The sequence below is a fragment of the Cribrihabitans marinus genome, assembly GCF_900109035.1.
In the GTDB taxonomy this organism is placed as follows: Bacteria; Pseudomonadota; Alphaproteobacteria; order Rhodobacterales; family Rhodobacteraceae; genus Cribrihabitans; species Cribrihabitans marinus.
On the sequence record NZ_FNYD01000003.1, the window covers coordinates 55,176 to 109,039 of the forward strand.

At 66.6% G+C, this 53,864-nt stretch carries 56 protein-coding genes and 1 tRNA gene (2 of these 57 cut by a window edge); 28 read left to right on the forward strand and 29 right to left on the reverse strand.

Annotated features, from left to right (window positions below; all coding sequences use genetic code 11):
• Window positions 1-101, forward strand: the final stretch of a protein-coding gene (xrtE, locus tag BMX57_RS05210) for an exosortase E/protease, VPEID-CTERM system (RefSeq protein WP_177175390.1). 1,483 nt of this gene lie to the left of the window's left edge; the window shows 101 of its 1,584 coding nt (coding positions 1,484-1,584); its start codon lies beyond the left edge, outside the window; its stop codon occupies window positions 99-101.
• Between the two features lie 18 nt (window positions 102-119).
• On the opposite strand, the gene BMX57_RS05215 is transcribed toward xrtE, so the two are convergent.
• The 3 genes from BMX57_RS05215 to BMX57_RS05225 form a co-directional block, all read right to left on the reverse strand.
• Window positions 120-386 (reverse strand): VPEID-CTERM sorting domain-containing protein, encoded by a 267-nt coding sequence (locus BMX57_RS05215; protein ID WP_229724204.1) that lies wholly within the window; start codon window positions 384-386, stop codon window positions 120-122.
• Window positions 387-572: 186 nt separating this feature from the next.
• Window positions 573-4,403, reverse strand: coding sequence for an efflux RND transporter permease subunit (locus BMX57_RS05220; protein WP_092363233.1), 3,831 nt, complete (start codon window positions 4,401-4,403; stop codon window positions 573-575).
• Window positions 4,400-5,641 carry an efflux RND transporter periplasmic adaptor subunit gene (locus BMX57_RS05225; protein WP_092363235.1) on the reverse strand — a complete coding sequence of 414 codons (1,242 nt, stop codon included), beginning with the start codon at window positions 5,639-5,641 and terminating at the stop codon, window positions 4,400-4,402. The genes BMX57_RS05220 and BMX57_RS05225 overlap by 4 nt, the downstream gene beginning before the upstream one ends.
• Window positions 5,642-5,877: 236 nt before the next feature.
• On the opposite strand from BMX57_RS05225, the gene BMX57_RS05230 reads away from it, so the two are divergent.
• From BMX57_RS05230 to der, 3 genes are read left to right on the forward strand one after another with little or no spacing between them, the layout of a single operon-like run.
• Complete coding sequence (locus BMX57_RS05230) at window positions 5,878-6,549, forward strand: hypothetical protein (RefSeq protein WP_092363237.1); 672 nt, start codon at window positions 5,878-5,880, stop codon at window positions 6,547-6,549.
• Window positions 6,550-6,602: 53 nt separating this feature from the next.
• Window positions 6,603-7,925: a PQQ-like beta-propeller repeat protein gene (locus BMX57_RS05235; RefSeq protein WP_229724203.1), complete on the forward strand. Its 1,323-nt coding sequence runs from the start codon at window positions 6,603-6,605 to the stop codon at window positions 7,923-7,925.
• 47 nt (window positions 7,926-7,972) lie between these two features.
• Window positions 7,973-9,427 carry a ribosome biogenesis GTPase Der gene (gene der, locus BMX57_RS05240; RefSeq protein ID WP_092363241.1) on the forward strand — a complete coding sequence of 485 codons (1,455 nt, stop codon included), beginning with the start codon at window positions 7,973-7,975 and terminating at the stop codon, window positions 9,425-9,427.
• A 94-nt stretch (window positions 9,428-9,521) separates the two neighbouring features.
• Here the strand turns inward: der and BMX57_RS05245 are convergent, their stop codons facing one another.
• Window positions 9,522-9,911, reverse strand: coding sequence for a MerR family transcriptional regulator (locus BMX57_RS05245; protein ID WP_092363243.1), 390 nt, complete (start codon window positions 9,909-9,911; stop codon window positions 9,522-9,524).
• Between the two features lie 98 nt (window positions 9,912-10,009).
• Here BMX57_RS05245 and BMX57_RS05250 point away from each other — a divergent pair, with 98 nt between their 5' ends.
• From BMX57_RS05250 to BMX57_RS05265, 4 genes are all read left to right on the forward strand, one after another.
• Window positions 10,010-10,333 (forward strand): hypothetical protein, encoded by a 324-nt coding sequence (locus BMX57_RS05250; RefSeq protein WP_092363245.1) that lies wholly within the window; start codon window positions 10,010-10,012, stop codon window positions 10,331-10,333.
• A 3-nt stretch (window positions 10,334-10,336) separates the two neighbouring features.
• Complete coding sequence (locus BMX57_RS05255) at window positions 10,337-10,585, forward strand: GDCCVxC domain-containing (seleno)protein (protein ID WP_092363247.1); 249 nt, start codon at window positions 10,337-10,339, stop codon at window positions 10,583-10,585.
• Between the two features lie 168 nt (window positions 10,586-10,753).
• Window positions 10,754-11,740, forward strand: a complete 987-nt coding sequence (locus BMX57_RS05260; RefSeq protein WP_092363249.1) for a fatty acid desaturase — start codon at window positions 10,754-10,756, stop codon at window positions 11,738-11,740.
• 80 nt (window positions 11,741-11,820) lie between these two features.
• Entirely contained in the window at window positions 11,821-12,285 is a 465-nt protein-coding gene (locus BMX57_RS05265) for a helix-hairpin-helix domain-containing protein (protein ID WP_092363251.1), read from the forward strand.
• 10 nt (window positions 12,286-12,295) lie between these two features.
• Here the strand turns inward: BMX57_RS05265 and serS are convergent, their stop codons facing one another.
• Entirely contained in the window at window positions 12,296-13,585 is a 1,290-nt protein-coding gene (gene serS, locus BMX57_RS05270; protein WP_092363253.1) for a serine--tRNA ligase, read from the reverse strand.
• A 224-nt stretch (window positions 13,586-13,809) separates the two neighbouring features.
• Between serS and yajC the strand changes: the two genes are divergently transcribed.
• From yajC to BMX57_RS05320, 10 genes are all read left to right on the forward strand, one after another.
• Complete coding sequence (gene yajC, locus BMX57_RS05275; protein WP_092363255.1) at window positions 13,810-14,094, forward strand: preprotein translocase subunit YajC; 285 nt, start codon at window positions 13,810-13,812, stop codon at window positions 14,092-14,094.
• Between the two features lie 33 nt (window positions 14,095-14,127).
• Window positions 14,128-15,789 (forward strand): protein translocase subunit SecD, encoded by a 1,662-nt coding sequence (gene secD / locus BMX57_RS05280; RefSeq protein WP_092363257.1) that lies wholly within the window; start codon window positions 14,128-14,130, stop codon window positions 15,787-15,789.
• A gap of 1 nt (window position 15,790) precedes the next feature.
• On the forward strand, window positions 15,791-16,759 hold the full coding sequence (secF, locus tag BMX57_RS05285) for a protein translocase subunit SecF (RefSeq protein WP_092363259.1): 969 nt from the start codon (window positions 15,791-15,793) through the stop codon (window positions 16,757-16,759).
• 67 nt (window positions 16,760-16,826) lie between these two features.
• Window positions 16,827-17,582, forward strand: a complete 756-nt coding sequence (locus BMX57_RS05290) for a sulfite exporter TauE/SafE family protein (RefSeq protein ID WP_092363261.1) — start codon at window positions 16,827-16,829, stop codon at window positions 17,580-17,582.
• Between the two features lies 1 nt (window position 17,583).
• Window positions 17,584-17,937, forward strand: a complete 354-nt coding sequence (locus BMX57_RS05295) for an Mth938-like domain-containing protein (protein WP_092363263.1) — start codon at window positions 17,584-17,586, stop codon at window positions 17,935-17,937.
• Between the two features lie 107 nt (window positions 17,938-18,044).
• Entirely contained in the window at window positions 18,045-18,659 is a 615-nt protein-coding gene (ccmA, locus tag BMX57_RS05300) for a heme ABC exporter ATP-binding protein CcmA (RefSeq protein WP_092363265.1), read from the forward strand.
• Window positions 18,656-19,312, forward strand: coding sequence for a heme exporter protein CcmB (gene ccmB / locus BMX57_RS05305; RefSeq protein WP_092363267.1), 657 nt, complete (start codon window positions 18,656-18,658; stop codon window positions 19,310-19,312). Before ccmA ends, ccmB begins: the two co-directional genes overlap by 4 nt.
• A gap of 45 nt (window positions 19,313-19,357) precedes the next feature.
• Window positions 19,358-20,110, forward strand: a complete 753-nt coding sequence (locus tag BMX57_RS05310) for a heme ABC transporter permease (RefSeq protein WP_092363269.1) — start codon at window positions 19,358-19,360, stop codon at window positions 20,108-20,110.
• The gene (gene ccmD / locus BMX57_RS05315; protein ID WP_177175391.1) at window positions 20,107-20,265 is read left to right on the forward strand and encodes a heme exporter protein CcmD; all 159 of its coding nucleotides are present in this window, start codon (window positions 20,107-20,109) and stop codon (window positions 20,263-20,265) included. The genes BMX57_RS05310 and ccmD overlap by 4 nt, the downstream gene beginning before the upstream one ends.
• Entirely contained in the window at window positions 20,258-20,797 is a 540-nt protein-coding gene (locus BMX57_RS05320) for a DsbE family thiol:disulfide interchange protein (RefSeq protein ID WP_092363271.1), read from the forward strand. Before ccmD ends, BMX57_RS05320 begins: the two co-directional genes overlap by 8 nt.
• Before the next feature lie 104 nt (window positions 20,798-20,901).
• Here the strand turns inward: BMX57_RS05320 and BMX57_RS05325 are convergent, their stop codons facing one another.
• Window positions 20,902-21,795, reverse strand: coding sequence for a DMT family transporter (locus BMX57_RS05325; protein WP_092363273.1), 894 nt, complete (start codon window positions 21,793-21,795; stop codon window positions 20,902-20,904).
• A 75-nt stretch (window positions 21,796-21,870) separates the two neighbouring features.
• Window positions 21,871-24,621, reverse strand: coding sequence for an aconitate hydratase AcnA (acnA, locus tag BMX57_RS05330; RefSeq protein ID WP_092363275.1), 2,751 nt, complete (start codon window positions 24,619-24,621; stop codon window positions 21,871-21,873).
• A 224-nt stretch (window positions 24,622-24,845) separates the two neighbouring features.
• Here acnA and BMX57_RS05335 point away from each other — a divergent pair, with 224 nt between their 5' ends.
• A complete protein-coding gene (locus BMX57_RS05335) occupies window positions 24,846-25,556 on the forward strand; it encodes a DUF1223 domain-containing protein (RefSeq protein WP_092363277.1) in 711 nt (236 codons plus the stop codon).
• Here BMX57_RS05335 and BMX57_RS05340 read toward each other — a convergent pair.
• The 6 genes from BMX57_RS05340 to purB all read right to left on the reverse strand — a co-directional run bounded on the left by BMX57_RS05340 (window position 25,553) and on the right by purB (window position 30,975).
• The gene (locus tag BMX57_RS05340; protein WP_092363279.1) at window positions 25,553-26,449 is read right to left on the reverse strand and encodes a lysophospholipid acyltransferase family protein; all 897 of its coding nucleotides are present in this window, start codon (window positions 26,447-26,449) and stop codon (window positions 25,553-25,555) included. The two genes, BMX57_RS05335 and BMX57_RS05340, sit on opposite strands and share 4 nt — an antisense overlap.
• A 9-nt stretch (window positions 26,450-26,458) precedes the next feature.
• Window positions 26,459-27,331, reverse strand: coding sequence for a DMT family transporter (locus BMX57_RS05345; RefSeq protein WP_092363281.1), 873 nt, complete (start codon window positions 27,329-27,331; stop codon window positions 26,459-26,461).
• A 156-nt stretch (window positions 27,332-27,487) separates the two neighbouring features.
• On the reverse strand, window positions 27,488-28,585 hold the full coding sequence (locus BMX57_RS05350; protein ID WP_092363283.1) for a FliG C-terminal domain-containing protein: 1,098 nt from the start codon (window positions 28,583-28,585) through the stop codon (window positions 27,488-27,490).
• A 71-nt stretch (window positions 28,586-28,656) separates the two neighbouring features.
• Window positions 28,657-29,193 carry a tetratricopeptide repeat protein gene (locus BMX57_RS05355; RefSeq protein ID WP_373283095.1) on the reverse strand — a complete coding sequence of 179 codons (537 nt, stop codon included), beginning with the start codon at window positions 29,191-29,193 and terminating at the stop codon, window positions 28,657-28,659.
• A 183-nt stretch (window positions 29,194-29,376) separates the two neighbouring features.
• Window positions 29,377-29,535, reverse strand: coding sequence for a chitin-binding domain-containing protein (locus tag BMX57_RS20610; RefSeq protein WP_177175392.1), 159 nt, complete (start codon window positions 29,533-29,535; stop codon window positions 29,377-29,379).
• A gap of 135 nt (window positions 29,536-29,670) precedes the next feature.
• Entirely contained in the window at window positions 29,671-30,975 is a 1,305-nt protein-coding gene (purB, locus tag BMX57_RS05360; RefSeq protein WP_092363285.1) for an adenylosuccinate lyase, read from the reverse strand.
• 135 nt (window positions 30,976-31,110) lie between these two features.
• Between purB and BMX57_RS05365 the strand changes: the two genes are divergently transcribed.
• Window positions 31,111-31,536 (forward strand): DUF6314 family protein, encoded by a 426-nt coding sequence (locus BMX57_RS05365; protein ID WP_092363287.1) that lies wholly within the window; start codon window positions 31,111-31,113, stop codon window positions 31,534-31,536.
• 11 nt (window positions 31,537-31,547) lie between these two features.
• Here BMX57_RS05365 and BMX57_RS05370 read toward each other — a convergent pair whose 3' ends face one another.
• Window positions 31,548-31,796: a DUF6455 family protein gene (locus BMX57_RS05370; RefSeq protein WP_092363289.1), complete on the reverse strand. Its 249-nt coding sequence runs from the start codon at window positions 31,794-31,796 to the stop codon at window positions 31,548-31,550.
• An 80-nt stretch (window positions 31,797-31,876) separates the two neighbouring features.
• Window positions 31,877-33,094, reverse strand: coding sequence for a bifunctional alpha/beta hydrolase/OsmC family protein (locus tag BMX57_RS05375; RefSeq protein WP_092363292.1), 1,218 nt, complete (start codon window positions 33,092-33,094; stop codon window positions 31,877-31,879).
• A gap of 93 nt (window positions 33,095-33,187) precedes the next feature.
• Between BMX57_RS05375 and BMX57_RS05380 the strand changes: the two genes are divergently transcribed.
• Entirely contained in the window at window positions 33,188-34,057 is an 870-nt protein-coding gene (locus BMX57_RS05380) for an endonuclease/exonuclease/phosphatase family protein (protein ID WP_177175393.1), read from the forward strand.
• A gap of 1 nt (window position 34,058) precedes the next feature.
• Here the strand turns inward: BMX57_RS05380 and BMX57_RS05385 are convergent, their stop codons facing one another.
• The gene (locus BMX57_RS05385) at window positions 34,059-34,793 is read right to left on the reverse strand and encodes a 5-formyltetrahydrofolate cyclo-ligase (RefSeq protein WP_229724202.1); all 735 of its coding nucleotides are present in this window, start codon (window positions 34,791-34,793) and stop codon (window positions 34,059-34,061) included.
• A gap of 141 nt (window positions 34,794-34,934) precedes the next feature.
• Between BMX57_RS05385 and BMX57_RS05390 the strand changes: the two genes are divergently transcribed.
• Complete coding sequence (locus BMX57_RS05390; RefSeq protein WP_244892194.1) at window positions 34,935-35,096, forward strand: hypothetical protein; 162 nt, start codon at window positions 34,935-34,937, stop codon at window positions 35,094-35,096.
• A gap of 10 nt (window positions 35,097-35,106) precedes the next feature.
• Here the strand turns inward: BMX57_RS05390 and dddP are convergent, their stop codons facing one another.
• Window positions 35,107-36,450, reverse strand: coding sequence for a dimethylsulfonioproprionate lyase DddP (dddP, locus tag BMX57_RS05395; protein WP_092363299.1), 1,344 nt, complete (start codon window positions 36,448-36,450; stop codon window positions 35,107-35,109).
• A 125-nt stretch (window positions 36,451-36,575) separates the two neighbouring features.
• Between dddP and BMX57_RS05400 the strand changes: the two genes are divergently transcribed.
• The gene (locus tag BMX57_RS05400; RefSeq protein WP_092363302.1) at window positions 36,576-37,310 is read left to right on the forward strand and encodes a heme-dependent oxidative N-demethylase family protein; all 735 of its coding nucleotides are present in this window, start codon (window positions 36,576-36,578) and stop codon (window positions 37,308-37,310) included.
• Window positions 37,311-37,367: 57 nt separating this feature from the next.
• Here the strand turns inward: BMX57_RS05400 and BMX57_RS05405 are convergent, their stop codons facing one another.
• The 5 genes from BMX57_RS05405 to BMX57_RS05425 all read right to left on the reverse strand — a co-directional run bounded on the left by BMX57_RS05405 (window position 37,368) and on the right by BMX57_RS05425 (window position 42,082).
• On the reverse strand, window positions 37,368-38,276 hold the full coding sequence (locus BMX57_RS05405; RefSeq protein ID WP_143057884.1) for a hypothetical protein: 909 nt from the start codon (window positions 38,274-38,276) through the stop codon (window positions 37,368-37,370).
• 195 nt (window positions 38,277-38,471) lie between these two features.
• Window positions 38,472-39,275 (reverse strand): lytic murein transglycosylase, encoded by an 804-nt coding sequence (locus BMX57_RS05410; protein WP_092363309.1) that lies wholly within the window; start codon window positions 39,273-39,275, stop codon window positions 38,472-38,474.
• A 35-nt stretch (window positions 39,276-39,310) separates the two neighbouring features.
• Window positions 39,311-40,147 (reverse strand): amino acid ABC transporter substrate-binding protein, encoded by an 837-nt coding sequence (locus BMX57_RS05415; RefSeq protein ID WP_092363312.1) that lies wholly within the window; start codon window positions 40,145-40,147, stop codon window positions 39,311-39,313.
• Between the two features lie 150 nt (window positions 40,148-40,297).
• Window positions 40,298-41,704, reverse strand: a complete 1,407-nt coding sequence (glnA, locus tag BMX57_RS05420; protein ID WP_092363315.1) for a type I glutamate--ammonia ligase — start codon at window positions 41,702-41,704, stop codon at window positions 40,298-40,300.
• A gap of 39 nt (window positions 41,705-41,743) precedes the next feature.
• A complete protein-coding gene (locus tag BMX57_RS05425) occupies window positions 41,744-42,082 on the reverse strand; it encodes a P-II family nitrogen regulator (protein ID WP_092363318.1) in 339 nt (112 codons plus the stop codon).
• 174 nt (window positions 42,083-42,256) lie between these two features.
• On the opposite strand from BMX57_RS05425, the gene BMX57_RS05430 reads away from it, so the two are divergent.
• Window positions 42,257-43,915 (forward strand): NAD(P)H-hydrate dehydratase, encoded by a 1,659-nt coding sequence (locus tag BMX57_RS05430; protein ID WP_092363321.1) that lies wholly within the window; start codon window positions 42,257-42,259, stop codon window positions 43,913-43,915.
• Here the strand turns inward: BMX57_RS05430 and BMX57_RS05435 are convergent.
• Window positions 43,897-44,403, reverse strand: a complete 507-nt coding sequence (locus BMX57_RS05435; RefSeq protein WP_092363325.1) for a Hint domain-containing protein — start codon at window positions 44,401-44,403, stop codon at window positions 43,897-43,899. The genes BMX57_RS05430 and BMX57_RS05435 overlap by 19 nt on opposite strands.
• A gap of 197 nt (window positions 44,404-44,600) precedes the next feature.
• Here BMX57_RS05435 and BMX57_RS05440 point away from each other — a divergent pair.
• Window positions 44,601-44,685, forward strand: a tRNA-Leu gene (locus BMX57_RS05440).
• Window positions 44,686-44,828: 143 nt separating this feature from the next.
• Here the strand turns inward: BMX57_RS05440 and BMX57_RS05445 are convergent.
• Window positions 44,829-45,734, reverse strand: coding sequence for a LysM peptidoglycan-binding domain-containing protein (locus BMX57_RS05445; protein ID WP_092363328.1), 906 nt, complete (start codon window positions 45,732-45,734; stop codon window positions 44,829-44,831).
• A 375-nt stretch (window positions 45,735-46,109) separates the two neighbouring features.
• Here BMX57_RS05445 and BMX57_RS05450 point away from each other — a divergent pair, with 375 nt between their 5' ends.
• A complete protein-coding gene (locus tag BMX57_RS05450; protein ID WP_177175394.1) occupies window positions 46,110-46,955 on the forward strand; it encodes a helix-turn-helix domain-containing protein in 846 nt (281 codons plus the stop codon).
• A 347-nt stretch (window positions 46,956-47,302) separates the two neighbouring features.
• Here the strand turns inward: BMX57_RS05450 and BMX57_RS05455 are convergent, their stop codons facing one another.
• Complete coding sequence (locus BMX57_RS05455) at window positions 47,303-47,968, reverse strand: D-lyxose/D-mannose family sugar isomerase (RefSeq protein ID WP_092363334.1); 666 nt, start codon at window positions 47,966-47,968, stop codon at window positions 47,303-47,305.
• Between the two features lie 21 nt (window positions 47,969-47,989).
• A complete protein-coding gene (locus BMX57_RS05460) occupies window positions 47,990-48,928 on the reverse strand; it encodes a carbohydrate kinase family protein (RefSeq protein ID WP_308419728.1) in 939 nt (312 codons plus the stop codon).
• A 326-nt stretch (window positions 48,929-49,254) separates the two neighbouring features.
• Here BMX57_RS05460 and BMX57_RS05465 point away from each other — a divergent pair, with 326 nt between their 5' ends.
• Entirely contained in the window at window positions 49,255-50,373 is a 1,119-nt protein-coding gene (locus BMX57_RS05465) for a porin (protein ID WP_092363337.1), read from the forward strand.
• Between the two features lie 152 nt (window positions 50,374-50,525).
• A complete protein-coding gene (gene tig, locus BMX57_RS05470; protein WP_092363340.1) occupies window positions 50,526-51,857 on the forward strand; it encodes a trigger factor in 1,332 nt (443 codons plus the stop codon).
• A gap of 85 nt (window positions 51,858-51,942) precedes the next feature.
• Here the strand turns inward: tig and BMX57_RS05475 are convergent, their stop codons facing one another.
• From BMX57_RS05475 to BMX57_RS05485, 3 genes are all read right to left on the reverse strand, one after another.
• Window positions 51,943-52,818, reverse strand: coding sequence for an acyl-homoserine-lactone synthase (locus tag BMX57_RS05475; protein ID WP_092363343.1), 876 nt, complete (start codon window positions 52,816-52,818; stop codon window positions 51,943-51,945).
• A gap of 97 nt (window positions 52,819-52,915) precedes the next feature.
• On the reverse strand, window positions 52,916-53,617 hold the full coding sequence (locus BMX57_RS05480) for a helix-turn-helix transcriptional regulator (protein ID WP_092363345.1): 702 nt from the start codon (window positions 53,615-53,617) through the stop codon (window positions 52,916-52,918).
• A gap of 36 nt (window positions 53,618-53,653) precedes the next feature.
• Window positions 53,654-53,864: the 3' portion of a helix-turn-helix domain-containing protein gene (locus BMX57_RS05485; protein WP_092363348.1), read on the reverse strand. It continues 194 nt past the right edge of the window; only the last 211 of its 405 coding nucleotides appear in the window; its start codon lies beyond the right edge, outside the window — the gene reads right to left on this strand; the stop codon is at window positions 53,654-53,656.

Genomic DNA, 53,864 nt, shown 5'->3' on the forward strand with positions numbered 1-53,864 from the left:
TGCGCCGCGACCGGCTGGGCGATGCAGTGCTCGCGCATGCGGTGGCGAATACCACGATTGCCATCGCCGCACTGGTCGGCGGCGACTGGTCACTGATCTGAAAGGTCAGGCGTCGCGCGTCAGCGCGCCTTGCGCCGGCGCCGGATCTCGCGCATCAAAAGCAGGCCCGCGGCAATCGCCGCAATCGCCAGCCCGCCGGTCGAGGCGTCGATTTCCGGCACGGCCGAACTTGTGGGACCGGTGCCGTGAGACCAACCGCCCCAATTGAACCAGTTGCCCCACCAATTGCTGAACCAACCGCCGCGCGACTGCGCCGCAACCGACCCGGCCGACATGACGGTGGCACCGAACGACGCAAGCGCCGTCACGAAAAGACGTGAATTCATCATTTAAAATCCCCCAGACATCCGCGCCAAGCGCGGCACACCCTGTGGGGCAAGAGTATGCCCGACGCCGGGCGCTGGAGCAAAAGAAAACCGGGTTTTGTCGTCAATCTTGAAACAGTGCCTTGATTGGCGCGCCACCGGCGCGATTTCCGGAACAATAGGGGCCGTGGTCCTGCCCTTCCGGGATCACTCCGCCGCCTTGAGCGGGCCGGGCACCAAGGGATTCGGTTCGTCGCCGTCCGTCTCGGGGCGCTCACCCGCGTTCTCGGGGCTGGGGCCGTCGGGCGCGTCCCACAGGATCTCGGTCGCCTGGATCCTGCGCGCGGCCCGGCGCAGCGCCATGTCGCGGGCGATCCGGCTGGACCGGCCGGCGGTGGCGCGCTGCAAGAGCCGCCCCAGCCAGATCGCATAAGTCGTCACCCAGACCCGAAGCGCCAGGAACGAGGGCGTCAGAACCAGCGTCAGCACCGTCGCGATGCCCAGCCCGAACACCACTGCCGTCGCCAGCTGTTTCCACCAGAGCGCGGTGGGCGAGTCGATGGAATAGCCGCCATTGATGAAATCCAGGCTGAGCCCGAACATCATCGGCGTCAGGCCCGCCATCGTGGTGATCGTGGTCAGCAGCACGGGCCGGATCCGCGCCTCGGCGGTGCGCACGATGGCCTCGATCCGCGGCATGTAGCGGCTGTATTCCTGATAGGTGTCGATCAGAACGATGTTGTTGTTCACCACGATGCCGGCCAGGGCCACGATGCCGGTGCCGGTCATGATGATCGAGAAGGGCTGGTTCATCACCATCATCCCGATCAGCACGCCGGTGGTCGACAGCACCACCGCCATCAGCACCAGGACCGAGTTGTAGAAGCTGTTGAACTGGGTCAGCAGGATGATGAACATCAGTCCCAGCGCCGCGGCAAAGGCCTTGGACAGGAAATCCTGACTCTCCTGCTGCTCCTCCTGATCGCCGGTCCATTCCCAGTCCAGCGTCTGGGGCAGGGCGCCGGTCTCCAGCCATTCGGTCAGGGCGGCGATGCGCTCGTTTGCATTGACCGGGGCGAACTGCGCCGCGTCCTCCTCAAGGGCGGTGCGCAGTTGGTCGATGCCCGTGGCCTCGACCATCGAGAACACCGAATAGAGCGGACCGTTCGGCCGCTGCAGCGTCGGCCCCTGCGGTTCGGCGCCCTCGGGCACCTCCTTGAGCATCGCCAGCACCTGCGGCGCCCCGTCCGGGCCCGGCGCGGTCAGCTTGGTCAGACCCGGTTCGACATCCGCCTTAACGTCGAAATAGCGTTGCTGGTCGACGCGGTTGATCTCGGCCAGTTTCTCGACCGGTTGGCGGGTGATGAAGTTCGACAGCGGCACCAGCCCGTCCGGTGTGCGCACCTTGAGCGTGTCCAGCGTCGACAGCACCCGGTCCTGCTCGGGCAGGCGCACGCGGATCTCGATCTCCTCGTCATTGCCCTCGGGGCGCATGTCGCCCAGCAGCACGCCGCGCGTGACCAGCTGCACCATCGCGCCCACCGTGGCCACGTCGGCGCCGAAGCGGCCGGCCTTGGCCACGTCCACGTCGATCTGCCAGTCGATGCCGGGCAGGGGCAGGCTGTCCTCGATCTTGATCAGCCCCGGCGTCTCGTCGAAGCGGGCGCGCGCAGTTTCGGTCGCGGCCAGCAGGTCCTGCCAGTCGTCGCCCTTGATGCGCAAATGCACCGGCTTGGCCGAGGCCGGGCCACGGCCCAGCGGATTGATCTCGGCCTCGAAGCCCGGCAGCTTGGCCAGTTCGGCATTCAGCTGCTCGATGACGAAATCACCGTCGTAGCGCGGGTCGATCACCTCGGTCTCGAAGCCCAGCCACCGGCCCAGCAGGCCGCCGGAGGTTTCGACCTCGTGCGGTCGATCCTCCCACGGGATGATCTCGAACTGCACCTGGCCCACCGTGTCGGGCGGGATCTGCGCGCCCGAGGCGTCGGTGTTCAGCCCGCCTTCGCCGGCAAAGGAGAAGACGTTGATGACCGCCGGGTGCTCGGCGATCACGTCCTCGGCGGCCTTGACCATCGCGTCCTTCTCGGCCAGCGACAGGTTGCCGCGTGCGCGAACATAGGTGGTGGCCTGCTCCGGCTCGCTCTCGACAAAGAACTCGACCCCGCGCGAATTGGCGGGAAACAGAACGGCGGCCACGTAGAAGACCCCGGCAAAGACCGCCGCGATGGTGACCAGCGGCATGATGGGATTGCCGGCGATGAACTGGATCAGCCGTCCGAACGGGCTGTGGCCCGATGTGCGCTCGACCCGGTTGTGCGGCCGCTCGATCCGGGCCGCGCCCAGCGTCACCGAGGCCGCGAAGGCCGCCAGCAGGAACAGCAGCGCGCCGACGATCTCGCCCAGCACCATATTGCCGCTGCCCGGCACAAGGTAGCTGGGGTTGAGCATCTGCATCGCGCCCAGGAACATTGCGTAAAGCGCGGGCGGCACCAGCGCCGCGCGCACCAGCCAGGGCGTGCGCGCCCGCAGCCAGTCCGACATCCGGTTGAAGGTCCGGCTCATCCGTCCCGACACGCCGCCCATGACCGGCAGATAGATCAGCGCCACGACCAGCGAGGCGCTGAGCACGAAAATCAGCGTGATCGGCAGCATGCCCATGAACTCGCCCGGCACGCCCGGCCAGAACAGCATCGGCAGGAAGGCGCAGAGCGTGGTGGCGGTCGAGGACACGATGGGCCAGAACATCCGCTGCGCCGCCTCGACATAGGCGTGCATCGGGCCGGTGCCCTGCCTGATGCGCTTGTCGGCGTATTCCACGACGACGATGGCCCCGTCCACCAGCATGCCCACCGCCAGGATCAGGCCGAACATCACGATGTTCGAAATCGACACGCCCATGATCGCCAGGAACACGAAACACAGCAGGAAAGATGTGGGAATCGCAAATCCCACCAGCAGCGCCGCGCGGCTGCCGAGCGCCGCCAGGACCACGATCATCACCAGCGCGATGGCGGTCAGGACGGACCCCTCGAGCTGCCTGACCATCGAGCCGACGACCCGGCTCTGGTCGTTCGACGTGCCGATCTCGACCGCCGCGCGCAGCTCTTCGGGCCAGGTCGCCTCGGACTTGGCCAGGGTCTGCTTCACCAGGTCCACGGTGTCGATGAGGTTGAAGCCCTTGCGCTTGACCACCTGCAGCGCGACGGTGTTCTCGCCGTCGAAGCGGGCGGTTCCGCGCCGGTCCTCGAAGGTGTAGTTGATCTGCGCAAGCTCGCCCAGCGTCACCACACGGTCGCCATTGACCTTGATCGGCAGGTCATAGACATCCCGCGCGCGCTTGAACGACGACGGGATCTTGACCGAGAAGCTGCCCTGGTCGCTGTCCACCTCGCCGGCGGCGATCAGTTGGTTGTTGTTCTGCACCACCGTGATCAGCTCGTTGGCGGTGACGTTGTAGGCCTCGAGCCGCAGCGGGTCGATCACCACCTCCAGCAACTCGTCGCGGTTGCCGGCGATCCCGGCCTCCAGCACCGCGTCCAGCGCCTCCAGGTCGTCCTGAAGGTCCTTGGCGATGCGCGCCATCGTGCGTTCCGGCACCTCGCCGGTCAGGTTCACGATCACGATGGGGAATTCCGAGAAATTGATCTCGGTCAGGGTGTATTGTTCGGCGCCCTCGGGAAATTCGGCCTGCGCGGTGTTCATCGCGTCGCGCACATCCGCGGTGATCGCGGTCTTGTCCCAGCCGAACTCGAATTCCAGCGCCACGCCGCCATAGCCCTCGGCGGCGGTCGCGCTCATGGTCTTGAGCCCGTCCAGATCGGCCAGTTCGGTCTCCATCGGGCGGACCAGAAGGTTCTCGGCATCCTCGGCCGAGATGCCGGGGAAGGGGACCGATACGAACAGCGCCGGGATCTCGATGTCCGGCTCGCCCTCCTTGGGCAGGCCGACATAGGCATAGCCGCCGACCAGCAGGGTGATCCCGATGAAGGCCAGGACCATCCGCGCCCGGGCGGCGGCCCAGTCGACGAGTCCCGTCATTGGGCGGCCTCCCGATAGGTCGGCGCGACGGCAACCCCCTCTGTCACGAAGTCCTGGCCGACCACGATCACGTCCACCGTGTCGGGCAGACCTGCAAGCCAGACGCCGTTGGTGTCGTCCCGGATCATCTCGACGGCGTGGAACTCGACGCGGTTGTCCGCGCCGACCGCCCGCACGCCAAGCTGACCCTCGTTGTTCAGCGTCAGCGCCGATTGCGGCAGCCGATGCGCCGTCGAGCCCGCCGAGGAGACCGAGATAGTCGCGGTCTGGCCGCTGCGGATCGCCAGGTCGGGGTTGGCGGCGGTGATCTCCACCTCGAAGGTGCGGGTGGTCTCGTCCGCCGACCGGCTGATGAAGGTGACCGTGCCCTCGACCGTCTGACCGGTGGCCAATTGCGCCTGCGCCGGGGCGCCGTTGGTGATCCGGCCCACTTCGGTCTCGGGCACATACCCGACCAGCTTGATCGGATCGAGCTGGATGACCGTGGCGCAGAGCGATCCCGGCTGCATCAGGCTGCCGAGTTCTGCCGTGTCGCTTTCCAGCAGCCCGTCGAACGGCGCCTCGATGGTCAGGCGGTCGATCTCGCGCTGGGCGGCGGCCACGGCGGCGGCGGCGGCCTCGATCCCCGCGCGCATCGATTCCAGCCCGGCCTCGGCGGATTTGATGCCGGCCTCGGCGCTGCGTACGGAGGCTTCGGTCGCCACACGCCGGGTTTCCGAGGCAAACCCGCCCTGCGACAGTTTCTGCGCTGCGTTGTTGTTGATCTCGGCCTCGCGCAGCCGGGCCTTGGCCTCGATCAGCCGGGCTTCGGCCTCGGGCAGGCGGGCCTTGGCCTCGCTTTCGCGGGCGCGCATCTCGGCCAGCTGCGCCGGGCGCGTGCCGGGGTCCAACTCGCAAAGCAGCTGGCCGGCCTCGACGAAGGCGCCCTTGCGCAGCGGCTCCGAGATCACCGGCGACGAGGTTTCCGAGCGCACTTCGACCTGGCGCATCGCCTCGGTCTCGCCCCGCAGGACCACGCCGGAATCGATTTCGCGCGCCTTCGAGCGGACCGCGACGACACCGATGGCCTTCTGTTCGGGCTTCTCGCTCTCGGCCGCGGCGTCCGTCGCGGCACCGTCATCGGGTTGTGCCGCGGCGGCCTCACCGGTGGCAAAGGCCAGCAGGGCGTCACGTTCGAACACGAGCATATACAAGGAAAAAGTCACCAAAACCGCGGTGATGAGGGGAATCAATCGCATCTCGCGTCTTTCTAAAATCCTGACATGGCCAGCAAGCAGGGCAGCTATGTGTGGGCGCACCGACCTTCACATGGGGTCATCTTTCTGAGATGTCTACTCTAAACTGACCAGTTCAGATTAGTTTTTTTCGACCAACAGTGCAAGTTGCGCGGATTTTGGCGCGGATCCGGCCCTTGGCTTGGCCCAAGGGGCGCGTTAAGAGGGGCGGCAGACGCGCAACGGGCCCGGGGGCAGGAATGAGCGACAGCGACAGTTTCATCGACGAAGTGACCGAAGAGGTTCGCCGGGACCGCCTGTTCCTTCTGCTGCGGCGCTGGGGCTGGATCGGTGCGCTGCTGATCGTGGCCGTGGTCGGCGGCGCGGCCTGGAAGGAATACCGCAAGGCGCAGGAGGCGGCGCGGTCGCAGGCGCTGGGCGACGGGATCATCGCGGCGCTGGCCGCCGACGACGCTGCCGCGCGGGCCGAGGCGCTGGAGCAGCTCTCGGCCGACAGCACCGGCGGGCAGGCAGTGCTGCGGATGATGACCGCCGGCGCCCTGACCGAGGCGGGCCGCACCGATGCGGCCGTGGCGGCGCTGCAGGCAGTGGCAGGCGATGGCGAGCTGCCGCAGGTTTATCGCCAGATCGCCGGCTTCAAGGCGCTGACGCTGCAGGGCGACACTCTGCCCGTAGCCGACCGGCGCCTGCAATTCGAGGCGCTGACCGCCCCGGGCGCGCCGCTGCGCCTGCTCGCCGAGGAGCAGCTGGCGCTGATCGACATCGAAGAGGGCGAGACCGATGCCGCCATTTCCCGCCTGCGGGCGATGGTGCAGGACGCCGAAGCGGGGCCGGACTTGCAACAGCGCGCCACTCAGTTGATTGTTGCGCTGGGCGGCTCGCTCGAGACGCAGCCCGGGCAGAACGGCTGATCCGCCGCCAGACGGCGGAGCGGCGAGGCGGAAACGGACAGACAGGTTCAACGATGGTTCAGTTCTCTATTTCCCGGGCCGGGATGACCCTTGCGGGCGGGGCGCTGCTGCTGCTGTCGGCCTGCACCGAGCCTGACGTCATCCTGCCCGGCCCGCGCGAGGATATCCGCCCCGACGCCACCGCGGCGACCGGCGCGGTGAGCAACGCGCCTGCCGCGCGGCTGCCCGCGCAGGTGACCAACGCGTCCTGGCCGCAGGGGGCCGGTACACCGGCCTTCCGCACCGACCATCCGGCGCTGCGCAGCACGCCGCAGCGGATCTGGTCGACCCAGATCGGCGAAGGCGACAGCCGCCGCCAGCGGATCACCGCCGCGCCGGTCGTGGCGGGTGGGCTGATCTACACGCTCGACGCCGGGGCCACCGTCACCGCCGTCTCGCAGGGCGGCGGCGTGGTCTGGAGCACCAGCCTGGTGCCGCCGGGCGAGGGCGACAACCAGGCGACGGGCGGCGGCATGGCCTATTCCGACGGCGTGCTCTATGTCTCGTCCGGCTTCGGCCGGCTGACCGCGCTGGATGCGCGTAGCGGCACCGTGCGCTGGCGGCAGCGCCTCAACGCCACAGGCAGCGGCATGCCCACGGTACGCGACGGGCTGGTCTACCTGGTGGCCGGCGACGACACCGGCTGGGCGATCCGCACTTCGAACGGGCGCATCGCCTGGCAAATCCAGGGCACCCCCAGCGTCGGCAACGTACTGGGCGCACCGGCGCCGGCCCTGACCGGCGACCTGGCGGTCTTTGCCTTCGCCTCGGGCGATATCGTGGCCAGTTTCCGCAAGGGCGGCCTGCGCCGCTGGACCGCCGCGGTCGCGGGGCAGCGCAAGGGCCGCGCGGTGGCCCGCATCGCTGATGTGACAGGCGGGCCGGTTGTGGTCGGCAACCGCATCTATGTCGGCAACCATTCCGGGCGGACCGTGGCCTTCGAAGCCGATTCGGGCGACCGCATCTGGACCGCCAACGAGGGCGCGCTGACCCCGGTCTGGCCGGCGGGCAACAGCGTCTACCTGATCTCGGATCGCAACCAGCTGATCCGCCTCGCTTCCTCTGACGGCAGCCTGATCTGGGCGCGCGAACTGCCGGGCTTCGTGCGCGACAAGCCGCGCAAGCGCGGGCGCAGCTATGCCCATTACGGCCCGCTTCTGGCCGGCGGGCGGATCGTCGTGGCCTCCAGCGACGGGTTGCTGCGCTTCTTCGACCCCACCGGCGGCGCGCTGGTGGGCACCGTCGAGGTGCCCGGCGGCGCCACCACGCAGCCGGTGGTGGCGGGCGGCACGCTCTACGTGGTCTCGACCGAGGGCGAACTGCACGCTTTCCGTTAGGCGCGCGATGCGTTACACGGCGCGTCTGAATCGCGAAAGAAAGCGCCATGTCCCTGACCCTCGCCATCGTGGGGCGCCCCAATGTGGGCAAATCCACCCTGTTCAACCGCCTTGTCGGCAAGCGGCTGGCACTGGTCGATGACCAGCCCGGCGTGACCCGCGACCTGCGCGAGGGGGCGGCGCGGCTGGGCGACCTGCGCTTCACCGTGATCGACACCGCGGGCCTGGAAGAGGCCACCGATGACAGCCTGCAGGGACGGATGCGCCGGCTGACCGAGCGCGCAGTGGACATGGCCGACATCTGCCTGTTCATGATCGACGCCCGCGTCGGCGTGACCCCGACCGACGAGGTGTTTGCCGAGATCCTGCGCAAACGCTCGGCCCATGTCATCCTGGCGGCCAACAAGGCCGAGGGCGCGGCCGCCGATGCCGGGCTGATCGAGGCCTACGCGCTGGGCCTGGGCGAGCCGGTGCGCCTCAGCGCGGAACATGGCGAGGGGCTGAACGAGCTCTACGAGCAACTCATGCCCATCGCCGACGCCCATGACGCGGCGGCCGAAAGCACCGCGCCAGAGACCGACGTGGCCGTGGACGAGGCCGGCGAGACCGAGGCGGGCGCCACCGAGATCACCGAGGCCAAGCCGCTTCAGGTCGCCGTGGTCGGCCGCCCCAATGCCGGCAAGTCCACGCTTATCAACAAAATCGTGGGCGAGGAGCGCCTGCTGACCGGCCCCGAGGCCGGGATCACCCGCGACGCCATCAGCCTGCGCAGCGACTGGCTCGGCACGCCGATGCGCATCTTCGACACCGCCGGGATGCGCAAGAAGGCCAAGGTGCAGGGAAAGCTCGAGAAACTCTCGGTCAGCGACGGGCTGCGCGCGGTCAAGTTCGCCGAGGTCGTGGTGGTGTTGCTGGATGCCGCCATACCCTTCGAGCAGCAGGACCTGCGCATCGCCGACCTGGCCGAGCGCGAGGGCCGCGCCGTGGTTGTCGCGGTCAACAAGTGGGACGTGGAAGAGCACAAGCAGCACAAGCTGCGCGACCTGAAAGAGGCCTTTGACCGCCTGTTGCCGCAGCTGCGCGGCGCGCCGCTGGTCACGGTCAGCGCCAGGACCGGCCGCGGCCTGGACCGGCTGCACGATGCCATCCTGCGCGCCCATGACGTGTGGAACCGCCGGGTGCCCACCGCGGCGCTGAACCGCTGGCTGACCGGGATGCTGGAACAGCACCCGCCGCCGGCGCCGCAGGGCCGCCGGATCAAGTTGCGCTACATGACCCAGGCCAAGACCCGGCCGCCGGGCTTCGTGGTGATGTGTTCCCATCCTGACAAGATGCCTGACAGCTATTCTCGATATCTTGTCAATGGCTTGCGCGACGACTTTGACATGCCCGGAACGCCGATCCGGCTGACGCTGCGCGGGCAGGGCGACAAGAACCCCTACAAGGGCCGCCGCAAGAAGAACGCCGGCGCGCTTGCCAAGCATCTCAAGGGACGCGGCTGAGGCCCGTTGGCCTCCGGTCGCCGTGCCAAGGCCCGCGAGAACCTAGCAGGCCGAGCCTTAGACAAATGCCGTCTCGTTCGGTTTCAGCCGGACATCATCCCGCCCGCAATTCGGCGAGCATGGGGCAGTCCACCGTGCCGGTGGCGCAATTTGCGGTCAATTCGGCCAGTGCTGCGTTCAGCTTGGTCAGCGCGTCGATTTTCCGGCGCACGCTCCGGATGTGATCCTCGGCAAGTTTCCTGACCGACTGGCAGTCGGCGCTGCGGCTTTCCGAAAGCGCGAGCAGCGTCCGCGCGTCGGCCAGCGGAAAGCCAAGGTCGCGGCATCTTTTGAGAAAGCGGAGGCGGCCGACATCCTGCGCGGAGTAGAGGCGCCGATTGTTCGCTGCACGCTCGGGTTCGGGAACGATCCCTTCGCGCTCGTAGTAGCGGATCGTCTCGATGCCGACGCCGCTTTGCCTTGATGCCTCTCCTATCGCGATCATGTGATATCGCCCCGCTTGATCCTGTAGTGGCTACAGAATGTATAGACCGGGTCGGATGCCGCTGCAATGCGACGGCCTGACTGCAAGGGGAAACAGGCATGAAGACATATCTTGGCCTCAGCTACCTGAGTTCGTTTTCCGCAATGGGGGTCGCCTCCTGTTGCGTGCTGCCGATGGCGATGATGTTGCTGGGCTTCGGTGGCAGTTGGCTTGCGGTCGTTGGAGCCATCGCGGGGGCCGCTTACCCGGTTTTGATTCTTTCCACGGCACTTGTTGCGGCGGCCTGGCTGGTGGCGCGACGACGCGGCACCCTGCGTTCGCTGAAATACTGGCTGGCCGGCAGCACTGCAACGACGGTCCTGGCCTGGGTCCTGTTTCTGAACGAGGCCGGGATCAACGACTATCTGATTTCGAGGATGTGAGACATGACCGAGCCGACAATCGTGCTGGAAAGCACGCTGACCTGTCCGAATTGCGCTCATGTCGAAACCGAGACGATGCCGACGGATGCCTGCCAGTGGTTCTATGAGTGCAGGACCTGCCGCGCCGTGCTCCGGCCCAGGGACGGCGACTGCTGCGTGTTCTGTTCCTATGCCACCGTGCCCTGTCCGCCGATCCAGCAAGGCCTGACCTGTTGCGAGCGGCCCGACGGCCCGCAGGCCACCGAGGCGTAAACACGCCATCTCACAGGATATTCCACCTCCGGGCGTGACAGTGCGGGGGGAGTCGCTCTATCATGGTGCACGGGGCGGGAATTCTGCTCGGCACCCCTTGATTGGCGACACCTTGTCGTTACGTAAACATTCGATATCTGAACCGGCCAATGGCACATTGGGGGCGGCATGGATCTGAGGGCTTACACGCGCAAATACGCGGTGCAGGACAACCGCCTCGCGGGCCTGAGCTATTTCGGCACCTTCGCGGTCTATTTCGCAGCGCTGTGGCTGGCAATCGCCTATGTCGACCAGTGGTTGGTGATGATCCCCGCCGGGGTCGTCTTCGCCTTTGCCGCCGTGCGCCTTTATGTGCTGCAGCACGATTGCGGGCATCATTCGCTGTTCGAGACCCGCGCCCAGAACGAGCTGGCAGGCCACGTGCTGTCGCCTTTCACCTTTGCGCCCTTCGAGGTGATGAAGCAGAACCACAACCTGCACCATGCCGGCATCGGCAATCTCGACCATCGCGATACCGGCGAGATCCACACCATGACGCTGCGCGAATGGAACGCCGCCGACTGGCGCACGCGGCTCTTCTACCGGCTGTATCGCAACCCGTTCATACTGGTGCCGCTGGGTGCGCTGTTCACCTATTTCATTCGCTATCGCTGGCCCAAGAACACCGCGCGGTTCGGCGTGGGCGGGGTGGTCGCGCACAATGCCTCGATCGTCGTGCTGCTGAGTGCCCTGTGGTGGGTCGCGGGCTGGACGGGTATCGGCGTCTGGCTGGCGTTTTCCTTCCTCGGCGGCATGTTGGGCGTGTTCCTGGTCTACCTGCAGCACAATTTCGAGGATACGTACTGGGACCGCCGCCCCGATCTCGATCCCCAGCTGGCGGCGCTGCAGGGGTCGTCGGCGCTGGATTTCGGCTGGTGGTTCGACTTGGCGGTGGCCTGCATCACGTTGCATGATATCCACCATTTCAACGCCCGCATCCCGTCCTACCGGCTGCGCGCCTGCCACTACAATCTGCCACCCGAGGTCGCCCCGCGCCGCATCGGCTTCCGCGAGGCGGTGGCGGCGCTGAACCTCAAGCTGTGGGACGAAGAGGCCAAGCGGCTGGTGCCGTTTCCGAAATCCCGTCGGTCGCCCGGCCTGGCGCAGGCGGGCTGAGCCCCGCGACCGCCTTGCCGGGCGCGGGGTCTGCGATGTAGACATATTGCCAGGTTTGTATCTGACACAGGAGCGCGCGCATGATCCCGCTGACCGACGTACTGGGGGTCGGAGAGTCCCTGGCCCACGCGCTTCGGTCGCACGGGTTCCACACCGCCCGGGATCTGGCCGCCGCCAAGCCCGAGGACCTGACCGCCGTGCCGCGCATCGGTTCGGTCCGCGCCGCGCTGCTGATCGCCTCGGCCCGCGAGGTCGTGGGCGCCCGCGGCAACGGAGCGGCCCCGGGTCAGGCGGACGAATTGGAGGCCGCCGAGGCCCGCGCCCGTGCCAAGGCGCGCAAGAAGGCCAAAGCGCGCGCCAAGGCCGAGAAGGCCGCGCGCAAGGCGGCCAGGCTCGAGGCCGAATTCCACAAGGCCAAGGAAAAGGTCAAGGCCAAGGCGCGCAAGGCCAAGGAGAAGCTGGGCAAGGACAAGTCCAAGAAAGACAAGGACAAGAAGGGCAAGAAGTCCAAGGACAAGAAGTCCAAGGGCAAGAAGAAATCCTGAACCCCTTGCCTCAGACCAGCGCCCCGTCCGTCCCCAGCGTCAGCTTGCCGCCCAGATAGGGCGCCAGCACCTCAGGCAGGGTGACGGTGCCGTCCTCGTTCTGGCCATTCTCCAGCACCGCGATCAGGCAGCGCCCCACCGCAAGGCCCGATCCGTTCAGGGTGTGCACATAGTCGGGCTTGCCGCCCCGCGGCCGGAACCGCGCATTCATGCGACGGGCCTGGAAATCGCCTGTGGTCGAGACGCTGGAGATCTCGCGATAGGCGTTCTGCCCCGGCAGCCAGGCCTCGATGTCGAAGGTGCGCCGCGCGCCGAAGCCCATGTCGCCGGTGCACAGGACCACCGTGCGATAGGGGATGCCCAGCGCCTCCAGGATGCCCTCGGCACAGCGCAGCATCCGTTTCTGCTCGGCGTCGGATTCGTCGGGATGGGTAATCGACACCATCTCGACCTTCTCGAACTGGTGCTGGCGCAACATGCCGGCGGTGTCTTTGCCGGCGCTGCCGGCTTCGGAACGGAAACAGACGGTGTGTGCGGTCAGCCGGATCGGCAGGTCCGCCGCGTCGAGGATCTCGCCCGCCACCGAATAGGTCAGCGGCACTTCGGAGGTCGGGATCAGCCACCAGCCATTGGTGGTCTGATAGCTGTCATCGCCGAATTTCGGCAGCTTGTCGGTGCCATACATCGCCTCGTCGCGGACCAGCACCGGGGTGGCGGTTTCGGTCAGCCCGTTCTTGTCCACATGCGTGTCCAGCATGAACTGCGCCAGCGCGCGGTGGATGCGCGCCACGCCCTTGCTGAGGTTCACGAAGCGGCTGCCGCTGGTCTTGGCGGCAGTCTCGAAATCCATCGCCCGGGCGACGGAGGCAATCTCGTAATGCTCCCTGGGCGGAAACCCGAACGCGCGCGGCTCGCCCCAGCGGTTGACCTCGACATTCTCGGTCTCGTCCGCCCCGTCCGGCACGTCCTCGGCGGGCAGGTTCGCGATCCGCGCCAGCATGTCGGTCAGCTGCGCGTCCAGCTCCTTGGCCTCGGCCTGCATCTCGGCGACCTGCGCCTTTTTCGCCGACACCTCGGCGCGCAGCCGCTCGAACTCGGCCTCGTCGCCCTTGGCCTTGGCCGCCCCGATCGCCTTGGCGGCCTTGTTCTGTTCGGCCTGCGCGGTCTCGGCCGCGAGGATCTTGGCCCGGCGCGCCTCGTCGAGTTTCAAGAGCTCCGCCGACACCGCCGCATCCCCGCGCCGCGCCAGAGCGGCATCGAAGGCGGCAGGGTTCTCGCGGATGGCGCGGATGTCGTGCATGGGCTTGGTCCCTCGGCTGAGAATCGGTTTCCGGCGTTATGCCGCAAGACGTTCCGGGGCGGTAGGGTGGCGTTGCATTCCGCGCCTCGGGCTGCCCACCCGCCACAGGCGCCGTGCAGGGCGGTTTCATGGCGAAACCTCGCCTTGCAAACCACCGGTTCTGCGCATAGGTTCCCGGCCAAATTCGCGGGTGTCTCCCGCCTCTCAGCACAAAGGACTGTCCCATGGAAGGTGGCGCATTCGCCCAGTTTCTCCCGCTCATCCTGATCTTCGCGATCATGTATTTCCTGCTGATCCGTCCGCAGCAGAAGAAGGTCAAGCAGCACCAGGCGATGGTCGAGGCGCTGCGCCGCGGTGACCAGGTGATCACCCAGGGCGGCCTGATCGGCAAGGTCACCAAGGTCAAGGAGGATGGCGAGATCGAGGTCGAGATCGCCGAGGGCGTCAAGGTCCGGGTCGTCAAGTCGACCGTCGCGCAGGTTCTCAACAAGACCGAGCCGGCCAAGTAAGGTCACGCTTCAACCCGCTGAAAAGGCAGGTATATGCTTCAAATCGACACCTGGAAACGGGTCCTGATCCTGCTGGTCTGTCTGGCCGGGCTGGTGCTGGCCCTGCCCAACGCCTTCTATACCCGCGTCGAGCAGTCCAACGACGCCAGGGCCGCGATCGAGCTGGGCAACGACACGCCGCAGATACAGGCCGAGGCCGGCGCCTGGCCGGAGTGGATGCCTTCGTCGCTGGTCAATCTGGGGCTGGACCTGCGCGGGGGGGCGCATCTGCTGGCCGAGGTTCAGGTCGGCGATGTCTATGCCTCGCGCATGGATGCGATGTGGCCCGATATCCGCGACGCGCTGCGCGGCGAGCGCGCGGCCATTGGCACGATCCGCAGGCAACCCTCTGATCCGCAAGAGATTCGCGTCCGCATCAGCCAGCCCGAGGGCATGTCGCGCGCGCAGCAGGTCCTGCGCGACCTGGCCCGTCCGATCCAGACGCTGACCGGTGCCGGCGCCACGGATATTGAGGTGACGGCGCAGGGCGACGAGATCCTGGTGCAACTCAGCGAGGCCGAGAAGCGCGCCACCGATGACCGCACCGTGCGCCAGGCGCTGGAGATCGTGCGCCGACGCATCGACGAGGTCGGCACCCGCGAGCCGACCATCCAGCGCCAGGGCGCCGACCGGATCCTGATCCAGGTGCCGGGCATCGGCAGCGCCTCGGAACTCAAGGAGATCATCGGCACGACCGCGCAGCTGACCTTCAACCCGGTGGTCTCGCGCGGGACCGATCCGGACGCCCGCACCGGCGTCGGAGAGAAGCTGATCCCGGCGATCGACGAGGAAAACGTCTTCTACACGCTCGAGGCCGCGCCCGTCGTGACCGGCGAGGAACTGGTCGACGCGCAGCCGTCCTTCGACCAGAACGGCCGCCCCGCGGTGACGTTCCGCTTCAACACCTCCGGCGCGCGCAAGTTCGGCGACTACACCCGTGACAATATCGGCGCGCCCTTCGCCATCGTGCTGGATGACGAGGTGATCTCGGCCCCGGTGATCCAGAGCCACATTCCCGGCGGTTCGGGCATCATCACCGGCAATTTCACCATTGAGGAAAGCACCAACCTGGCGGTCCTGCTGCGCGCCGGCGCCCTGCCGGCGGGTCTGGAATTCCTCGAGGAGCGCACCATCGGTCCCGAGCTGGGGCAGGACAGCATCGACGCGGGCAAGGTGGCGACCATCGTGGCTTTTGCGGCAGTGCTGGTCTTCATGGCGCTCAGCTACGGCTTGTTCGGGCTGTTCGCCAATCTTGCGCTGATTCTCAACATCGCGCTGATCTTCGGCCTGCTGTCGACCATCGGCGCGACGCTCACGCTGCCGGGCATCGCCGGGATCGTGCTGACCGTGGGCATGGCGGTTGATGCCAACGTGCTGGTCTTCGAGCGGATCCGAGAGGAGCTGAAGACCGCCAAGGGCCCCTCGCGCGCCATCGAGCTGGGCTATGAAAAGGCGCTGTCGGCGATCCTGGATGCCAATATCACCACCTTCATCACCGCGGTGATCCTGTTTGCCCTGGGCTCGGGCCCGGTGCGCGGCTTCGCCATCACGCTGGGGCTGGGGATCGTCACCTCGGTCTTCACCGCCATCTTCGTCACCCGGCTGATGATCATCACCTGGTACGAACGCCGCCGCCCGAAAACGATCGAGGTCTGACATGCGACTGAAACTGGTTCCCCGCGATACCTCCTTCGATTTCTTCGGCCACTGGAAGCTGTGGCTGGGCATCTCGGCGGCGCTGATGGTGCTGGCCTTCGGCTCCTTTCTGCTGCAGGGGCTGAACTATGGCATCGACTTCCGCGGCGGCACGACGATCCGCACCGAAAGCGCGCAGCCGGTGGATGTCGGGGCCTATCGCGACGCCATCGCCCCGCTGGAGCTGGGCGACGTGACGATCACCGAGGTGTTCGACCCCACCTTCGGCCCCGACCAGAATGTTGCGATGATCCGCATCCAGGCCCAGGACGGAGAAGAGGCTGTGACCGCCGAGATCATCGAGAATGTCGAGGCGGCGCTTCAGGCCGCGGTGCCGGACATCAAGTTCGTATCGGTGGAATCGGTCGGGCCCAAAGTGTCGGGCGAGCTGATCAAGACCGCGGTGATCGCCGTGGCGCTCGCCATCGGGGCGGTGCTGGTCTATATCTGGCTGCGCTTCGAATGGCAGTTCGCCCTGGGCGCGGTGGCCGCGCTGGTGCATGACGTGATCCTGACCATCGGCGTGTTTTCCGAGCTGCAGATCAAGTTCGACCTGGCCATCATCGCGGCCCTGCTGACCATCGTCGGGTATTCGCTGAACGACACCGTCGTCGTGTTCGACCGGGTGCGCGAGAACCTGCGGAAATACAAGAAGATCTCGCTCAAGGATGTGCTGAACCTGTCGATCAACGAGACCCTCAGCCGGACGGTGATGACCAGCGTCACGACACTGCTGGCGCTCATCTCGCTCTACGTGCTGGGCGGCGACGTGATCCGCGGCTTTGTCTTCGCGATGATCTGGGGCGTGATCGTGGGCACCTATTCCTCGGTCTTCGTGGCCTCGACCATCCTGCTCTGGTTGGGGGTCAAGCGCGACTGGTCCAAGCCGTCAAACACCGCCGGCAACCAGTTCGCCAATATCGATGCCTGAGGTGGCGCCATCGTGCGCCGCGACCTGGCCCTAGCGGGCCGGGCCGGGCGGCACCATCGTGGCGGACATGACGTCGCTCGCATCCTTCCTGACCGCCGAGACCGTACTTCTGGCCGCCGCGGCGCTGACGGCCGGCACGGTGCGCGGCTTTGCCGGGTTCGGCACGGCGCTGGTCTACCTGCCGCTGGCGGGCATGGTGCTGGATCCGGTCTCGGCCGTCCTTACGCTGGTTCTGATGGACGTGGTGGGGCCCCTGCCGATGCTGCCGCGCGCCGCCCGCCACGTGCATCGCGGCGACCTGGCGCGGCTGCTGGCGGGCACGGTCCTGGCCCTGCCGCTGGGGCTGGCGGCGCTCTTCGCGCTCGATCCGGGGCTGTTCCGCATCCTGGTCGCGGCGGTTTCGCTGGCGATGCTGACCGGGCTGATGCTGGGCTGGCGCTATGCCGGTCCGCTGCGGCCGCCGGCCGTGGTCGGCACCGGTGTGGCGGCGGGTTTCCTGGGTGGCGTCACCGGCATTCCCGGCCCGCCTGTAATCTTCGTCTACATGGCCAGCCCGCACCCGCCCCCGGTGATCCGCGCCAACATCACCTTCTACCTGTTCGGCTATGACTGGATGGTGGTGGCGATGATGGCTGTGGCCGGCCGGCTGGCGCCCGGGCCGGTGCTGATCGGGCTGGCGCTGATCGTGCCGAATATGCTTGGCACGATGCTGGGCTCGGCGTTATTCGTGCCGGGATACGAACGGGCCTATCGCCGGGCGGCCTATGCGCTGATCTTCGGTGCCGCGCTGGCGGGCCTGCCGATTTGGCAAGCAGGAGACTGACATGCGCCTGAACGAGATCGCCTTCACCGACGCCCGCCCGGTCGAGGGCTACGGCCCCGGCTTCTTCCGGATCGGCGGGCAGGTCCACCAGGGCGCGATTCTCACCGGTCCGGGCGGCACCAGCGCCTGGGGCGGCTATGAGGATGTCGATGCGCTCCTTGCGCTGGCGGGGCAGATCGATGTGCTGTTCGTCGGCACCGGGGCCGAGATCGGGTATCTGCCCGAGGCGTTTCGCAACCGGCTGGAAGAGGCGGGCGTGGGGGTCGAGGCGATGAACTCGCCGGCCGCCTGCCGGACCTACAACGTGCTGCTCTCCGAAGGCCGCCGGATCGCGCTGGCCGCCCTGCCGGTGTGACGCGGGCTGCTTCCTCTTGCCGGAAATATCCCGGGGGTGAATTGGCCGCAGGCCAAGAGGGGGCTGGCCCCCTTTCCGCCCTCCGTACCATACGGTAGGTGCAGCGCATGACCCTGACCGTCACCGATCTTGCCATCGCCCGCGGCGGCGTGCCCGTGCTCGAGGGGCTGAGCTTTACTCTGGCGCCCGGCCGTGCGCTGATCCTGCGCGGGCCGAACGGGATCGGCAAGACGACCCTGCTGCGCACCGTGGCGGGGTTGCAGCCGCCGCTGGCCGGCCGCGTCGAGGGCGCCGAAGAAACCATCGCCTATGCCGGCCATGCCGACGGGATCAAGCCGCCGCTTACCGTGACCGAGAACCTGAAGTTCTGGGCGCAGGTGTTCGGAACCGGCGATATCGCCCCGGCGCTCAAGGCCTTTGCGCTGACCGACCTGGCCGATCGCCAGGCCGGCAACCTCTCGGCCGGGCAGAAGCGCCGCCTGGGGCTGGCGCGGATGCTGGTCACAGGGCGGCCGATCTGGGCGCTGGACGAGCCGACCGTCTCGCTGGACCGCGACTCGGTGGCGATGTTCGCGGCGGCGGTGCGCGCGCATCTGGGGCAGGGCGGCGCGGCCCTGATCGCCACCCATATCGATCTGGGGCTGGAGGGCGAGGTGCTGGACGTTGGCCCCTACAAGGCCCGGCCCCGGCCGGTCGAGGATTTCGACGGAGGGTTCCTGTGACCGCCCTGCTTCTGCGTGACCTGCGCCTGGCCTTCCGCGCCGGTGGCGGCTTCGGCCTGGGGCTGGCCTTTTTCCTGATCGTCACCGTTCTCGTCCCCTTTGCGGTGGGGCCGCAATCGGCGCTGCTGTCGACCATCGCGCCGGGCGTGTTGTGGCTGGGTGCGCTGCTGGCCTGCCTTCTGTCACTCGACCGGCTGCTGGCGCTCGACTGGGAGGACGGCTCGCTCGACCTGCTGGCGACCGCGCCGCTGCCGCTGGAATCGGTGGTCACGATCAAGGCGCTGGCGCATTGGATCACCACCGGCCTGCCGCTGGTTCTGGCCGCGCCGTTTCTGGGCGTGCTGCTGAACCTTGCACCGCCGGGATTTCTCTGGCTGGTGGTCTCGCTTCTGGTGGGCACGCCCGCGCTCAGCGTCGTCGGCACGTTCGGCGCGGCGCTGACTGTCGGGCTGAAGCGCGGCGGGCTCTTGCTGTCGCTGCTTGTGCTGCCGCTTTACGTGCCGACGCTGATCTTCGGGGCCGAGGTGGCGCGGCGCGGCGCCGTCGGCATGGAGACCGCGACACCGCTGCTGTTTCTCGGCGGCATCACGGCGGCCTGCATCGCGCTGCTGCCCTTTGCCAGTGCCGCTGTCCTTCGTGTGAACCTGCGTTGATCGAAGTCAATTGAGGCCGGGGCCGACTCGGACTAGATACTGCCCATGAGCATCGCCGCCAAAGCCAACGCCCTTTGGGCCTACGCCAACCCCAAGAAGTTCCTGGCCACCACCGAACGGGTGCTGCCGTTCTTCTGGGCATCCGCTGCAATCAGCCTTGTGGTCGGGCTGGTCTGGGGCTTCTTCTTCACGCCGGATGACTACAAGCAGGGTTCGACGGTCAAGATCATCTACCTGCACGTGCCCGCTGCGCTGATGGCGATCAATGCATGGCTGATGATGCTGGTCACGTCGCTGGTCTGGCTGGTGCGCCGCCACCATGTCAGCGCCCTGGCCGCCCGCGCTGCCGCCCCGGTGGGCATCGTGATGACGCTGATCGCGCTGGCCACGGGGGCGATCTGGGGCCAGCCGATGTGGGGCACCTGGTGGGCCTGGGATCCGCGCCTGACCTCGTTCCTGATCCTGTTCCTGTTCTATTTGGGCTATGTGGCGCTGTGGGAGGCGATCGAGAACCCCGACACCGCCGCCGACCTGACCAGCGTGTTGTGCCTGGTCGGTTCGGTCTTTGCCCTGCTCAGCCGCTATGCGGTGAACTTCTGGAACCAGGGCTTGCACCAGGGGGCGTCGCTGAGCCTGGACAAGGAGGAGAACGTGGCCGACGTGTTCTTCTTCCCGTTGCTGGTGTGCATCGCGGGCTTCGTGCTGTTGTTCATCGCGCTGGTGTTCTACCGCACCGGCACCGAGATACGCGCGCGGCGCATCAAGGCGCTGCTGGCGCGGGAAAGGGTTGGATCATGATGCCGGACCTTGGAAAATACGCCGACACGGTGTTGTCGGCCTATGCCGCCTCGCTGGTGCTGCTGGCCGTGCTGGTGCTGGTCAGCCTGTGGCGCGGGCGCCGTGTCCGGGCCGAGCTGGAACGGCTGGAACAGAGGCTGACGCGCAATGGCTAGGGTCTCGCCCCTGATGCTGGCGCCACCGCTGATCTTCGGCGCCTTCGTTCTGCTGGCCGCGGTCGGCATGTTCCGCGAGGACCCCGACGCGCTGCCCTCGGCGCGCGAAGGGCAGACAGCGCCGCCGGTGGTGACGACCGAGTTTCCCGGCAAGGCGGGTTTCGACGATGACACGCTGCGCGACGGGCAGGTGAAGCTGGTCAACTACTGGGCCAGCTGGTGCGCGCCCTGCCGGGTGGAACATCCCAATCTGGACGCGCTGGCCAAAGAGGGCATCCCGATCTACGGCGTGAACTACAAGGACGCGCTGCCCAAGGCGCGCGCGTTTCTGGACGAGCTCGGCGATCCCTATGCCGGTGTGGGCCGCGACGAGACTGGGCGCATGGGGCTTGACTGGGGCGTCTACGGCGTGCCCGAGACCTATGTGATCGACGGCGAAGGCACCATTGTCCTGCGCTTTGCCGGCCCGGTGACGGACCGGGTGATCGAAAACACCATCCGTCCGGCGCTGAAAAAGGCGGCCGGAGGCTGACAGGAGCCCCATGGCTGGCGCGGTCCGTTTTGGCCGCGTCGGGAAGAGCGTATCGCGCGAAGCCCTAAGGGACCGCTAGGCCGCGCGCGTCCGTCCTGCGAAGCTCACTCCGGAGCCGCGACCTTGGCCACAGCACCCGGCCGCCGCGCCAGTTGCACCGCAAGGATCCCTGCCGTGGTGACCAGCACGCCGATCAGGTCGAGCAGCCCCAGCCGCTCTCCCAGCAACACCGCCGCGATGGCGACCCCGAAGGCCGGGTTGAGGAAGTGGAACGTCGCCGCGCGCACCGCGCCGATGCGGTCGAGCAGCCGGAACCAGATATAGGTCGCGGCGAGGCCGGGGATCAGCGTGGTATAGGTGAAGGCCGCGGCCAAGGGCCAGCTGGGGCTGACCCGTATGGTCTCGAAAACCGGCGCGGCCAGAAACAGAACCGCCGAGCCGACCAGCATCTGCAGCCCCACCACCATCATGAAATTGCCGCCCGATGTGGCTCCGCGCACCGCCAGCGTGGCGAAGGTCAGCGCCAGCGCGCCCAGCCCGCAAAGCAGGATGCCGAAAAGATCGACGCCCGCGCTGATCCGCGCGCCCATGATCAGGGACACGCCCACGAGACCGGCAAGCAGGCCCAGCACGCCCAGCGGGCGCAGCCGCTCGCCCAGCAGCGCCCAGCTGGCCAGGGCCACCAGAAGTGGCATGGTCGAGGCGATGATGGCCGCGACCGAGGCCTGCACCGTCTGCATGGCATAGAAATTCAGACCCAGATAGAGTGCGTTCTGGCAGATCCCGAACAGGATCGTCGCGCGCCATTGCGCCCGCGTCAGGCGCCAGCTCTGGCCCATCCGGCGTGCGATCAGCACGCCCAGAAGGCCGGAGATCAGAAACCGCAGGGCAAGCGAAAAGAGCGGCGAGGCATCGGCCACGATGATCCGCGCCGAACTGAACGCCGAGGACCACATCAGCGCGAAGGCCAGGCCCATTGCGATGGCGCGGATATCCAAGCGACCCCCTTGCCGGCATCAATGAAATGGCCCCGGCGCGGATGCTCCGGGGCCGTGCTTCAGGTTCGGCTCAGATCAAGACGCCTTGGCCAGGTTGCGCAGCACGTAGTGCAGCACGCCGCCATGCTCGATATACTCGATCTCGGGCGCGGTATCGATCCGGCATTTCAGCTGGATCGTCTTCTCGGTGCCGTCGCCATAGGTGATGGTGCAGGGCACCTCCTGCAGCGGCTTGATCGTGTCGAGGCCGCTGATCGAGACGGTCTCGTCGCCGGTCAGGTTCAGCGACTTGCGGGTGTCGCCGCCGGTGAACTCGAACGGGATCACGCCCATGCCGACCAGGTTCGAGCGGTGGATGCGCTCGAAGCTTTCGGCGATCACCGCCTTGACACCCAGCAGCGCGGTGCCCTTGGCCGCCCAGTCGCGGGACGAGCCGGCGCCGTATTGCTCGCCCCCGAACACAACCAGCGGCGTGCCCTGTTCCTGATAGGCCATCGAGGCGTCGTAGACACTGGCCTGTTCGCCGTCGGGGCCCTTGGTATAGCCGCCCTCGACCCCCTCCAGCATCTCGTTGCGGATGCGGATATTGGCGAAGGTGCCGCGCATCATGATCTCGTGGTTGCCGCGACGCGAGCCATAGGAGTTGAATTCGCGCGGTTGCACCTGGCGGTCCAGCAGGTACTGGCCGGCCGGCGATTTCGACGCGAACGAGCCCGCAGGCGAGATGTGGTCGGTCGTCACCATGTCGCCCAGGATCAGCAGCACCTTGGCGCCCTCGATATTCGAGATGGTGCCCGGCTCGGGGTCCATGTCCTTGAAATAGGGCGGGTTCTGGATATAGGTCGAGGTCGGCGGCCAGTCATAGGTCTCGGCATCCGTGGTCTCGACCGACTGCCATTTCTCGTCGCCCTTGAACACGTCGGCATATTTCGACTGGAACGCCTCGCGGGTGACGGTCTGTTCGACGAGGTCGGCGATTTCCTTCTGGGTCGGCCAGATGTCCTTCATGAAAACGTCGTTGCCGTCCTGGTCCTGGCCCAGCGGGTCGTTGACCAGGTCGACATTCATGTCGCCGGCCAGCGCATAGGCCACCACCAGCGGCGGACTGGCCAGGTAGTTGGCGCGCACGTCGGGGCTGATCCGGCCCTCGAAGTTGCGGTTGCCGCTGAGAACGCTGGCGGCCACAAGGTCTGCCTCGGCGATGGCCTCGCTCAACTCCTTCTGGATCGGGCCGGAATTGCCGATGCAGGTGGTGCAGCCATAGCCCACCAGGTTGAAGCCGATCGCGTCCAGATCCTCCTGCAGCCCGGCGGCCTCGAGGTAGTGCGATACGACCTGGGATCCCGGCGCGAGCGAGGTCTTGACCCAGGGCTTGCGGTTCAGGCCCTTCTCGCGCGCCTTGCGCGCCACCAGGCCGGCACCGATCATCACGTAGGGGTTCGAGGTGTTGGTGCAGGAGGTGATCGAGGCGATCACCACCGAGCCGTCGCGGATCTCGTAATCCTCGCCCTTGACCTTGACCGACTTGCGCGGATCGCGCTCCAGAACCGGGGTCGGGCCTTCTGCGGCCATGTCGGCGGCGCCGTTGTCGATGTCGATGCCGCGATAGTCGCTGACCACACCCATGAAGGCGCGCGCGGCCTGGTCCAGCGGGGTGTAGTCCTGCGGCCGCTTCGGCCCCGAGATCGCCGGCACGATGGTGCCCATGTCCAGGCTGAGCGTGTCGGTGTAGATCGGCGCATACGTCTCGTCGCGCCACAGGCCGTTTTCCTTGGCATAGGCCTCGACCAGCGCCAGACGGTCCTCGTCGCGGCCGGTGTTGCGCAGATAGCGGATCGTCTCGGCGTCGATCGGGAAGAAGCCGCAGGTGGCGCCGTATTCGGGGGCCATGTTGGCGATGGTCGCACGGTCGGCCAGCGGCAGAGTGTCCAGACCGTCGCCGTAGAATTCCACGAACTTGCCCACGACACCCTTGGCGCGCAGCATCTCGACCACCTTCAGCACCAGGTCGGTGCCGGTGGCGCCTTCGATCATCTTGCCGGTCAGTTCAAAGCCCACGACCTCGGGGATCAGCATCGAGATCGGCTGACCCAGCATCGCCGCCTCGGCCTCGATCCCGCCGACGCCCCAGCCCAGCACGGCGGCGCCGTTGACCATGGTGGTGTGGCTGTCGGTGCCCACCAGCGTGTCGGGATAGGCCACGGTCTCGCCGTTCTGATCCTCGTCGGACCAGATGGTCTGGGCCAGGTATTCCAGGTTCACCTGGTGGCAGATGCCGGTGCCCGGCGGCACCACGCGGAAGTTGTTGAACGCGCCCTGGCCCCATTTCAGGAATTGGTAGCGTTCCATGTTGCGCTCGTATTCACGATCCACGTTCATCTGGAACGCGCGGGGGTTGCCGAATTCGTCGATCATCACCGAGTGGTCGATGACCAGATCCACCGGGTTCAGCGGGTTGATCTTCTGCGCGTCGCCGCCCAGTGCCTTGATGCCGTCGCGCATCGCCGCCAGGTCGACCACCGCGGGCACGCCGGTGAAATCCTGCATCAGCACGCGGGCCGGGCGATAGGCGATCTCGCGCGGGTTCCTGCCCCCCTTTTCGGCCCATTCCGAGAAGGCCTTGATGTCGTCGACCGACACCGAGAACCCGTCATCCTCGAAGCGCAGCATGTTCTCCAGCACCACCTTCAGGGCGGCGGGCAGCTTGGAGAAGTCGCCCAGACCGGCCTCGGTGGCGGCGGGGATCGAATAGTACGCGATGGATTTTCCGTTCACGCTCAGGCTGCGGCGCGTCCTGGCGGTATCCTGTCCGACTTTGATGGGCATGTCTGGCCTCCCTGACAGATGGGTGGGTTGGGGTTGCTGCAGGCTTACTGCATCACGCGGGGCCTCTGTTCAAGCGTGATCAGGGCAGGTGCGGCGTTTTTGTATACTATTGCACACAAATCCGGGTCCGCGCGGCTCCGCAGCTTTCAACAAACCTTGATTGGCCAAGCCGGAACGGGCTGGCTAGGGTCGGGCGGGTTCGCAATCAGGAAGGCACCCGATCAATGAAATTCCTGTCCGTTCCGATCGCCTGCCTCGGCCTCATGCTTGCCACGGCGGCGCTGGCCGACGACCATCCGGTGGTGGTCGAGCTCTATACCTCGCAGGGATGCTCGTCCTGTCCGCCCGCGGACAAGATCCTGCACGAGCTGGCCGGGCGACGGGACGTGATCGCGCTGTCCCTGCACGTGGACTACTGGGACTATATCGGCTGGAAGGATCAATTCGCCCGGCCCGAGCACACCGCCCGGCAGAAGGCCTATGCCCGGGTGGGCGGGCGCACCATGATCTATACCCCTCAGATGATCGTCAACGGGCTGGACGCCATTGCCGGCGCGCGGGCCATGCAGCTGGCCGAGCGGATCGAGGCCCACCACGACAAAGCGGTCCGGGCCATTCTCACCACCCGCGTTGCCGGGGGGCGGGTGACGGCAACGGCCCGGCCGGCCGCGGGCGCTCAGCTGTCGGGTCCGTTCGTGGTTCAACTGGTGCGCTATGCGCCGCGGCGCAGCGTCACTATCACCCGGGGCGAACTGGCGGGGCAAAACCTCGACTATGCCAACGTGGTCGAGAGCTGGGACCGGATCGGCGAATGGGACGGGCAGGGCGAAGCGAACTGGAGCGCGCCGCTGCCCGGCGACTTGCCGGCCGCAATTCTGGTGCAGCAGGGCACGGCCGGACCCATCCTTGCCGCCGCGCGGGTGACCGCGCCCTAGCCGGTCTCGATCAGCTTCCAGCGCCGGTGGATCCAGAACCACTGTCCCATATGGCGGCGCACCATCGCTTCGAGGTCGTCGTTGAGCGCCTGGGTCATCGTCTCGGGGTCGCTGTGCGGGATCGGCGCGTGCATCTCGATGTCGAAGCTCAGCCCGTCGGGCTGCCGCACGCCGTAGATGGGGATCATCACCGCATCGTATTTCAGCGCCAGTTCCGCGTTCAGGACCGAGCTGGCGGCGGGTTTGCCGAAGAAGGCCAGCCGCTTGCCGTCGAGCGCATGCAGGTCCGAGACAATGGCGATGATGCCGCCGCCCCTGAGGTGGCGCACCATCTCCATCATGCCGCGCCGGCCCTGTTCGAACATCGGTTCGCCCATCTGGTGGAACCGCTCGACATAGCGGTCGTTGAAATAGGGGTTGGCCATGCGGCGGTAGAGCCCGCCGACCTCGTGCCCGCGGGCCTGCAGCGCCACGCGCGCAGCGGCGTAATTTCCGAAATGCCCGGTGATCAGCATGGTGGGCCGGTTCTCGGCCCGGGCGGCCTTGAACGCGGCCAGGCCGGGGCCGTGGATCGGGCTGTCGGCCACGTGCCGCACGAATTCGGGGGCCGAGAGATGCTCCATCATCGCGCGGCCGGCATTGTTCGCGACCGCGCGGCACAGGCGTCGCACCTCGTCGCGGGGCAGCTCCGGGCATGTCAGTGCCAGGTTCGCGCGCACCCGCTTGTCGAAGCCAACGACCGGCGCCACCGCGCTGGCAAGCGCGCCGGTAAAGCGCACCCGCGGGCCATAGGGCAGCAGCTTGATCGCGCCCAGCACGGTCTGCATGAACAGGTTGGTGAGGAAATACAGGCCGCGCCGCGGGGCGCTGAGTTCGGACTTTTCCGCGGGCATGGGGCTGGCTCACCGAATTTGCGTTTCGCGATGCCAGACATATAGCCCCGCCCCGGCGATCACAAGCGCGCCGCAGACGGTCCAGAGATCGGGCCATTCGGCGAAGAACACCGCGCTCCAGACCGCGGCGAACCCGAGGCCGAGATAGGCATAGGGCGCCAGCATCGCCGCCTCGCCGATGGTGAAGGCCCGGATCAGCAGCATCTGCGCGGCGGTGCCGAAGCCGGCCACCGAGGCGATCAGCATCCAGCCCTGCGGCCCGGGATCCTGCCAATGCGCGGGCGCCACCAGGCTCAGCAGGACGGTGCCCACCAGCCCGGTGTAGAAGAGCGAGGTCCAGGGATCCTCGTCCGCGCCCAGCCGGCGGGTCAGCAGCGCGTAGCCCGAGTAGCACAGGGCCGCGCCCAGCGGCAGGATGGCGGCAGGCTGGAAGGTGCCGGCGCCGGGGCGGATCACGATCAGCGCGCCGACCAGCGCCAGCGCGATCCCGGTCAATCGGCGCGGGCCCAGCGCCTCGCCCAGGAAGAGCGCCGCGCCCAGGGTGATCAGCACCGGGTTCAGGGCCATCAGCGCGGCGGCGTCGGTCAGCGGGATCCGGGTCAGCGCCAGGAAGAAGAACCCGGTCGCGCCCAAAAGCAGCAGGGAGCGCAGGAACTGCCGCACCGGGTACCGCGTCCGCGCCACCCGGGTCAGGCGTGGCAGGACCAGGATGATCACCAGCGCCATCTGGCCGGCATAGCGCACCCAGAGCGCCGGGAGCACGCCCACCTTCGGCGCCAGCGCCTTGACCGAAGCGTCCATCAGTGAAAAGCACAGGGTCGCGAGGATCATCAGCAGGATGGCCCGCTGCGTCACCGCGGCGGTGGGGGCCGAGAGGCTCATGCAAGCGGCCGCAGGCGCTGCGTCCGGTGCAGGGGGCGTGCCGGGACAGGGCCGCGACGGGGCCGGCCGGTCGGTAGGGGCAGGGCAGATGCGGGGATCATGACCGCCTGATACGCAAGCGCGTTCGCACTGTCCATCCGCAAGGCCGACCGGGGTTCAGCCCTTCTCCTCCTCCTCCTCGGGGGCAACCAGCGTAATCGTACCCTCTGCCACCTGCACGCGGATGGCGGTGACAACGGCCGTCATCGCGGCCTCGGCCTCGCCACGCCTTGGCGTTCCGCGTTCCGCGATTTCGTCGCGCAGACCGTCGGCCAGGCGGCTGGGCATATTGTCCAGCAGGAACGTTGCCGCCGCCGCTTCCTCCTCGGCCGTTGCACCCGCCAGGGCGGTGATCAGCTGGGCCTGGTCGACCGCGCGCATCGCGGCGGGCACGTCGCGCGGTGGCAGGCGGGCCGGAATGTCGGGGAAGGTGAACAAGGCCCGTCGCACGCCCGTGGCAAACCCCGCATCCTCGGCATCGAGCGCCGACAGCACCTCCTCACGCGTGGCGGTGGTGGAGTGGTTGAGGATGTCGCCGACCCTTTTCTCGGGCTCGTCCGTAAAGGCCCGGGGCGGTTGTCGGTCGAGCTGCGCCACCAGCGACCAGCCGATCCGGTCCACCGCCAGCGGCGTCACCTGCGTGGTCTGCGAGATCGCATAGGTGATCCGGCGCGCATCCGGGCCGGGGATCAGGCCCAGGATCTCGGCCGCCCGCGGCGTGTCCAGCTTGGACAGCAGCACCGCCGCCACCTCGGTGCTTTCAGCGAGCGTCATCTCGGCCAGTTTCGCCGCCGGCAGCTCGCGCAGGCGGGTCCAGGGATCGCCGATCTGGCGCACCCCGGCCTCGCGTCGCAGGCGCGCGGCGGTGTCGGGCGCGATCTTGCCGTCCATCGCCATCAGGGCGCCCACCAGACCGTGCGGAAAGGACAGGCCGACCGCATCCAGCGCCTCGGCGAACTCGGTGACCACCGCGCCCAGGGTCACGCGGTCGACAAGGCCCATGCGGCCCATCTGATGGGTCAGTTTTTCCTGCAGCGGGTCCGGCAGATCCTCGAGCGGCAGATCCGCCCCTTCGGTCAAGAGCAGCCGCACGATCACCGCCGCCTTCTCGCGCCCGCTCAGCCGGCGGGGCACCGGGCGTACCGGTTCCTCCGCCCCGGGCGTCCCATCCCCGACGCCAATGCCCGGCGTCACCAATGCCCTGTCGTTTCGCATGCGCCCCGCCCCGATTCCGTTTTCCTGACACGGGGCAGCCTAGCGGGCGGCGGGTAAAGAAAGCCTGAAGCTCAGTAGCTGTAGGTCAGCCCGGTCCGGATCGCCTGCCGCAGCGAGGTCTCGGGCCAGCCACCTTCGCCGCCGCGGGCCTTGATCTCGCGCCATTGCGCGACGGCCAGGTCGATCTCGCCTTCCTCGACGAAACCCTGGCCCATGTAGCTGCGGGCCAGCAGGTTGTCCGGGTTCACCGCGATCGCGCGCTCATAGAAGGCGTTGGCCAGCGCCACCTGGCCCATCTTGCGATAGGTGAAGCCCCAATAGGTCAGCACCCGGTCATCGGCCTGGTCGGGCATCGCGCGCAGCACGTCCTGCGCCGCCTTGAACTGGCCGTCATAGGCCAGCTCCCGCGCGGCCTGGTACAGTTGCTCCTCGGAGAAGTTGGTCTTGTCGGGCTTGACGCAGCGCCCCGCATTCGCGTCCCAAACCCGGCCGAACAGGCATTTCTTGGTGGTGCCTGTGGGCTTCGGCGGGTTGGAATCACCGCCTGCTGCAAGCGCCGCGGACGGGGTCAGTGCGACGGCGGCAACAAAGGCAAGGTACTTGATCATGAAAACTCTCCCGGGTCGTGGCACGTGTGACGTTGGGGCTACTCTAGGCCATGCTCGGCGCAGGTCCATGAAACAGTTCACACAATGACTGATCTGCGCGTGATCGCGCTCGGTCGCATGCGACACGCCCAATGGCCCGGACGCCCGCCCGGTGCTTCGCGACGCAGGGTCGGGGCGAACCCGTCAGCTGCTGGCCGATTCCACGCAGCTTTGGCTGACGGCATCCCACACGCTTCCGGGCGCGCAGGATTGCGACTGTTTCTCGTGACCGACACAGCCGGCAAAGGCCAGTGCGGGCGACAGGCTCAGGGCCAGGGCGCAGGCGATTGTCTTGAACTTCATCGTCGGACTCCTCTGCTTGCGTAGGGCGCAGTGTAGCGTGGACGCGGCAATCGGCAAAGCACGGCGGGCCCGGCACCGCGGAACCGGCGGGCGCGGGCCGGCCGGCGCCGGGTCTTGAGGTTCAATAGAGGGCCGCTAGTCCTTGAAAACGCGGGAAAAGATCGTGTCCACTTGCTTGGTATGGTAGCCGAGGTCGAACTTCTCCTCGATCTCCTCGGTGCCGAGTGCCGCCGTCACTTCCGGGTCGGCCAGCAATTCCGTCTTGAAATCAGCACCTTGCTCCCAAACCTTCATGGCGTTGTGCTGCACGAGGCGATAGGCATCCTCGCGGCTGACACCGGCCTGCGTCAGGGCCAGCAAGACCCGTTGGCTCATCACAAGGCCGCGGAATTTGTGCAGATTTTCCAGCATGGTCTCGGGATAGATCACCAGCTTCTCGACCACACCGGTCAGGCGGGACAGCGCGAAATCCAGCGTGATCGTGGCGTCGGGGCCGATATTGCGCTCGACCGAGCTGTGCGAGATGTCGCGCTCGTGCCACAGCGCCACGTTCTCCATCGCCGGGATCACCATGCCGCGCACCAGCCGGGCCAGACCGGTCAGGTTCTCGGTCAGCACCGGGTTGCGCTTGTGCGGCATGGCCGAGCTGCCCTTCTGGCCCTTGGAGAAGAACTCCTCGGCCTCCAGCACCTCGGTGCGCTGCATGTGGCGGATCTCGGTGGCGATGTTCTCGATGCTGCTGGCAACGACACCAAGCGCGGCAAAGAACGCCGCGTGGCGGTCGCGCGGGATGACCTGCGTGCTGATCGGCTCGGGCTCCAGCCCGAGCTGCTTGCACACATGCTCTTCGACGCGCGGGTCGATATTGGCGAAGGTGCCGACAGCGCCGGAAATCGCGCCGGTGGCGATCTCATAGCGCGCCTTTTCCAGCCGGTTCAGGTTGCGGTCCATCTCGGCATAGAACCGCGCGAAGGTCAGGCCCATGGTGGTGGGCTCGGCATGGATGCCGTGGCTGCGGCCGATGCGCACCGTGTCCTTGTGTTCGATCGCGCGTTTCTTCAGGGCCGCCAGCAGCGCCTTCATGTCCGCGATCAGGATGTCGCTGGCGCGCACCAGCTGCACGTTGAAACAGGTATCCAGAACGTCCGATGAGGTCATGCCCTGGTGCACGAAGCGCGCCTCGTCGCTGCCCACATGCTCGGCCAGATGGGTCAGGAAGGCGATCACGTCATGCTTGGTCACGGCCTCGATCTCGTCGATGCGGGCCACGTCGAATTCCACGTCCTTGGCCTTCCACACCGCCTCGGCATTCGCCTTCGGGATCACGCCGAGATCGGCCATGGCGTCGCAGGCATGGGCTTCGATCTCGTACCAGATCCGGAACTTGGTCTCGGGCGACCAGATGGCGACCATCTCGGGGCGGGAATAGCGGGGGATCATTGGCAGCGGCACCTTTTTGTGATTGGCAGGGACGGATGCGGCGGGGTTTAGCCGCGCGGCGGGTCATTCACAAGAACGGAGAGCGGGGATGAGACGGTTTGACCGCGGATCACGACAGCCGAAATCGGGCGCGCCATGACCCTGCCGGATGAGATCGCGGATTTCGAGGGGCGCTGGCAGCTTGCGCGCCGGATCGAGGATTTTCGAGTCGGGCAGGTGCTGGAGGGCCGGGGAACGGCCATCCTTCGGCCCGATGCGGACGGCCATGTCTATGACGAGCATCTGACCTTGCAGGTGCCCGGGCAGGCGCCGATGACCGCGACCCGTCGCTATCTCTGGCGGCAGGAGGCCGGCCGGATTGCGATCCGCTTCGACGACGGCAGGCCCTTTCACGTCCTTGCTTTGGGCCAGGTCCGCACGAGCAACCATCATGACTGCCCGCCTGACAGCTATGCCGCCGAGTACGATTTTACGGACTGGCCGTCATGGCGTGTCACCTGGACGGTGAAGGGGCCTCGCAAATCCTACGTTCTGCACAGCCGGTTCCGCCGGGCCGGGTAGATCCGCTGCCTTCAGCGGCGGGCCAGGATCTCTCGGTTCAGGCAGTAGTCGGGCGCCAGGTCCAGCCGTGGATTGGTGGACTGAAGCGCGGTGCAACCCGGCTGGTCGCTGCAGGCCGAGCAGCGCCGCACCATCGCGGCAAAGCGCGGCCCTTCGACATCGGGCGCGGCGGCGATCCGGTCGGACAGGCCGAAACCCAGACGCTCGGCCATTCCGTTGACCAGATCGGCACTGCGGTCCATTCTGCTGAATAGTTTCATGATATCGCCCTTTCCGAAATTCTTGTAACATGTAACTCCGAAAAAGTCGATCTCTCTTTGCGCTGGATCAAGTGGCGGGCCTAGTCGGCCAGCTCGGTCTCAATCTGCGAGGTGCTTTCCAGGGTGCGGTGCACCGGGCAGCGATCAGCGATCTCGAGCAGGCGCGCGCGCTGGTCGGCGCTCAGGTCGCCGGTCAGGCGGATGCGCCGCTTGAACCTGTCCACCTTGTCCGCGCTGCCGCCCGAGTCGGCATCCTGCGCATGCACATTGTCGTGGCAGATATCGACGCTCACCCCATCGAGAGGCCAGCCCTTGCGCCGGGCATACATGCGCAGCGTCATCGACGTGCAGGCGCCGAGTCCGGCCGAGACGAAGCCATAGGGTGACATCCCGCGGTCGGTGCCGCCATAGGAGGTCGGCTCGTCCGCGACCGCGTGGTGGTCGGGGCCCAACTGGATGTCCTGGGCAAAGCCGTCGGGGTCGGCCTCGGTCACGCGCACAACGCCCTCGGGCGCGCCCGGCGGCGGCGCGGGCGGGGTAAGCGGCACATAGTGCGACACCCATACGGCGATCACTTCGGCGGCGTATTCCGCGTCCTCGGCCCGGGTGATCAGGTGATCGGCTTCGTCCAGGGTGACGAAGCTCTTGGGGTGCTTGGCAGCCAGAAAGATTTCGGTGGCATTGTCGATGCCGACGGTTTCGTCGCGCGGGGCGTGCAGCACCAGCAGGGCGGCCTTCAGCCCGGCGATGGCCGGGGTCAGCTTCGCTGCGCGGATATCCTCGACAAAGCCCTTGCCGATGCGGAACGGCCGTCCTGCCAGCTGCACCTCGGCCGAGCCTTTCGCCTCGATCTCAGGCAAAGCGGCCTCGAAATGATGCGCGACATGGGACGGGTCGGACGGCGCGGCCAGCGTGACGACGGCCTTGACCGACCCGATTTCCGCCCGTGCACGCAGCACCGCGGCGCCGCCCAGCGAATGGCCGATCAACAACTCCGGCGCCATGTCGCGCCCATCGAGATAGCGCGCGGCGGCCGCCAGGTCCTCGACATTCGACGTGAACGAGGTGTTGGCGAACTCGCCCTTCGAATGGCCCAGACCGGTGAAGTCGAAGCGCAACACCGCGATGCCCATCGCCGACAGGCGCGCGGCAATGCGCCGAGCCGCCGGAATGTCCTTGGAACAGGTGAAGCAATGCGCGAAAAGCGCCGTGGCCAGAACCGGACCGTCCGGCAGGTCGAGCCGGGCGGCGAGGTCGTTGCCGTCATGGCCGGTGAAGGTGATGCGTTCGCTGGGCATGGCGGCTCCTTGGCTTGGTCCCCGGGGTCAAATACTGTGCACGGGGTGGGGCGCTCTCAACCCTTGTGTCAGGGGCGTCACGGGAAGGTGAGGATGGGGCAGGCAATCCTGAAGGCGGCGGCGGTCGTGTTGTCGGTGCTGGTCGCGGCGAGTTATGGCGGTGCGCTACATCCGGCCGGTGACAGTCTTGCGGTGTTCCGGCTGCCGATGGCCGCGATGCTGGCGCTGGCGGTGATCTGGACGGACTGGCCGCGCCGGCTGCGCTGGCCGGTGGCCGGTGCCTGCCTGGTGATCCTGGGCGCGATGGTCTGGGCCAAGACCGCCCGCCCGGAACCCGGTCCGGTCACGGTCTATCAGAAGAACCTGTGGTTCGGGCTGCGCAACGTCGAGCCGCTGGCCCGCGACATTCTGGCCCGCGCGCCGGACGTTGTGACGTTGCAGGAGGTGTCGTCGCGCAACCGTGCGCTGATGGATCGGCTGCGCGCGGCCTATCCGCACCGCGTGTTCTGCCCCTTCACCAGCTGGGCCGGGGTTGCGGTGCTGTCGCGCCACCCGGTGCGCGCCCGTCACTGCGAAGAAGGGCAGGGACTGGCGGCGCTGCAGCTGGACATGCCGCAAGGGCCGGTCTGGGCGGTGTCGCTGCATTTGCACTGGCCCTGGCCGCATGGGCAGGGGCCGCAGCGCGACAGGCTGTTGCAGGTAATCGCCGGGCTGGAAGGGCCAGTGGTGATCGGCGGCGATTTCAACATGGTGCCCTGGGGCTATTCCGTGCGGGCCATCGCCGCGGCCGGTGGGGCGCGTCGGACGCGTCCGGTGTCGCCGACCTTTACGATTCATGACCGCGACGTCCCGTTGCTCATCGACCACGTTCTGGCCCCGCGCGGCGGCGCGGCCGAGCGGTTGCCGCGGCTGGGCTCGGACCATTACGGTGTGTTGGGGCGGGTTTGGCTGTCGCGCGAGTGACTCAGTCGATGGGCCATGTGGTGCCATCGCCCAGCACGACGTGATCCATCGGGATATCCCAGGGCATCGGATAGATCGTGGGCATTGCCGCAAATTCCTGTCCGATGCCGATGGTCAGCGGCTTGGGATCCTGCACCGCCAGGGTCCGGTCGTAATAGCCGCCGCCATTGCCCAGCCGGTAACCCTGGGAATCGACCCCCAGCACCGGCGCGATCACGACATCCGGGGTCAGCCAGTCGCCGCCGGACGGGATCGGGATGTTCCACACCCCGCGTTCCATCGCGCAGCGCGGGGTCCATTCGCGGAAGCGGACCGGGGCGTCGCGCGTCACGACAACCGGCAGGGCGATCCGGGCGCCGGCGGACTGGGCCGACGCCATCCAGCCCCGCAGATCCAGCTCCGCGCGGATCGGCCAATAGGCGGCGATCACCAGCCCCGGTTTCGGCGAAACGATCCGGTCCAGCGCTTCGGCGATGGTTTCGGCCTGCCGGGCGCGCGCGTCCTGATCCTGGGCACGGCGCAAGTCCAGAAGCCGGGCGCGCTCGGCCTTGCGGAACCGGTTCACGTCGCGCCAGGTGGCGGGGTCGACGGGAAAACCGTTGACCAGATCATGAGCGAAGCAGGGGGCATCGCCCGGCATGTCATCATCCGTGGAGGTCATCTCACCCCGTCCGTCCAGCGCCGTCGCCGCAGCGTCGCCGGGATCGTGCCCAGGTGCAACCGGCAGAATTTTCATCACGATTCCTGATGTTATGGCGCACAAACATTCGATTTAATCATTTATCGGAAACGCCCATGTGGAGAGCTGCAACCACGTGAGCGAACAGGAGAGACGCCCATGACCTCGCAGACACAAACATCCCGCAGTCCGGGCTCCATGCCGATGTTGGCCGTCCTTCTGGCCGCCTTGGCCGGTTTCGCCGTCGGGCAGGGCTGGTCGGCCATGCCGCAATCGGATGGATACGATGCCCAACCCGCCGCGATCGCGCCGGTCGAGGACTGGCACGGCAACGTGCGGCGTTCGCATTGGGGCAGGTAGGCCGCGCGCGTCACGCCAACCCCATAAGCCTTTCGTCGAACGGGTAGGTGGAGAGGTTCTCGAAACCGTCCTCGGTGATCAGCACCTGATCCTCCAGCTTGATCGAGAAATCGCCGCCGACCTCGCCCACGGCGGCCTCGACGCACAGCACCATGCCCGGCTCCAGCGCATAGTCGAAGGCGCCGGGTACCGCCTTGTCGGGATAGGCCACCAGGGGCCACTCGTCGCACAGGCCGACCCCGTGCATCAGGCAGCCGTATTTCTGGGCCTGGAATTTCTCGTCCAGCCGGTGCGTGTTGGCCGTCAGCTCGGGGATCGTGACGCCGGGCCGCAGCATCTGCATGTTGGTCATGATGTGCTCATGGGCATGGCGCATGGCATAGACCATGTCGGGACGCGGAGGCCGGTCGCCGACCCACCAGGTGCGGCTGATGTCGATGCAGATGCCGTAGGCGCCGATCAGGTCGGTGTCGAAGGCGATGATCTCGTTGGCCCGGGTGATCCTTGGCCCGCATTCCTGGAACCACGGGTTGGTGCGCGGGCCGCTGGACAGAAGCCGCGTCTCGATCCATTCGCCGCCGCGGCGCACGTTCTCGGCATGCAGCACGGCCCAGATGTCGTTCTCGGTGGTGCGTCCGTCGCCGACATTGGCGCGGGCGAAATCCTCCATCGCACGCACCGCCGTCTCGCAGGCATGGTTGGCGCAACGCATGGCCAGGATCTCGTCGGGGCCCTTGACCGCGCGGGCCTTCTCGGTCAGCTCCTCGCCCTCCATGATCTCGAAGCCCTGCGCCTCGAGCGCGCGCAGCCCGTGCACCATGATCTTGTCGACGGCCAGCCGCCGGTTGCCGCCGCCATGCGCGCGGATCAGGTCCTGCACCTCGGCCGCGAAGTCCGATGCCGCCTGCATCCCCTTGTCGCCGGTGGAGAAATAGAACAGCGATGCACCCGAGCGTTGCTCGCGGACCAGCGGATTGAAGGTCGAGAGGAAGGGCGCGTTCTTGTAGTCCCAGATCACCATGTGGCCATCGGCACAGACCAGCACCGCGCGAAACGGATTGTGGGTGTTCCACAGCTGCATGTTGGTGGAGTCGGTGGCATAGCGGATGTTCAACGGGTCGAACATGAGAAGCCCGCCATAGTCCCGCGCCACGATGTGCCGGGTCAGCCTGTCCCAGCGATAGGTCCGCATCCGCTCGAGATTGGGCAGGTCCAGCCCGGCGGCGGCCCATTCGTCGAAGGCCCGCCGGGTCGGGCCGATCTCGATCCGGTCGCCGTCATTGGGGCTGCCGTCGCCCAGGGTGGCGCCCCGGGTCGGGTCGATCTTGCGGGTGTCGCGAAAATGGCGGTTCATGGCGGGCCCCTCGGGATGATCCGCTCAGACTGGCCCGGGCGCTGTGTGGCGTCGAATGTGAATGCGACCCCGGGCCATGTCGTTTTCGGGCCGACATGCGGGCGGGTGGGTGCTATGCGAGGGGAATGGCCGAGATCCTGCAGACCACGCTGCCCTATGACCCGTTCACGCCCCGCCCGCTGCCGGGGATTGCGCCGCTGGATCCGGGCGACTGGCTGCATCGGGACGAGGCCTTTGCCGGGCAATTGGCGCGCCGCGATGTCCTTCTAGCAGATCGCCGGGCCGAGGTCCTGGCGCTGGACCCCGAGGCTGCGGACCCGGCGCAGGAGGTTCTGGACCTGGCCCTGGAGCAGGCCTATCCGGGTGCCGGGGCGGGGGTTGTGCGGCCCGACGGTGTGCGAGTGGCTGTGGACCGCGCCGACCCGCTGGGCACGCTGGGACGGCTGGTGCAGGAGGATATCTGCATCCTGCAGAAGCGCGGTGACGAGCATGTGCTGACCGGCGCGGTGCTGTGTTTTCCGGCCAGTTGGACGCTGGAAGAGAAATTCCTGCGCCCGCTGACCGGCATCCACGAGCCGGTGGACAGCTATGACGCCGGGATCGCCCGGCGGGTGCAGCGGTTGTTCGACGGGGTACGGTCCGGGCGGCCGCTCTGGCGGTTCAACGCGCTGTGGTATGACGACCCCGAGCTGCATCAGCCGCGCAGCGCGGCGCAGAGGCGGGACCGGGTTGACCCCGAGCGCGCCGGATATCTACGTAGCGAACGTCAGTGCATCCTGCGTCTGCCGCGCAGCAACGCGGTGGTCTTCTCGATCCACACCTATGTCCTGGCGCGGGCCTCGCTGGCCGAGCGGCAATGAAAAACCGCCCTGCCGCAGTGGCAGGGCGGCGGGCCGTGCCCCGGCCGAAATCCCGGCTCAGAGCGGGATTGCTTGCATCACGCCTGCCACGGCGCCGGTGCTGTGCAGAACCACAATTGCGCTGGTGAACGAGAGCACCTGGGTGTTGAGGCGGAAATCCTCGCCCCGGATCAGGTTGACCGCGGCCATCGCGATCGCCACCGGCGCCGACAGAAATGCCAGGCATCCGGTCATGCCCCAGCTGCTCAGGCGCAGCAGGTCGCGTTCGGTCGGCTGCACCGTCGAGGCGTCGATCTCGGCGGGGTGCGGCTCGGACCGGAAGGCCAGCGCCAGCGCCTCTTCGTCGCTCAGCATGACAAGCCCGGTCTGGCCGCCATAGGGCGCGCTGCCCATGATCCGCTCGTAGCGGGTGTCGAGCGCGGGCTCGGTTTCCTCGATCGGGGCGAAGCGTTCGCCGTTGGCATAGAGGATCTGCTTGCAGCCGCGCACCTTGCGCGGGGTCACGTTGGAGAAGGCACCCAGGAACTGTTCGATGGTCAACTGGACATCGGGCTCCAGCCATTCGATCGCCTCGGCGGAGTAGATGTCGACCATGCGGTAGAGCATCACCACCAGAAGCAGTTCGGACACGTCACGATTGTCCAGTTCCTCGGCCACCGCGGTCAGGGTGATGACCGCCCGGCTCTGGCCGCTGGGCGGTTTCGGCCGGCGGTGACGGTTCAGCCCCGCGGCCTCGTCCAGCGCCACGACACGATCCTGTGCCGGGGTCTGGGTGTCCACGGTGATCCGGGCATGATACTGGCTGGTGACGATGCGGGCCTCGCGGTCGTCGGTGATCGACTGGCGGTCGACCGGGTGGCCGTAATCCTCCAGCGTGGCCGAGACGATCCGGCAGAAACGGTCCAGGGCGCCGTCCTCGTTGCCCTGGAAGACCAAGCCGCCGTGATAACTGCCTCCTTGTGTCACAGTTCTTCTCCTTTGCCTGTATCCCGGCGATCAGCCTAAGGGCCGATCACGGTGAGATTGGGGCCGAAACGGTTAATTCCGGGGGCAGTCCAGCCGGCGGGCAAAGATTGGCCACGGAACGGAAACCGGTGCATTTTATAGTTGTTTGCGTGAATTGCGGCGGGAATCGGGCAATGAGGTGCCGATCCTGCGGCGTCACCCGTCGATGCGGGCGGCCATGATGGCGATGGCCTGCTGGTAGACGGTGGCCGCATTCCACTGTTTTATAACGCTGAAATTGGGTTCTCCGGGCTGATATCCGGCCCCGGGGCGCCACCCCTTCTTGCGCAAGAAATTGCCGGTCGAGGCCAGGGCGTCGGTGATGTTGTAGAAATCGACCCGGCCATCTCCGGTTGCGTCCACGCCGTAGGTCAGGGCATTTCCGGGCAGGAACTGCGTGTGACCCAGCTCGCCATGCTTGGCGCCCAGTGTGGCCGAGGTGATCGTGCCGCGGTCGACCAGCTTCAGCGCGCCGATGGCGTGCGGGACGAAGAAATCCGAGCGGCGGCAATCATAGGCCAGCGTCACGATGGCCGAGACCAACTGGCTGTCGCCCATGAACCCGCCGAACCCCGTCTCCATGCCGTGAATGGCCAAAAGGATGCCGGCGGGAACACCGAACTGCCGTTCTAGCGCGGCATAGTATTGCGGATTGCGGGCCTTGCGGCTGCGTCCTTGCGCCACGATCGTGTCGGCACCCCGGATCTGCATGAATTTCTGCAGGCTGTAGCGAAAGCTCTTCTGGTTGCGGTCGGCGGCAATGGTGCGGCTGGCATAGCGTGCCTGCGCCAGCGCCTGAAGCCCGGCCCGGCCGACCCCGGCGCGCTGCGCCTCGGCGGCGAAGTCACGTTTCCAGGTCTCGAACCCGGCGCCGGTATTGCCGCAGGGGGCCGCAGCTGCGGCGCCGGCGCTCAGGCCGATGGTGAGGGTCAGGGAGGCAATCAGGCCGGTCAATCGCATCGGAACTCTCCGGAACAGGGGCAGGTCGGGTGGGATCAGCGCAGGGTGGGCGCGATGAGATACATCGCCTCGAGCGCCGGACCCGGGCGGATGCCGGGCAGCGCCTCGCGGAAGATCTCGCGCATGGTGCCATCGGCATAGAGCTCGGACAGGACGGTGTCGACGAACAGGCGGAACTCGGTATCGCCGCGCGCCATCGCCAGGCCCTGTTTCTCGACCGTCAGGATCTGGTCGGACATCTTGAACTCCTCGGACATCTGCGCCGAGACGAAATTGACCAGCAGGATCGACTGGTCCGCGAAATAGGCGTCCAGCGCGCCATCGATCATCGCCTGGAACCCGGCCGGGTGGGCCTGGAAGGGGATCAGCTCGGCCTCGATGCCCGCATTCTCGAAGGAATTGCGCACGGCTTCCTCGGTCGTAGTGCCGGAGCGGAACCCGACTCTCTTGCCGGCCAGGTCCGAGAGGTTCTCGCCGGCGTCCCTGGGTACCACCAGCGATGCGCCATCGACATAGACGGGCACCGAGAAATCCACGATCTCGCGCCGGGGCAGGGTGATGGTGGCGGCGCCGCACAGCAGGTCCAGTTCCCCGGACGCCACCTTGTCGAAACGCTCATCGGCGCTGACCGAGATGAAATTCGCGGTCAGCTCCTCGATCTCGAGCACATCTGCCAGGGCCTGGGCGATCCGGTCGCAGATCGCCGGGGTATAGCCGTCGGGCTGGCCATCGGCCCCGACGAAGGACAGTGGCGCGGCATCGGGGCGGATGCCGAAATTGACCGCGCCTGTCTGCTTGATCCGATCAAGCGTCTGGGCGGAAGCCCCGCAGGCCAGAAGCGTCGCGGCCAGGGCGAGAAGGGTCTTGCGCATCGATACCCCCGAGCTGGATCGTTCGCGACCAGCTTATTGACGCGGGGTGAAGTCACAAGGGGAAATGCGTGCGCGCCCCGCGGCACCGGTGCTAAACGAAAGGGGCGCCCCGCAAGGGACGCCCCGAAGCCATGTGATGCGGTGACCCGCCTAGCAGCTGTAATACAGGCCGTATTCCACCGGGTGCGGGGTGTGCTCGTAAAGCTCGACTTCTTCCATCTTGAGCGCGATGTAGCCGGCGATCTGGTCCTTGGTGAACACGTCGCCCTGCAGCAGGAAGTCGTGATCGGCGGCCAGCGCGTCCAGCGCCTCGCGCAGGGATCCGCAGACGGTGGGGATGCCCTCGAGCTCTTCGGCCGGCAGGTCGTAGAGGTTCTTGTCCATCGCCTCGCCGGGGTCGATCTTGTTCTTGATCCCGTCGAGCCCGGCCATCAGCAGCGCCGCGAAGGCCAGGTAGGGGTTGGCCGAGGGATCGGGGAACCGCGCCTCGACCCGCTTGGCCTTGGGGCTTTCGGTCCACGGGATGCGCACGCAGCCCGAGCGGTTGCGGGCCGAATAGGCGCGCAGCACCGGCGCCTCGAAGCCCGGGATCAGCCGCTTGTAGCTGTTGGTCGACGGGTTGGTGAAGGCGTTCAGCGTCTTGGCGTGCTTGAGGATGCCGCCGATGAAATAGAGCGCCTCGTCGCTGAGATCGGCATATTTGTCGCCCGCAAAGAGCGGCTTGCCGTCCTTCCAGATCGACATGTTCACATGCATGCCGGTGCCATTGTCGCCGGCGATGGGCTTGGGCATGAAGGTGGCCGACTTGCCATAGGCGTGGGCCACGTTGTGGATCACGTATTTGTATTTCTGCAGCTCGTCGGCCTGTTTGGTCAGGCTGTCGAAGATCAGCCCCAGCTCGTGCTGGCAGCTGGCGACCTCGTGGTGGTGCTTGTCCACCTTCATGCCGAGCCGCTTCATGGTGCTGAGCATCTCCGAGCGCAGGTCCTGGCTTTCGTCGGTCGGGTTCACCGGAAAATACCCGCCCTTGACGCCCGGGCGATGGCCCATGTTGCCCATCTCGTACTCGGTGTCGGTGTTCCACGAGGCGTCGGTGGCGTCGACCTCGTAGGAGACCTTGTTGATCGAGTTGGAGTAGCGCACGTCGTCGAACAGGAAGAACTCGGCCTCGGGGCCGAAGAACGCGCTGTCGCCGATGCCCGAGGACTTGAGATAGGCCTCGGCTTTTTCGGCGGTGCCGCGGGGATCGCGCTCGTAGGATTCGCCGGTATCGGGCTCGACCACCGAGCAATGCAGGCAGATGGTCTTTTCGGCATAGAACGGATCGACATAGGCGCTGTCGGTGTCGGGCATCAGCTTCATGTCCGAGGCCTCGATCGACTTCCACCCGGCGATCGAGGAGCCGTCGAACATGAAGCCCTCTTCCAGGAAGTCCTCGTCGACCAGATCGGCCACGATGGTCACGTGCTGCAGCTTGCCGCGCGGGTCGGTGAAGCGGATGTCGACATATTCCGCGTCTTCTTCCTTGATCAACTCAAGAACTGCGTCCTTGCTCATTTTTGTCGGTCCTTTTCGACTTAATTCGGAATTTCGGGGTTACAGCGCATCCGGGCCGGTCTCGCCGGTCCGGATGCGGATGGCCTGTTCGACAGTGGAGACGAAGATCTTGCCGTCGCCGATCTTGTCGGTCTTGGCGGCGTCCACGATGGCCTCGATGGCGGCGTCGACCTGATCGTCGTCCAGCACCACCTCGATCTTCACCTTGGGCAGGAAATCCACCACGTATTCGGCGCCGCGGTAGAGCTCGGTATGGCCCTTCTGGCGGCCGAAGCCCTTGACCTCGATCACGCTCAGCCCCTGGACGCCGACATCCTGCAAGGCCTCTTTGACCTCATCGAGCTTGAAGGGTTTTATGATCGCTTCGATCTTCTTCATGGCGGGCACTCCTCGCTGCCTTGTCGCGGTCGTCAAAACATGACCGAATGGGGCGCGACAATCCGATTGCGGCGCAGCGCCCGGCACCGCGCCGCGAAATCGGGCGGCCGGTGAGGAATTGGGCGGGTTGCACAAAAAACGGGCGGAAGTGAATCGAAGGGGATGCGAGGGGTCATGACGGAGGTGCTGAGCGCGGCCCAGATGCGGGCCATCGAAGGCGCGGCGATCGCGTCGGGCGAGGTCAGCGGGCTGCAGCTGATGGAGCAGGCCGGGTCGGGCGTCGTCGAGGCGGTGCTGGCGGCCTGGCCCGGGCTGGATCGCGGGCGGGGGCCAGCCCCCACACCCCCGGGATATTTCCAGCAAGAGGAAGCGGATGCGCCGCGGGTGCTGGTCCTGTGCGGGCCCGGCAACAATGGCGGCGACGGGTTCGTGGTGGCGCGGCTGCTGGCGCGACGCGGCTGGCGGGTCGCGCTGTTCCTGTTCGGCAATCCGCAGCGCCTGCCGCCCGATGCCAGGGCGAATTGCGACCGTTGGGCAGAGATCGGACCGATCGGCGATCTGTCGGCGCCCGACGCGCTGGCGGAGATCCCGGCGCCGGACCTGATCGTGGATGGCCTGTTCGGCACCGGCCTGGTCCGTCCCGTCGAAGGGGGGCTGGCGCAGGTGGTTCGGTCGCTGGCGGATCTGAAGGTGCGCGCGGGCGGCCGGGTCGTGGCGATCGACATCCCCTCGGGCCTTTGTGCCGACAGCGGGCGGGCGCTGGGAGAGTTGGTCACGGCGGACCTGACGGTGAGTTTCCATCGCGCCAAGCGCGGTCACTACCTGGACGAGGGGCCGGAACGGTGCGGTCGGGTCGTAGTATGCCCGATCGGTCTGGATCCGAAATGGGACGCGCAGGCGGAGGGCCCGCTGGTCCGGATCGCCGCGCCGGAGGTCTTGCGGCTGGGCAAGACAGCGGCGGGGCACAAGTACAGCCAGGGACATGCGTTGGTCCTGACCGGCGGCGCGGGAAAGACCGGCGCGGCGCGGCTGGCGGCGCGCGCGGCGCTTCGGGTCGGGGCCGGTCTGGTGACGCTGGGGGTGCCGCCCGCGGCACAGATGGAGGTGGCGAGCCAGATTTCGGCGCTGATGCTGCGGCGGGTGGACGGGCCGGACGGGTTGGACGCGGCGCTGCAGGACGCACGGGTCAACGCGATCTGCCTGGGGCCTGGCCTGGGCCTGGAGCGGGCGCGGGAGCTGGTGCCGACCGCGCTGCGCGTCCCGGCCGAAGAGCCGGGACCTCTGGTCGGCGACCCGGGGTCAGGTCCGGCGCGGGCGGTGGTTCTGGATGCGGATGCGCTGACCACCCATGCGGAGGCGCCCGAGGATCTGTTCGCGCTGCTCCACGGCGGCTGCGTCCTGACCCCGCATGGTGGCGAGTTCGCGCGGCTGTTTCCGGACATCGCCGAAAGGTTGCGCCGGCCGGCACCAAGGGGCCCGGCCTATTCCAAGGTCGATGCCACAACCGCGGCGGCCGCGCGGGCGGGATGTGTCGTTCTGTTAAAGGGGCCGGACACGGTGATCGCGGCGCCGGACGGGCGGTGCAGCATCCATTCGGCCCAGTATGATCGAGCCGCCCCTTGGCTGGCCACGGCGGGGTCGGGAGACGTGCTGGCGGGTCTTGTAACCGGGCTGTTGGCGCGTGGGTTCGATCCGTTCCGGGCGGCCGAGACCGGCGCCTGGCTGCACGTGCAATCCGCCTTGCGGTTCGGGCCGGGCCTGATCGCCGAGGACCTGCCCGAGCAATTGCCGGGGGTCTTTCGCGACCTCGGCGTTCAGGCCGCGACGGGCTGAGCCGCGCGGCCGGGCACGGACAGTTCCAGCCCGCCGGCATAGATCACGTGCGGGGCGTCGAACCGCAGCTCTGCCACGGCGATCTCGCGCAGGCCCAGATCCAGGACATATTCGCCATCGACCAGCGCACCGGCCGGCACCAGCGCGCGGTCGCGGCCGAACATCGCCCGTGCGCGCCAGTCGCGGATCAGGACCGGCTGACCCGCGGGCAGGATCAGATCGTGCTCGGGCCGCAGATCGCCCAGCGATCCCGCCGCGATCCGGACCGCGTGACATTGCCGGACGTGGTGCCGACAGTGCATGACTGACACCAGCCCCGCATCGCGGGTGATGATCCGCTGACCGGGCCGGATCCGCTCTACCGGAGTTTCGCCGGCCTGGGTGAGGACCTGCGTTCCGGCCAGCAGACCCGCCTCGGCACCTGTGCCGGCGGCGACTTCGGTCGCAGGGCGGGAATCGACGACTGTCGGGGCGGTTTCGGATCTCATGGCGGCCTCGCTGCGCTGCTTGACGCATACTTTCGCCGGAATGTGGCAGGACCATGCAGATCGGGTGGCAATTTGTGTGCGGATCCGCCCTCGCGGAGCGCCCTCGCGCGTCCAGAGCGGCGCTTTTCCCCTCGCGCTCGGCGGCGAGCTTTGCTATTCAGCGCGACACCTGACGGGCCAACGCCCGGAGGTTGCGTGCGGGTGTGGCGGAATTGGTAGACGCACCAGATTTAGGTTCTGGCGCCGCAAGGCGTGGGGGTTCAAGTCCCTTCACCCGCACCAGCTTGATTTCAATGAAAACCCCTTGTTTCCAGGTCATCCCCTGTCGGTCAAATATGCTGGTTTGGACGCTCGGCTAGACAATTTCGTGTTCTGTTCGCGGGTCTGGGGGGCCTTCGACATCCTTTGGACTCCCCGTTTCCGTCCTAGGCCGGCATCGCCTCCAGCGCCTTGGTAAGCTTCAGCGCACGTCCCTGGGCGTCCTTGGCCAAGCGGGTCAGTTCCGAAACCGTCTTCTCGAGGCCCTTGATCGCGGTGAACAACTCTGCATTGCGCTTGCCGTATTCGATCTTCACCTTGTTCGCCTTGGTTTTCAGTTCACGCACCGGATCCCAGGCCAGCGCTTCGCCGACTGATTTGCCGTTCCAGAGCGCGACGAGGCCCTTGGCCCAGAAGGAAGGGTTCATCACCGACATGCCGACCTCCGCCGCATAGGCGACGCGCTTTCCGACCTCGGACACGTCCTTGTCTTTGTTGAGGTATTCGATACCCTTTTTCGCTGCACTATCCTTGATCGGTTTCTTCGCCATGTCCTTGGCGATCCCCGCCGCCTCCTTGTTGATCGCAACCAGTTCCTTTCCGGTGGCCTTTGCGGCCAGCGACGACCGTCTGGCGATGGCACCGAGGCCCACGAACATGGTCGCCACCGTGTTGATGGTATCAACCGTGACGAGCAGTCCGTCGATGTCCTTCGCCGCCTTCTCGATTTCCTTCACCATCATGTCGCAGTATTTTTGGTTGTTCTTGTATTGCTTCATGGCGACGGCCGCCTTGCGCGACAAGTCGTCTGCCTTGATCAGAAGGCCCGCCGACAGGTCGCGTTCGGCCTGGGCCTGCGCGCGGTAGAGATCGACCTGCAGCATTTCCGCCTTGGTCTGCGGAATGACCAGAACATCCCCCGCCGCCAGCGCGTCAGGCGACTTGCGTTTTTTGCGCAGCACCTTGTTGTAGTCGTGGTACCAGATGTCGCCGCCAGAAGCGTGGCCATAGCCCTTCGCGATCTTTTCGAGGTTCTCGCCCTTCTTCACCTTGTGCTTGCGTTGCTTCGCCATGTGTCCTCCAAGGCCGGTACTTGTGCCAGGTGACGGGGATGAACAGCACTGCGTGTGTCGCGGCGGTTTTTTCCGCGTTGCATCGGTCTGGCGTCCCTTGCACTCCCCGGCACCGTCCAAATGCGGGCCAGATTGCGTCTCGCATCAGTCTATGCCTTGCCAGAATCGCCTGAATTGTAAAAACTGGCCATCGCTCGTGCCCGAGGCAGCGTAATCCCGGGGCAGAGGCGCTCCGGATCACACTGTTCAGCAGGGCAGCTTGTCATCGCCTCGCAGTGGCGACGTTGACGACATCGTATCCGGATGGAAACCGACACGGGCAAACACCATTCCCACCACCCGGAGGGTTGGCGGGCGCAACACTGGGACGAGTCCATGACGACGGCTCCCGATCTCTACAGGGTCTACCCGCCACATCCGGCGGTCGCATCTATTGTCGAGCGCTTCCTCTACGCAGACATCAATGACGGCGTGGATTACCAGATCCGGCCGTTCCCGACCGGGCGCTGTTTCATTGGCTTCGTGTTTCGCGATCCGATCTCATCCCAGCGCGGGACGCACATGACAAGCACCAGCGGGTTCCATTTCTGCGGTCATGTCGAAGAGGATGACATCAATGTGCACTACAGCGGTGAAATCGGTCATATCATGGCCGAACTCAAGCCCGCCGGCCTGATGCGGCTGTTCGGGATTCCAGCAATCGAGATCAATGGGCTTTCAGTCGATATCCGCGACTTTCTGCCTCGGCGCGCGGTCAGCCGAATGCTCGATCGTGTCGGCAGGGCGCGGAGCCGCGCCTCGCGTATCGCAGCTTTCTCCCGGATGCTGCTGGAACAGCTGGGTACTCAACCTGACAAGAGATCCATCATCGGTTCGGTGGCCGCCGAGATCGACCGCAAGCACGGGCGGATCAAGGTGAAGGATCTTGCCGACCGCTTCGAAATCCCGCAACGCACACTTACACGACAGTTCACGGAAACCGTCGGCCTCGCCCCAAAACGCTATGCGACCATCGCCCGGCTCAACGGTACGATACGTCAATTGAGCACCGGACGGCCTCCTACGCTCGCCAAGGTTGCGGCCGACAACGGATACTTTGACGAAGCGCATATGTCGCACGATTTCACCCGCTATTTCGGCATGAGCCCCGCGCGCTTTGTCGAAGCGCGCAACGCGATGATACTTTCCTATGCCGGGGCGACTCCACTGGACACACTCTAGGCAACAGCCCCGGGACTCAGGCCTGAGACGGGATAGGTTGGTAGCTGCGTCGGAAAAGACGGTGCCCGGGTTCAGAGTCCAGGGTTACTTCAGGACTACGGCTGTCGGCAGGGGAGTCCGCCGAACCGCAAAAGCGCTTCGCGGATAAGAAGCAGACAAAGCGTTCTGAGGGGTGCCGGCAACGCCGAAACCAGACAATCACCCGCGCAACTCTTTGTTTCGGCGTCTGGTTGAATTGGCAAGTCATTGAAAACATAGCTATCGCATGAGAGCGCAGGTTCCGCGCCGCAAGGTGTGGAGGTCAAGAATCCTTTTACGCGCATCAACGAATCGGCCGCTTGCCGGGTTTAGTAGTCCGAAACCAGCAGGCGGTCGGGCGCTGCGTCTTCCTCGACTTGGCTGAATCGCGGGATCGGTTGTTCGAACACGTTGTCGGTGCGGTCGTCGTTCACGGTCGAGACCTCGCCCACCAGGCAGTCGCCACCTTCGGCCCAGAAGGCGTGCCAGATGCCGGGCATCAGGGTCACGCTCTGCCCCGGTTTCAGCCGAAGATGGCCGCCGGCTTGCAGGGTCACGGGAACGCCGTCCGAGGGAACAGTCACGTCCGAGTGGCGGTCGATGCCGCCATTCTCGTCGGGCGCCCAGAGCTCCAGCACCAGGTCGCCGCCGCCGCGGTTGATGATGTCCTCGGCCTTGATGTTGTGGCGGTGCATCGGCGAGAGCTGACGATCGCGGGTGATCATGACCTTTTCGGCATAGAGCATGCCCTTGCCCGAGCCCAGATCGGCCACCGTGCCGTTGCGGATGGTGAACAGGAACAGTCCCATCTCGGCAAAGCGGCCCTGGCCGTAATCGGTGATGTCCCAGCCCAGGCCGCGGGCGCGGATCATCTCGGCCTCGGGTCCGCGCAGGCGTTCGGGGGACCAATAGGCGAAAGGCGGCAGGATCGCGCCGTGGCTGCGGATGAAGGCATCGCTTTCGGCGATGATCTCGTTGATTTCAGAGCGTTTCATGGAATGTGTCCCGGTGCGGTGTCATTGGCGGATCTCGTCGGCCCAGGGCGGGTTGGCCCCGGCGCGCGAGACCGTGACGGCCGCCGCGCCCGCGGCGAAGCCCAGGCAGTCGGCCAACTCGGCGTCGCTGGCGCCCAGAAGGGCCGCGCGGTCATCGAGGCCCAGCGCGGTTGCCCGTGCGAGGAAGCCTGCGTTGAACGTGTCGCCGGCGCCGACCGTGTCGACGACCTCGACGGGCGAGGCGGAGACATCGACCCGGCGCCCGCCGGTCAGAAGCGCCGAGGCGCCGTCGCCGCCGCGGGTCAGCAGCACGATGGCCGGCCCGTCGGCCAGCATCGCATCGGCCTGCTGTTCGGGGGTGGGCAGGTCGGGGTAGAGCCAGGCCAGATCCTCGTCCGAGGCCTTGACCACATCGGCCGCGGCGACCATCCGCGCCAGCCGTGCCCTCTGCTCACCGGGATCGGTGATGAAGCCGGGGCGGATGTTGGGATCGAGCATGATCACCCGGCGGCGGGCCTCGCGCTCGGCCAGGGTCACCAGGGTGTCGCAGAAGGGCGGATAGCACAGGCTGATGCCGCCGAAGAACAATGTCCGCACCCGGTCGGGCAGGTCCGGCAGGTCCTCGTCGTCGATCATGCGCGACGCCGAGCCTTCGTCGTGAAAGCTGTAGCTGGCGTGGCCGTCGGTCAGCTGCACGAAGGCCAGCGTGGTGGGCCGGTCGCTGATCACCGCATAGGTCGGGTTGACCCGGCTGCGCAGCAACTCGTCCTCGAGCATCCGGCCCCACATGTCGCGCGACAGGCCGGTCAGCAGTGCCGCCTCGACCTCCAGCCGGCCTAGGGCGATGGCGGTGTTGAAGACCGAGCCGCCGCAATGGGGCACGAACCCCTGCGCACCCTCCGCCATTGGGCGCGGCAGCATGTCGATCAGCGCCTCGCCGCAACACAGGATCATCGTCATTCCCCTTTTCAATCGGTTTTCCGACGCCGCCGGTGGCGCGGCGGGCGCGGGGCGTTGTCGTGGCTTTCCGGTTGGGCCCGAGGGAAAGCGCAAACCGGTCATCCTGTCAACTACGCATCCCCGGCGGCGGGCGGCGCGGGGCTGGGGCCTTGTCCTCGGAACGGCGGAGTCGCGCCTGAGGTGTGGCATATTCCGGCACCGACCCCGGATTCCCGCCTTGGGGCTGGACCAGCGCGGGCTGGTCTGGAACACTCCAATGGGGGCCGGACGCCGGGTTCGGTCGGACTTGCCTCCGCGTCCGTTCACTCAACTTCAAGGTGACTCCCATGACAGCGCAAATTCGAACCGTCTCCGCCCTGGCGCTTGCAGCGGCCGGGCTGGCCGCACCCGCGGCGGCAGAGTTTAAATACGAGAACGGATCGGGAGGGTCGGTGACGCTCTACGGACAGTTCAACCCGGCCATCATCTCGGTGGACGATGGCCAGCAGACCGAGACCAACCTGGTCGACAACGACCTGTCGCGCAGCCGGCTTGGGATTTTGGTGGATCAACCGCTGGGCGCAAACACCTTCGGGTTCCGGTTCGAGGCAGGGCTGGGGTTTCCGAATTCGACCGAATACAACCAGCTGGGATCGGACATCAGCGGCTGGACCCGGCAGGATATCCGGCATTTCGATTTCTGGCTGTCCGGCGATTGGGGCCAGGTCTCGCTGGGGCAGGGCAGCATGGCGTCGGACGGCGCGGCCGAGGCGAACCTGTCCTATGCGGGAACCGCGCTCTATGCCTATACCGCCGATACCAACGCGGCCTACCTGTTCCGCGATCCCTTCGGCGTGCTGAGCGGGCCGAGCGTCGGCAGCATGACCAGCGATTTCGATGGCGGGCGGCTGACCCGGCTGCGCTATGACACGCCGCGCTTCAGCGGCCTCAAGCTGAGCGCGGCCTGGGGGCGCAACGAGTTGGCCCAGAATGACGACCGGGATTACTATGACATCGCCGCCAGCTATTCGCGGTCGCTGGGCAATGCCGAGTTCAAGGCCGGGCTGGCCTATGCGGTGCGCGACGACAACGGGGTCAAGCGGTCGGACGTGATCGGGTCGGCGGCGGTTCTGCTGTCCAGCGGGTTGAGCTTTGCCGCGTCTGTGGGAACGCGCGACGACGACACGGCCGGCGCGTCGGATCCCGATTACTACTATCTCAATGTCGGGTACGAGGGCGACTGGCTGGCGGCCGGAAAGACCGGGTTCGGCGTGCATTACTATGACGGTGCCGATTTCAACCGCGACGGCTCGTCCTCGGAGGTGGTCGGCCTGGGCGTGGTGCAGCGTGTCGATGCGTGGAATGTCGATGCCTACCTGACCTATCAGACCTACAGCTACGAGGACGACGTGGCCGCCTATCAGGATCTGTCGACGGTGGCCCTGGGCGCGATCTGGAAATTCTGATCCGGCCCCTGCGGCCCGGTTCGCGGCGGCAAAGCCGGGCCGATGCGCCAGATGCCTCTTGAACCCGCGGATCAGGCCACTTAGAAGGCGACAAATTTGCACGGCGCGCGGTGCCCGGTCCCCGCGCGCCCCAACCTCATGGGGAATACCAGATGCAGGTCACCGAGACGCTGAACGAAGGTCTGAAACGCGGCTACAACATCACCGTCACGGCGGATGAGCTGGATGCCAAGGTCAACGAGAAACTCTCCGAGGCGCAGCCCGAGATCGAGATGAAGGGCTTTCGCAAGGGCAAGGTTCCGATGGCGCTGTTGAAGAAGCAGTTCGGCCAGCGCCTGCTGGGCGAGGCGATGCAGGAGAGCATCGACGGCGCCATGAACCAGCATTTCGAGGACAGCGGCGAACGCCCGGCGCTGCAGCCCGAGGTCAAGATGACCAACGAGGAGTGGAAGGAAGGCGACGACGTGCATGTCGCCATGTCCTACGAGGCGCTGCCCGAGATCCCCGAGGTGGACCTGAAGTCGCTGGAGCTGGAGAAGCTGGTGGCCAAGGCCGATGACGCCGCCGTGGACGAGGCGCTGGCGAACCTGGCCGAGACCGCGCAGGACTTCAAGTCGCGGCGCAAGGGGTCCAAGGCCAAGGACGGCGACCAGGTGGTGATCGACTTCGTCGGCAAGATCGACGGCGAGGCGTTCGAGGGCGGCTCGGCCGAGGACTATCCGCTGGTCCTGGGCTCCAACAGCTTCATCCCCGGATTCGAGGAGCAACTGGTCGGCGTGAAGGTCGACGAGGAGAAGGACGTGACCGTTTCCTTCCCCGAGGACTACCAGGCCGAGAACCTGGCCGGCAAGGACGCCGTGTTCTCCTGCACCGTGAAGGACGTGAAGGAGCCGGTTGCCGCCGAGGTGAACGACGAACTGGCCCAGAAGTTCGGGGCCGAGGATCTGGACGCGCTCAAGGGGCAGATCCGCGAGCGGCTGGAGGCCGAATATGCCGGCGCCGCCCGCGCGGTTCAGAAACGCGCGCTCTTGGACAAGCTGGACGAGATCGTCTCGTTTGACCTGCCGCCCAGCCTGGTCGAGGCCGAGGCCAAGCAGATCGCGCATCAGCTGTGGCACGAGGAAAACCCCGATGTCGAGGGACATGACCACCCCGAGATCGAACCCACCGACGAGCATAACAAGCTGGCCGAACGCCGCGTGCGGCTGGGCCTGCTGCTGGCCGAGCTGGGCCAGAAGGCCGAGGTCGAGGTCAGCGACGCCGAGATGACCCAGGCGATCATGAACCAGGCCCGGCAGTATCCGGGGCAGGAGCGGCAATTCTTCGAGTTCGTGCAGAAGAATGCCCAGATGCAGCAGCAGCTGCGCGCCCCGATCTTCGAGGACAAGGTCATCGACTATGTGTTCGAGCTGGCCCAGGTCACCGAGAAGGAGATCTCGAAGGACGAGCTGCAGAAGGCCGTCGAGGACCTGGACGAAGAATAAGCCGCCACAACCATGTGGCCGGAAAGACGGAGCCGCCCCGAGGGGCGGCTCCTTTTTTGCGCTTGTGTGTGAGGGGAGTGGGGGATCAGGCTTCCCGGGCCAGAGCCGCGGGGGCCTGCTTCAGCGCAAATTTCTGTTCCGGTGTGAGTGTTCCCGGAAGGGCGTCGATCAGGTCGATTACGGCCTGAACTTCGTCGGACGTGCGCGCCGCGCTCATCTGCTCGACGAAATAGCGTTCAAGCGCGCTGAGCGGTCGCGTGTCGTTGTTGGCCGAGGCGGCGTGAGCGGCCGTTTCGATCTCGACCGAGGTATGTCCCCGGGCGAACAGGTCGAGTGCCGCGTCCTCGGTCAGGAAGACGTCGTGGGCGATTCCGGCGAAGTCCCGGACACGGCCGATCCGCTCCTGCGTGCAGTCGAGCAACGCCGCAAGCGCCGGCACCTTGCCCATCGGGGCGGTCTTGCCGACATAGCCATAGGGGGCATTGTCCGAGCGCTTGAGTACGCGGTCCATGACCGGATCGATCACGGTGACGATGTCCCGGATACCCGACCTGCGGGCGAATTCCAGCGATCCGATCATCAGCTCGCACGTGGCATAGGAGACGGAATGGCGGTCCCTGCCGCGCCCCAGACGCTTGGTGTCGACGCAGAACCGCGTCGATTCCCACATCGTCGCGCTGCGGATCGGCGGTTCGCCGTCCAGGATTGCGTTGAACACGTCCGCCAGCATGTGCGGACCTGTTGTCTGCAAGGCACGAACCGCGGCGACCACATGTCCCTCGTCGTCCAGCCCAACGACGTAAGCGGGATCCAGGTGGTCGAATTGGTCGATTTCCTTGCCGTCCCGGATATCGACGTCCCATCCAAGACGATCCCCGAAGACGCGCGCTCTGAGTCTGTACATTTCGTCGAGAACCGCACCAAAACGGTGCCGGTTCAAGCCGTCGATCACAATTATCATTTGTTCCCCCTTATGAGTGGTTTGATCTGCGACCACTCTGGCCCAATTCAATGAGCGCTGCCATTGGGGGTTTCCCGTATGCGATTTGTCGCGGAATTCAGCCCGGATAGATCAGTCCGAGCCCGATCGCCCGGCCGACAGCCTGGGCGGTGGTGAGCGCGCAGAGCTTCTCGCGCCCCGAGCGCAGATGCACTTCGACGGTGCGGTGCGAGATCGACAGGATGTCGCCGACATCCTGCTGCGACTTGCCGGCGGCGACCCATTGCAGGATCTCGATCTCGCGCTTGGACAGGTTGGGATGCAGCAGGATATGGCTGAGTGCATCCGAACTCATCACCGTGTCGTGCAGGTGCACGGCCATCGACTGCAGGTCGGTGATGACATGGCCGATCAGCTTGTCCCATTTCGCCACGGGACAGTCGCGGGTGACGCTCAGCAGGCCGATCTCGCCATAGGGGCCGCGCACCGGGATGGTCAGACCCTGTTCGGTCAGTCCGAAATCCCGCGCATCGTGAAAGACGCGCTGGAAATCGGCGTTGCGCTCCAGCCGGCGCCAGTCGACGGGCGCGATGCTGCGCTGGCTCATGTGCAGGGTCGGGTCGATCATCTGAAGACCCTGGTTGGCGTAGTGCGCCTTCCACCCGTCGTCATAGGTCACGTGCCCGTGGATCGAACCGCCCACGGGATTCATGCCGGCATAGGCGGCATGATCCATTTCATACTTGTCGCAAATCTGGTTCAGAAAACCGGTATAGCGGTTCTCCGTGTCAGGCAGTGTTCCGAGGTCGACAATTTCCATTTACTCTCTGCGGAACTTTCGGTGTTTTCCACCCGGTCATGTCATCGCGTCCTGCGGTGAAGGCCTTCTATGGGCAGACATATCTTTGACAAGGGCAAGAACAGCACGCTTTTGGGCCGAAGGCAAGTCCGCAAAGATCTCGACCATCTGCACGGTTTCGCGGTCGGCCAGGAAGTCCTGCCGCAGTGCGGCACCGGCCGGGGCGGTGTCCTCGTCACCCTTCAGGGCATCCATGCCTTCGAAGAAA

What these genes read in the sequence shown, in the direction of transcription:
- acnA (WP_092363275.1), bottom strand. Translation starts at nt 24,621, where the DNA reads ATGCCCATCAAAGTCGGACAGGATACCGCCAGGACGCGCCGCAGCCTG.
- BMX57_RS05245 (WP_092363243.1), bottom strand. Translation starts at nt 9,911, where the DNA reads ATGATCGCGATAGGAGAGGCATCAAGGCAAAGCGGCGTCGGCATCGAG.
- BMX57_RS05390 (WP_244892194.1), top strand. Translation starts at nt 34,935, where the DNA reads ATGCCGATGTTGGCCGTCCTTCTGGCCGCCTTGGCCGGTTTCGCCGTC.
- BMX57_RS05335 (WP_092363277.1), top strand. Translation starts at nt 24,846, where the DNA reads ATGAAATTCCTGTCCGTTCCGATCGCCTGCCTCGGCCTCATGCTTGCC.
- BMX57_RS05400 (WP_092363302.1), top strand. Translation starts at nt 36,576, where the DNA reads ATGGCCGAGATCCTGCAGACCACGCTGCCCTATGACCCGTTCACGCCC.
- BMX57_RS05365 (WP_092363287.1), top strand. Translation starts at nt 31,111, where the DNA reads ATGACCCTGCCGGATGAGATCGCGGATTTCGAGGGGCGCTGGCAGCTT.
- yajC (WP_092363255.1), top strand. Translation starts at nt 13,810, where the DNA reads ATGGAAGGTGGCGCATTCGCCCAGTTTCTCCCGCTCATCCTGATCTTC.
- BMX57_RS20610 (WP_177175392.1), bottom strand. Translation starts at nt 29,535, where the DNA reads ATGAAGTTCAAGACAATCGCCTGCGCCCTGGCCCTGAGCCTGTCGCCC.
- BMX57_RS05350 (WP_092363283.1), bottom strand. Translation starts at nt 28,585, where the DNA reads ATGCGAAACGACAGGGCATTGGTGACGCCGGGCATTGGCGTCGGGGAT.
- BMX57_RS05370 (WP_092363289.1), bottom strand. Translation starts at nt 31,796, where the DNA reads ATGAAACTATTCAGCAGAATGGACCGCAGTGCCGATCTGGTCAACGGA.
- BMX57_RS05295 (WP_092363263.1), top strand. Translation starts at nt 17,584, where the DNA reads ATGCGCCTGAACGAGATCGCCTTCACCGACGCCCGCCCGGTCGAGGGC.
- secD (WP_092363257.1), top strand. Translation starts at nt 14,128, where the DNA reads ATGCTTCAAATCGACACCTGGAAACGGGTCCTGATCCTGCTGGTCTGT.
- BMX57_RS05465 (WP_092363337.1), top strand. Translation starts at nt 49,255, where the DNA reads ATGACAGCGCAAATTCGAACCGTCTCCGCCCTGGCGCTTGCAGCGGCC.
- BMX57_RS05355 (WP_373283095.1), bottom strand. Translation starts at nt 29,193, where the DNA reads ATGATCAAGTACCTTGCCTTTGTTGCCGCCGTCGCACTGACCCCGTCC.
- BMX57_RS05475 (WP_092363343.1), bottom strand. Translation starts at nt 52,818, where the DNA reads ATGATAATTGTGATCGACGGCTTGAACCGGCACCGTTTTGGTGCGGTT.
- BMX57_RS05220 (WP_092363233.1), bottom strand. Translation starts at nt 4,403, where the DNA reads ATGACGGGACTCGTCGACTGGGCCGCCGCCCGGGCGCGGATGGTCCTG.
- BMX57_RS05255 (WP_092363247.1), top strand. Translation starts at nt 10,337, where the DNA reads ATGACCGAGCCGACAATCGTGCTGGAAAGCACGCTGACCTGTCCGAAT.
- BMX57_RS05250 (WP_092363245.1), top strand. Translation starts at nt 10,010, where the DNA reads ATGAAGACATATCTTGGCCTCAGCTACCTGAGTTCGTTTTCCGCAATG.
- BMX57_RS05290 (WP_092363261.1), top strand. Translation starts at nt 16,827, where the DNA reads ATGACGTCGCTCGCATCCTTCCTGACCGCCGAGACCGTACTTCTGGCC.
- BMX57_RS05480 (WP_092363345.1), bottom strand. Translation starts at nt 53,617, where the DNA reads ATGGAAATTGTCGACCTCGGAACACTGCCTGACACGGAGAACCGCTAT.
- BMX57_RS05310 (WP_092363269.1), top strand. Translation starts at nt 19,358, where the DNA reads ATGAGCATCGCCGCCAAAGCCAACGCCCTTTGGGCCTACGCCAACCCC.
- ccmD (WP_177175391.1), top strand. Translation starts at nt 20,107, where the DNA reads ATGATGCCGGACCTTGGAAAATACGCCGACACGGTGTTGTCGGCCTAT.
- BMX57_RS05215 (WP_229724204.1), bottom strand. Translation starts at nt 386, where the DNA reads ATGAATTCACGTCTTTTCGTGACGGCGCTTGCGTCGTTCGGTGCCACC.
- BMX57_RS05460 (WP_308419728.1), bottom strand. Translation starts at nt 48,928, where the DNA reads ATGACGATGATCCTGTGTTGCGGCGAGGCGCTGATCGACATGCTGCCG.
- BMX57_RS05410 (WP_092363309.1), bottom strand. Translation starts at nt 39,275, where the DNA reads ATGCGATTGACCGGCCTGATTGCCTCCCTGACCCTCACCATCGGCCTG.
- BMX57_RS05385 (WP_229724202.1), bottom strand. Translation starts at nt 34,793, where the DNA reads ATGAAAATTCTGCCGGTTGCACCTGGGCACGATCCCGGCGACGCTGCG.
- ccmA (WP_092363265.1), top strand. Translation starts at nt 18,045, where the DNA reads ATGACCCTGACCGTCACCGATCTTGCCATCGCCCGCGGCGGCGTGCCC.
- BMX57_RS05415 (WP_092363312.1), bottom strand. Translation starts at nt 40,147, where the DNA reads ATGCGCAAGACCCTTCTCGCCCTGGCCGCGACGCTTCTGGCCTGCGGG.
- BMX57_RS05345 (WP_092363281.1), bottom strand. Translation starts at nt 27,331, where the DNA reads ATGAGCCTCTCGGCCCCCACCGCCGCGGTGACGCAGCGGGCCATCCTG.
- purB (WP_092363285.1), bottom strand. Translation starts at nt 30,975, where the DNA reads ATGATCCCCCGCTATTCCCGCCCCGAGATGGTCGCCATCTGGTCGCCC.
- der (WP_092363241.1), top strand. Translation starts at nt 7,973, where the DNA reads ATGTCCCTGACCCTCGCCATCGTGGGGCGCCCCAATGTGGGCAAATCC.
- BMX57_RS05375 (WP_092363292.1), bottom strand. Translation starts at nt 33,094, where the DNA reads ATGCCCAGCGAACGCATCACCTTCACCGGCCATGACGGCAACGACCTC.
- BMX57_RS05380 (WP_177175393.1), top strand. Translation starts at nt 33,188, where the DNA reads ATGGGGCAGGCAATCCTGAAGGCGGCGGCGGTCGTGTTGTCGGTGCTG.
- serS (WP_092363253.1), bottom strand. Translation starts at nt 13,585, where the DNA reads ATGCACGACATCCGCGCCATCCGCGAGAACCCTGCCGCCTTCGATGCC.
- BMX57_RS05260 (WP_092363249.1), top strand. Translation starts at nt 10,754, where the DNA reads ATGGATCTGAGGGCTTACACGCGCAAATACGCGGTGCAGGACAACCGC.
- BMX57_RS05340 (WP_092363279.1), bottom strand. Translation starts at nt 26,449, where the DNA reads ATGCCCGCGGAAAAGTCCGAACTCAGCGCCCCGCGGCGCGGCCTGTAT.
- tig (WP_092363340.1), top strand. Translation starts at nt 50,526, where the DNA reads ATGCAGGTCACCGAGACGCTGAACGAAGGTCTGAAACGCGGCTACAAC.
- BMX57_RS05455 (WP_092363334.1), bottom strand. Translation starts at nt 47,968, where the DNA reads ATGAAACGCTCTGAAATCAACGAGATCATCGCCGAAAGCGATGCCTTC.
- BMX57_RS05435 (WP_092363325.1), bottom strand. Translation starts at nt 44,403, where the DNA reads ATGAGATCCGAAACCGCCCCGACAGTCGTCGATTCCCGCCCTGCGACC.
- BMX57_RS05430 (WP_092363321.1), top strand. Translation starts at nt 42,257, where the DNA reads ATGACGGAGGTGCTGAGCGCGGCCCAGATGCGGGCCATCGAAGGCGCG.
- dddP (WP_092363299.1), bottom strand. Translation starts at nt 36,450, where the DNA reads ATGAACCGCCATTTTCGCGACACCCGCAAGATCGACCCGACCCGGGGC.
- BMX57_RS05235 (WP_229724203.1), top strand. Translation starts at nt 6,603, where the DNA reads ATGGTTCAGTTCTCTATTTCCCGGGCCGGGATGACCCTTGCGGGCGGG.
- BMX57_RS05320 (WP_092363271.1), top strand. Translation starts at nt 20,258, where the DNA reads ATGGCTAGGGTCTCGCCCCTGATGCTGGCGCCACCGCTGATCTTCGGC.
- BMX57_RS05425 (WP_092363318.1), bottom strand. Translation starts at nt 42,082, where the DNA reads ATGAAGAAGATCGAAGCGATCATAAAACCCTTCAAGCTCGATGAGGTC.
- secF (WP_092363259.1), top strand. Translation starts at nt 15,791, where the DNA reads ATGCGACTGAAACTGGTTCCCCGCGATACCTCCTTCGATTTCTTCGGC.
- glnA (WP_092363315.1), bottom strand. Translation starts at nt 41,704, where the DNA reads ATGAGCAAGGACGCAGTTCTTGAGTTGATCAAGGAAGAAGACGCGGAA.
- BMX57_RS05230 (WP_092363237.1), top strand. Translation starts at nt 5,878, where the DNA reads ATGAGCGACAGCGACAGTTTCATCGACGAAGTGACCGAAGAGGTTCGC.
- BMX57_RS05225 (WP_092363235.1), bottom strand. Translation starts at nt 5,641, where the DNA reads ATGCGATTGATTCCCCTCATCACCGCGGTTTTGGTGACTTTTTCCTTG.
- BMX57_RS05265 (WP_092363251.1), top strand. Translation starts at nt 11,821, where the DNA reads ATGATCCCGCTGACCGACGTACTGGGGGTCGGAGAGTCCCTGGCCCAC.
- BMX57_RS05445 (WP_092363328.1), bottom strand. Translation starts at nt 45,734, where the DNA reads ATGGCGAAGCAACGCAAGCACAAGGTGAAGAAGGGCGAGAACCTCGAA.
- BMX57_RS05450 (WP_177175394.1), top strand. Translation starts at nt 46,110, where the DNA reads ATGACGACGGCTCCCGATCTCTACAGGGTCTACCCGCCACATCCGGCG.